Here is a 57,671-nt window from a genome sequence, read left to right as displayed (position 1 = left end):
GGAGTATAAAAGCTGACTATAGCACCTTCAGTCAGGCCATTTTACTGGGTGGCAGCAAAACTAGGGAGCCATTGAGAATTTCCTCTGTAGCAAGCCGATAAGCCGCCTACCGTAGAGACCGATAATCAGCCCCCATACCACTGCACCACACAATACCAATATCAGGCCAGTAGGCGTGACAGAACCATCACTGATGAAAATAATACTGATTAGCCCTAAGAGCGCGATGCCAATCCCGATACATTGATATCTTGAGAGCTTTTCGCGCAACAGCAACGCGCCAAGGATCATGGTGAAGAACGCGCCGAATTGCAGCACTAACGAAGCGATTCCTGCTGAGACACCTGCTTTAATACCCAGATTGACGATACCCCATAAGCTGATACCAAACAGTGGGCCGTAACCTATTATGTATCGCCATGAAGTGTCAGGTTTTTTGATAAAAGGACTGCGGGCAGGGTGCAGAGCGTAAAGCGTAAAGCGAATCCCGGCTAAAATAAGCGGGTCTGCGGCAATCAGGCCAAGTTTTATTACCGAAAAATTAGCCCCCCAAATTGCGGTAATGCATAGAGCAATTAAAAAATCAGTTAGTTTCACGCAGCCTACCTAGGGTGAGTGAATTAATCGGTTATTGTTATTTCACAGTGGCAGTTCACAAACTGAGTAGTGATAGTCAGTAGCGAACATGAGAATATTTCCAGGACAGCGGTATCGCAATTCAGGATACCGCTGCGAATAATGTGTTATTAATTCTGTTTATATAAACCAGCGACCATAAAGCAGCTAAATGAACTAAATAGCATCTCAATCCCGACCAGAGTCGTAACCATGGTGATCGACATCAGTGGGCCAGCACTCACCAATAGATAGGTAATAATCAGATCCAAGACGCCGAGCAAGATTTGTAGCCATGCCCCCGGCATTCCCCATGTTCTAACACCGGTTATCAACCGCATCACCCCACCAAAGGCAAACAGCACCGCCAGCACCACAGCCAGACTTATCATCCCTATTGCTGGATTGGTAATAAATACATAACCCATCACAATATATGCGATGCCGAGTAAAATACCGGTCACCATTGGCCAAAGATTATGGGAACGGTTGGTTACCATACCCACGATCATTGCAATCCCACTGAGTAGCAGTAGGACACCAATAATTTTGCTGAGAACAACGCTGGAGGCCAGTGGGTTAATAAGGCAAAAGATCCCGCCCAGTAATAGCAAGATTGCGATGACCCGCATGATAATCCGTTGTTTTTTTAAGGTACTTTCATCAAGGCTCATAAGGTATTTCCGATCTATATTCAGCATGACGATGACTCCTGTATAGTCTGAACTAGGTTATCGATAACTATCATGAGTATAGGTCGAACAATAGATGTATAAATAAAATTAATGATATTCAACTAATTATACTGTGGAATATTTCCTGTACGCCAGATGTGCAAATAGCATTGCAGTGGCACTTATCATCCCCCCAAGAATACAAACACCTGACCATCCCGCATTCGCATATACGATCGTTGCACTGATAGCTCCGATGGCGCTACCGATGGAATAGAACAACATATAGCCAGCAACCAGGCGGCTTTGGGCATCAGGGTGTAGCGCCAATATGATGGTCTGATTAGTTACATGCACCGTCTGAACGGCAAAATCTAATATCACGACACCGATAACCAGCCACCAGACCGATCGCCGACGGACTAACGTTAACATCCGTTGCCATCGTATCGAGTAGGGGCTGAGCAAAATAGACATTGGCGACCGCCATGGCGGATACCATCGCCAAGAGTGGCACCACTATTGATGTGAGGTGTGGTGCCAGAGCAGTTTGTGGTAATCGCCGAGTGCGACTCTTTGCTGATTCTTTTCTGATGGACATAAAAATACCTGATACCTTTCTGGTTTTTATTTGAAACCACGTAATTGATTTTTAACCAATGTGGTTTTAATATGCAACCAGCTTATCCAGCAAATGATCGGAGTAAAAGAATGACTAAAACGAGTGAAGGCCAGATAGGGGCAGAAGAATGCCCGGTTGCCAGAACGCTCGAGGTCTTGGGGGATCGCTGGTCACTCATGATAATTCGTGATGCTTTTGATGGGATCAGCCGTTTTGGCGAATTTCGGAATAACCTTGGCTTGGCGAAAAATATCTTGGCGGGTCGCCTGCGTGAGTTGGTTGAACACGGCATTCTGATGATAGTCCCGGCCTCTGATGGCAGTGCTTACCATGAATATGTGTTGACGGATAAAGGCCGCCAATTATTCCCTATTGTGGTCAGCCTACGCCAATGGGGCGAAGATCACTTGTTTGCTGTTGGCGAAAAGCACTCTATTTTAGTTGATAATCAGAGTGGGCATCCGATCAGTAAGCTGACAGTATCTTCACAGCAAGGTAAGGTATTAGATGCCAGCGAATGCCATCGGGAAAAAGTGATTAAGCGGTAAGGAAGGTATCTGCGGCGGGAAATAAAATCTCAATGGATATTAATGACAGGATATGCAAAATGGATTCTCGGATACTGGAAATACTGCAATACACATTGAAACCGGGTAGTGGTGTGGAATTCCACCGAATTATGCAAGAGATCAGCATTCCCTTGCACGCCAGGGAGGGGATGGACGTCGTCGCTTATGGTCAATCGCTGCACGACCCAGACGCTTATTACCTGATGCGTGCCTTTGACAGTCAAGAGGCATTAGTGAATGCTGAGGCACGTTTTTACAGCAGTGACGGCTGGCTTGCTGGCCCGCGGGTGGCAATTGTTGAATGTATTGAAAATAGTCTCAAATCCGTAATATCGATGCCAACTGCCGCCATTGATGCTTTAAGAACCTAATCGGTCAATTCTTAGCATCCTTATACTGAATACGTTATCAACTGATAACGTATTTAATCGCCTCTGGGATTTATTATTGCTCTGCCTGATAAGTGTCGCGTAAGAAAAGGGTTAGCACATCTTTTGGCGGTGTCACCTCACATTCAGACAGCAGCCACCCCACAGCGCCTCGGTGATAAGCACCATGATGCTCAACATGGGAAAACATCTCTTTTCTACTCATTGCCCCTTTTCCCCCATCGACAAATTTGAAGTTAATTATTTCATCCAATTGTTGTTCAACCAGAGAGTGAAGGTACTCGAGATAGCGATTATCACTGATAGCAAAGGCGTCATTCAGCACCTCTAGAGGCGGTGTTTCAACCGTATTCAGCGCAGTATAACGGTGGGGAACTCCCTGAATATTGGCGATAAATATTTGATCAACCACATAAATATGATTCATCAGGCGAATCATAAGATGACGTTTATCTTTATAAGCCGCGGTATCAACATTGGCGATAGCGGAGAGGATCTCTTTATCAGCCCAGGCCTTGTATTGAAAAAGCATATCAAAGTGAGTAAGCACAGACATTTTCAGATCTCAGCGGAGAGTTAGATGGCTATTTTATAGTACGAGAATTATTGTAGGTCGTTAAGTAGCGTTGAATTTTAGCCGACTAAAACATTTCATCAACGAATGGACTGTCTATTGAATATTCGGCAAGCAAATAGCAATGACCTATATATCTTGAGATAATTAGGCAAAGCGAGAGGCTTGGGGGATGAGTAAATTGTTATAACCTGAATCGATGACGTTATCGCCATCTCAAGGTGCTTTCCTATTCTTCTACTAGAATATCCAGCCAATCCGTATTGAACAATTTTCGTTCAAATTGGCTAACCACTGAGACAGAAAAAATCAGATAAAGTGTAATTATATCCGTGAGATTCCATTCAACAGTCTCTATTCAAGATTGTGCAGTTATGGCTTCATTGAGTTGAGCAAATATAGCGCAGCGACACTTTTGCGACACAGGTTACCAGATACAAAAAAGCCAACTCGAAAGTTGGCTTAATGTGCTGATTTAACAGCTAAAATTTGGTGGCCCCTACTGGACTTGAACCAGTGACCAAGCGATTATGAGTCGCGTGCTCTAACCAACTGAGCTAAGGGGCCAGACTTGGGCGCTGATTATACGGTAGTTTTTATCCTGCGGTCTAGAGCTGATAAATCATATGGCTGTTTTATGCACAAAATTAAGGTTTTTTACGCACATAGCAGGTAATTACGTGCGGATGCAGGCTTGAGAATCGGTGGTTTGGGGCCAAAAAGAAAAACCCCGGCACGCCGGGGTTTTTTGTGTGTTTGCTGCTGTCGCTAACGATTAATCGTCCAGGAAGCTGCGCAACACTTCAGAGCGGCTTGGATGACGCAATTTACGCAATGCCTTGGCTTCAATCTGACGAATACGTTCACGGGTTACGTCGAACTGTTTGCCCACTTCTTCCAGGGTGTGGTCAGTGTTCATATCGATACCGAAACGCATACGCAGAACTTTCGCTTCACGAGCGGTCAGGCCAGCTAACACATCGTGGGTGGCAGAGCGCAGGCTCTCTGATGTTGCAGAGTCCAGCGGCAGTTCCAGAGTGGTATCTTCAATGAAATCGCCCAGATGTGAATCTTCATCATCACCGATCGGGGTTTCCATTGAGATTGGCTCTTTGGCAATCTTCAGCACTTTACGGATCTTGTCTTCCGGCATCAGCATGCGTTCAGCCAGTTCTTCCGGTGTTGGCTCACGGCCCATCTCTTGCAGCATCTGGCGTGAGATACGGTTGAGTTTGTTAATGGTCTCAATCATATGTACCGGGATACGGATGGTACGCGCCTGATCCGCGATAGAGCGGGTAATGGCCTGACGAATCCACCACGTGGCGTAAGTTGAGAACTTATAACCACGGCGGTATTCGAACTTATCTACTGCTTTCATCAGACCGATATTGCCTTCCTGAATCAAATCAAGGAATTGCAGACCACGGTTGGTGTATTTTTTCGCAATAGAGATAACCAAACGCAGGTTAGCCTCAACCATTTCTTTCTTGGCACGACGTGCTTTCGCTTCACCGATAGACATACGGCGGTTGATGTCTTTCACTTGCTCAATTGTCAGACCGGTTTCTTCTTCGATCTGGCGCAGTTTCTGCAAGCTACGTTGAACATCGTCCGAGACATCTTTCAGTTTTTCAGACCAGGGTTTACCCATCGCAATTGCTGCGGCAAACCAGGTATCACTGGTTTCATTGCTGGCAAACAGAGTAACGAAGTTTTTCTTCGGCATTTTGCACTGCTCAACACACAGTTTCATGATGATACGTTCTTGAGTACGAACGCGATCCATCATGGTACGCATGTTGTTGACCAGATAGTCGAACTGCTTCGGTACCAGGCGGAACTGCTTGAATACATCAGACAACTTCAGAATTTCAGCAGCAGCATTGGCGTGGCTACGACCATTTTTCTTGATTTCCATGCGTGCGTTTTCATACTGCTCACGCAAATCGCTGAATTTCTGGCGTGCCAGCTCTGGATCGATGCTGTTGTCGTCTTCTTCTTCGTCTTCGTCTTCATCTTCGTCGTCGTCATCATCCATTTCTGCGGTGGATAATTCAGAACCAACGTGAGTCGCCGTCGGCGCAATATCTTCTTCGGCGTTTGGATCAACAAAGCCGGTGATCAGGTCAGATAAACGGGCTTCACCCGCTTCAACGCGATCATATTGTTCCAACAGATAAGTAATCGCTTCAGGGTATTCAGCAACTGAACACTGAACCTGATTGATACCGTCTTCAATACGTTTGGCGATATCAATCTCACCTTCACGTGTCAACAGCTCAACGGTACCCATTTCGCGCATGTACATACGCACCGGGTCGGTAGTACGCCCGATTTCGGATTCAACACTGGATAATACCTGTGCAGCAGCTTCAGCCGCGTCATCGTCGGTATCAGTGGTGTTCTCGGCCAGCATCAAATCATCGGCATCAGGAGCTTCTTCCAGCACCTGTATGCCCATGTCATTAATCATCTGGATGATGTCTTCGATCTGATCGGAATCGACGATATCTTCCGGCAGATGGTCATTGACCTCAGCATAGGTCAGATAGCCTTGCTCCTTACCACGGGTGACAAGTAGCTTCAGCTGTGACTGCGGGTTTTGCTCCATAAGACGGTATCCACACTTCAGAGTATTTGGGTTGGTGTCGGTCGGCGAAACCGCCAACAATAGCATTTGGGGCCTTTTTTTGTCGCCGCTGCCCGCTATGGCGGCATATTGTGGGGAGTCGCCCCCACATTTATCGGCAATTAAGCCGTTGGGTGTTTCATTTTTTTCTGGCTAATGCCAGATTCAAAGACCAAAGCTCTTTACGTTCTTCGGCGTTTAATCCATGTGTCCGGTCACGCGCTATCAGGGTTTCCTGACGTTGCTCCAAGATGGAGTCATACAGGCTCGTTAGCGTGTCGACAAAAGTCGGTTCGACCATGTCCTCAACAATCATGTGGTTCCATGTTGCGAGAGTTTCAAGCTGTTGGCTGAATTTATTATCCCGATACAGTTCCAATAACTGCCCGGTTGTCAGCCCTGGCTGAGCCAGACAAGTCTCAACCAACTCAATAAATAACGGTAAACCGGCTAACTTGGCTTGCTCGACGCCCTGTAGTGAGGGAATAAGTGTAGCTAGTTGTGGGTTTTGTACCAGTAGCCCTATAAGTATACGCATGGTTGTGCGTTTTAGCTGGGGCGGTTGGTAGGTATTCGTGTTTTCAGCCTGTTTTGGCATCAGCTTATCGAGCTGGCTATCATCGAGCAGGCCCAATTTATTACCGAGCTGCTGGCGCAGATAAAGACGTAATGTCTCACCGGGTACCTGACTGATTAAAGGTAGTGCCAGAGTGCTTAACTTGGCGCGCCCGTCGGGGCTGCTCAAATCCACCTGTGGCATCAACGTTTCAAACAAAAAGGTTGAGAGTGGCTGTGCCCCTTCCATCCGCTGTTCAAATGCGTCTTTCCCTTCTTTACGTACCAGAGTGTCTGGGTCTTCGCCATCGGGCAAAAACATAAAGCGTAGCTGACGGCCATCATTTAGATAGGGCAGCGCCGTTTCTAATGCTCGCCATGCCGCATCTCTGCCCGCCCGATCACCGTCGTAACAACAAATTACGTTATCGGTGGCACGGAATAATAATTGAATATGCTCCGCAGTGGTCGCGGTCCCCAGCGAGGCAACGGCATAGTCAATACCAAATTGCGCGAGTGCTACCACATCCATATAACCTTCCACCACGAGTAAACGCGTTGGATTGGGATGATTCACTTGCGCTTCATACAAGCCGTAAAGCTGGCGGCCCTTATGAAAAATTTCTGTTTCTGGGGAGTTTAGATACTTTGGCACTCCATCACCCAGAATTCGCCCGCCAAAAGCGATAACCCGCCCACGTTTATCGCGGATAGGGAACATGACGCGCTCACGAAAACGATCGTAAGTCCGTCCTGTATCATTAGTCACCAGCATTCCGGCATCGTTCAGCGCAGTACGGCTCTCACCATCACGGCCAAAACGTTTTAAGGCATTGTCCCAACCTGGGGGGGCAAAACCAATAGCAAAATGTTGGATGATTTCTTCACTCAAACCGCGATGCTTAAGATATTCGCGTGCCTGATTGGCATTCGAGCCTTTGAGTGACTGTTGATAGAATCCGCTAAGGCTTTCCATCAGTTGATAGAGACTTTGTCGTTGATGACGTTCGATCTGGGTGGTGCCGGTTCCTGCCTCGTAAGGCACTTCCAGCCCATGCATGGTGGCTAATTCCTCAATACTTTCGACAAATTCGAGTCTGTCGTAATTCATCAGGAAATCAACAGCGTTACCATGTGCGCCACAGCCGAAACAGTGATAAAACTGTTTTTCGCCGTTAACAGTGAATGAGGGTGTTTTCTCATGATGGAACGGACAGCACGCATGGTAATTTTTGCCTTGCTTCTTCAGCTTTACCCGTGCGTCGATAAGATCAACGATGTCGGTGCGCGCTAGCAAGTCATTGATAAATACGCGTGGAATTCGTCCAGCCATAAGCCCCTATTCGGTCAGTCCATAAACGAGAACAAGCCGCGCATTCCTTTCGGAAAGCACGGCCTTCGTATGCAACTACTCGATCTGCGCGTTCTTAGAACATAAAAAACTACGCGGTGGGGTTACCCCCGAAGAATTAATACAGACGAGTGCGGCGTGCGTTTTCGCGAGCCAATTTCTTCGCGTGACGTTTTACAGCAGAAGCTTTAGCGCGTTTACGTTCGGTAGTCGGTTTTTCATAGAACTCACGACGACGGACTTCAGCTAAAACACCCGCTTTTTCACAAGAGCGTTTGAAACGACGAAGAGCTACGTCGAATGGCTCGTTTTCACGTACTTTAATTACCGGCATGTGCCTCTCACCTCAATAGAAATCGGTTTGCTGCTGGCCAATCGCCAGCCTTCTCAAAATGGTGCGGAATTTTACTTCAATGGATGCTGCTTTGTAAAGCACCACAGCAAATTGAAACAGGCACGCCCCTGTGATGTCGCCCTCGTTCTTTACAAGAAAGTTGGTGCCGAGAGTGCGACGGCCGCTGATTATATACTAAACAAGGCTGTTGATCGAATTAATCAACACTCTTTTCAAATATGACCACTATCAACAACATTTAGGTGCTCAAAGCGTGAAAATGCCGTCTTTACCGTCAGAGATCATGACTGGCGGCGCTGTTATGCTAAACTATCGGCCGCACGTGAATGATGGGAAATGTAATGCGAGTTTTGGGTATAGAAACGTCCTGCGATGAAACCGGTATTGCAGTGTATGACGATGAAGCCGGTCTGTTAGCTAACCAACTGTACAGTCAGGTTAAATTGCATGCTGATTATGGCGGTGTAGTGCCTGAGCTGGCTTCCCGTGATCATGTGCGCAAGACTGTGCCGCTGATTCAGGCAGCATTGAAAGAAGCCAATCTGAGCGCTAAAGACATCGATGGTGTGGCGTATACCGCAGGCCCAGGTTTGGTTGGCGCATTGCTGGTCGGGGCGACAGTCGGCCGCGCATTGGCATTTGCGTGGGGGGTTCCGGCGGTGCCGGTCCACCATATGGAAGGCCACCTACTGGCACCGATGTTGGAAGAGAACGCACCAGAGTTCCCGTTTGTCGCTCTGCTGGTCTCTGGCGGTCACACTCAGTTAATTAGCGTGACCGGTATTGGTGAGTATCTGCTATTAGGGGAATCTGTCGATGATGCGGCAGGTGAAGCCTTTGATAAAACTGCAAAATTATTAGGCCTGGACTATCCTGGGGGGCCGATGCTGTCGCGTATGGCACAACAGGGTACGGCGGGGCGTTTTACTTTCCCGCGGCCAATGACCGATCGCCCTGGACTGGATTTCAGTTTTTCTGGTTTGAAAACGTTCGCTGCAAATACTATCCGTGCTAACGGTACCGATGATCAAACCCGTGCTGATATTGCCCGTGCATTTGAAGATGCAGTGGTCGATACGCTGGCGATTAAATCCAAACGAGCGCTGGATAAGACCGGCTTCAAACGTTTGGTCATTGCCGGTGGTGTCAGTGCAAACCGCACTTTACGTTCAAAGCTGGCGGAGATGATGCAAAAACGGGGCGGTGAAGTATTCTATGCTCGGCCAGAGTTTTGTACCGATAATGGCGCGATGATCGCCTATGCTGGGTTGATCAGGCTGAAAAGTGGTGTGAGCAGTGAGTTGAGTGTTTCGGTTAGGCCGCGCTGGCCGTTAGCCGAGTTGCCGAAAGTCTGAGCGGGGCTGCGGCGGTGTTGCCGCGTCATCTCGTGATGCTCACATACTGATGTATGCTCCGCTCTCTCAATTCCTTGCGCCTTGCCTCGCTCCCGCTCAGCCATTCTAAGATTGGTGCCGAAAGTCTGAGCGGGGCTGCGGCGGTGTTGCCGCAGTCATTCAAAATGCTTATGGATGAGAGTCCACGCCGTTTTTGCATTCCTTTGCGCTTTGCCTGGCTCCCGTTCAGTCATTCTTGTTTTGAGGAGAATCAATCTTCTTTCTCTTCCAACTCTGCGGCTTCTTCGGCCGGGGTTTTCTGCTTTTTCTTTCTGAGTTTATCCCAGATTTTACTTTCTTTGCCGCGCCATAAACGTTGAATGTTATCGTGGTGGCGCATCAAAATCAGGCAAGAGAGCATGGCGACCGGGAAGGTGAATTGCGGTTTAAACCACCAGACGTAGAAGGGCGCAATTAGCGCACTGATAATTGCGCCTAAAGATGAATACCCACTCAATAACACCGTCAACAACCAAGTACCGGTCATCAGACCGGTTAGATCCCAGCCGATAGGGGCGATGGCGCCAAAAGCAGTAGCAACGCCCTTGCCACCTTTAAAATGGAAAAAGACCGGATAGATGTGACCAAGACAAGCAGCGATAGCGGTCAAGCCAAGATACAGCGGGGAAACGTGCAGCAGGTAAGCAATCCAAACGGGTAACATGCCTTTCAGCACATCGAAAATCAGCACTGTTGCTGCGGCTGCTCGGCCACCGATGCGCAGCACGTTGGTTGCACCGGGATTACCGGAGCCATGTTCACGCGGATCTGGCAGCTTAGCAACCCGACACACCAGGATTGCACTGGAAATAGAGCCACACAAATACGCGAAGATAATCATGCCAAGCGCGATAGCACTCATAACACCGCCCTGTTGAATAATGATCGTTTTAATCGCAACATCAGTGGATAATACGCATATTCGGCTGGAAGTGGTATCCGGCAGGCGCAAAAACAGAGAATGACGTGATGGACATCGTATTTATTGAAGAACTGAGTGTCATAACCACCATTGGTGTTTATGACTGGGAGCAGACCATCCAGCAGAAGCTGGTGTTCGATATCGAAATGGGTTGGGATAATCGTAAAGCTGCTGCCAGTGATGATGTGAATGATTGCTTGAGCTATGCAGATATCAGTGATGCGGTGATACAACACGTAGAGTCACAGCGTTTTGCCTTGGTTGAGCGGGTGGCAGAAGAGATAGCCGAGCTGCTATTAGTCCGTTTCCAATCACCGTGGGTGCGGATTAAAGTCAGTAAACCAGGGGCGGTGGCACAAGCCCGTAATGTCGGTGTGCTCATTGAACGTGGTCAACGACCTAACTGATTTTTGCTCTGCCACGACATAAAAATGCAACCCTATATTGATAATGTGGTTTGAATTATTGATTAACGTGATATTTTTACCGACTGAAATTGAACGGCATTATTTTGCACATTGCCGTTTTTTTGTGGATTTCTATATCCTAAATAATTCAAGTTGCGGGAAGGCGGCAACTGACTGAATCCGCAGGAGCTTACAGAAGTAAGTGACTGGGGTGAACGAGGGCAGCCAACGCACATGCAACTTGAAGTATGACGGGTATATTACATGGCATTGGGTATCGTAGATGACGGATATGTATTCGCTGTTTGTGGCTGTTGTTTTAGGTGTGGTAGAGGGATTGACTGAGTTTTTACCCGTGTCATCCACTGGGCATATGATTATCGTCGGTGAGCTATTGGGCTTTACCGGCGACAAGGCAAAAACCTTTGAAGTTATCATTCAGTTAGGGTCGATTCTGGCGGTTGTCGTGGTGTTCTGGCGGCGGTTATTTGGCCTGATTGGTATCCATTTCGGCGCGGTACCTCATGAGGGGAAAACCAGCGGTCACCTGACATTGGGCCATATTTTACTGGCAATGATCCCCGCCGTGGTGCTGGGGTTGGTATTCCATGACCTCATCAAATCGCTGTTTGATCCGAGAAATGTCATGTATGCCTTGGTGGCGGGTGGGGTGCTTTTGCTAGTCGCAGAATGGTTCAAACCTAAAAATCCTAAATCTGTTGGTTTGGATGATATTACTTACCGTCAGGCTTTCGCGATTGGCTGCTTCCAGTGTCTGGCGTTGTGGCCGGGGTTCTCCCGTTCTGGTGCCACCATTTCCGGCGGTATGTTGGTCGGTGTTAACCGTTATGCCGCGTCTGAGTTCTCCTTCATTCTGGCAGTACCGATGATGATCGGGGCCAGTGGACTGGATCTTTATAAGAGCCTGCACTTCCTGACGCTGGGTGATTTACCGATGTTTGCCGTCGGATTTATCACGGCATTTATCGTGGCTCTGATTGCTATCAAAACCTTCCTTTCACTGATTAAACGTATCTCTTTTGTACCTTTCGCCATCTATCGCTTTGTTGTCGCGGCAGCGGTGTACTGGGTCTTTATGTAATATACCCGTTATACTTCAAGCTGCACGTGCGTTGGCTACGTTCAATCACCCGAATCACTTACTGATGTAAGCTCATCGGGTTCTTTCGCTTGCCGCCTTGCTGCAACTCGAATTATTTAGGGTATAAAAAATGCATCAGATACAATAAAACACCTTGATTAATCAGGGTGTTTTATCTTTAGATAATATGGATTTATTCTTAAATTACTTCTTGAGCCTGTTTCCATTCGGCTAATGCTTGTTGGCGGCGACGTTTAAGTTCGTCGCGAATGGCTAATCCTTGTAACCCGCTGGCGACTACTTCCTGCACTGATACGCCGCTGGCAATATGGAATGCGGCGCGCAAATAATCGCCCTGCGGATAAGGATTTTCTTCAAATCCGGTACGGCCTCGGGCATCAGCCTCACTGGTGATAATCATTTGCTCAAGACGTTCTGGTTTGCGCCACACATCAATGGCATCAAACAGTTTGAGTAGAGTTTCGGGGCGAAGCTTATTCACTGTATGGATAAGGTCATGGTATTCCGCCACCAGTTTCGCCAAGTCACGTATCGGATTAGGTACCCGTAAGCGCTGACATAACTGCTCAACCAATTTAACCCCAGCCGGGCCGTGGCCGTGATGGTGTGGCCAGAATTCTTTTGGTGTCAGACCTTTACCCAAATCATGGCAGAGAGCGGCAAAGCGGACATCAACCTCAGGGCTAAGTTGAGCCGCAATGGCTAATGTCATCAGCGTATGGATACCGGTATCAATTTCTGGATGCCACTTTTCGGGAGCCGGTACGCCAAATAAACGTTCAATTTCTGGAAAGAGCACCGCCAGCGCACCGCAATCACGTAACACTTGAAAATAGATCTGCGGGCTTTGTGTTTTCAGCGCTTTCTCGGTCTCTTTCCATACTCGCTCTGGCGTCAGAGCCGATAGCTCGCCACTTTGTGCCATTGCTGCCATCAATGATTGAGTCTCAGCGGCGACGCTAAAACCTAAATGGGCAAAACGGGCAGCGAAACGGGCAACCCGCAGCACACGTAGTGGATCTTCGCCAAAGGCGTCGGAGACATGACGCAGTACTCTGTTTTCTAAATCTTGTTGGCCGTGGTAGGGGTCAATCAATTCCCCCTCGGCGCTACGGGCAATGGCATTGATGGTCAAATCGCGACGCAACAAATCCTCTTCCAGCGTGACATCTGGCGCGGCATAGCAGGTAAAACCGGTGTAACCTGCGCCGGATTTACGCTCGGTACGAGCTAGTGCGTATTCTTCATGGCTGACAGGGTGCAGAAACACGGGGAAGTCTTTACCAACCTGCTGATAGCCCTGTGTGAGTAACTGTTCCGGGGTGGACCCCACCACGACCCAATCCTGTTCGGTGACCGGCAGATTTAATAAGCTGTCGCGTACCGCGCCGCCGACCAGATAGATTTTCATATAAATCCTTCGTTCTTGATGTTGCAGCGTTATTAGCTGCTCACTTGAATCACACTTTACCGCCTGGCGACAAAGGCTTGTTTCAGTATAGTTGGGGATGAGAATAGATTAAACAAGCAGGCCACCCTGGCGGGCAGCCGAACGCGTCGATTTTACAGTCTTATTAAACGGCTATCAGTTCATCCAGCGATTGTTCTTTTTACGGCTTGGGATCAGATGTGGCAGTACCAGACCAAGGAGCAGGCCGATACCGGCAACACCGCCGCCGTACATAAACCATTGCAGGATAATGGTACGCTGTTTGTCATCTAATTGCAGATTCACAGCGCTGACTTTCTTCTGAGCAACCACTAACTGATTCTTTAGTGACTCGTTTTCTTTTTGCAGCTCGGAAATCACGCTGTCGCTGGCCGCGACTTTCTGTTGCATTTCAGCAGTGCGCTGATTCCAGCTATTATCAATATTAGCCAGCTTATCTGTCAGGGTTTTGACTTGTTGTTCAAGGTCCGGTACCCGAATACGCAGACTTGGCGTTTCACTCAATTGATTCAGCGCGATCCAGGTGGTTTTCCCTTTACTGTCGCGGATTTGACCGTAATTTGTGCTGTCATCAACACTTATCAGGGCGACTTCATCTCCGCCTTTTAACGTGCCAACAATACGGTATTGGTTACCGGGACCGCTATGAACGTAGGTATCCAGCTCATCAGAGATGTAGCGTTTTTCTTCAGCGTGCGCGCCCCAGGAGATACTGAGACTTAGCATCGCGAGGCAAATTAGGCGTATTTTCAGCATTAGAGAGTCATTTATGAGTGAATTTATGGAACGATAGTAGTGTGTTCAGTTTGCCGACGCAACGCATAAACCGGAATGAGAACTATCTTACTCTCATAGCCAGCGCGGCTTTAGCCACTTTGTTGTTCATTTTAACCACACTGAAAATTTGTCTTATGAAGCCTTATGGTAGACCTGTTAAAATAGAGGCTGACTCGGGGTAGCCACGCGGTTTTTTTGTGTAAAATAGCGAAGTCTGTGTAAAACAGGCAAACCGCCGCGAAAGAGGCATAATGCCCGTAAACTCGCAACATACCGGTGTGAATGAAATTATGACCGTTGAAATAGAATTAAAATTTATTGCTACTCCTGCGGCCATTGCCGCTTTGCCCGAGCGGCTTACATCCTGGCAAAGCCAGCATTCTGCGCCGCAGGCGCTGACCAATATCTATTTTGAAACTGCCGATAAGCGGCTGCGCCAACATGATATTGGCTTACGTATCCGTGGTTATGATGGCCGTTACGAAATGACGGTTAAGACCGGCGGTAAAGTGGTCGGTGGTTTACATCAACGCCCTGAATACAATGTTGATATTGATAGTGACCAATTGGATTTGGCGCGTTTCCCTGCCGATATCTGGCCGAACGGTTGGGTGATTGAGACATTACAAGCAGAACTGCAGCCGCTATTCCGTACGGATTTTACTCGAGAGAAGTGGGTGATTACTTACGGCGAAAGCGAGATAGAGCTTGCTGTTGATCAAGGCACTATCAGTGCAGGTGAGCTGTCGGAACCCTTGCACGAAATTGAGCTGGAACTGAAAAAAGGCAATCAGGCAGATTTGCTGGCATTGGCCGCAGAACTGGCACAAATTGGCGGTTTACGACAGGGCAATCTGAGTAAAGCAGCCCGTGGCTATCATTTAGCACAAGGCAATCCTCCTCGTGAATTGCGCCCGTTACTGGTGTTGCAGCCAGCGGCCAAATCCACCGTTGAGCAAGGTATGGTCGCAGGGCTGGAGATGGCCCTGGACCATTGGCAATACCATGAAGAGCTGTGGTTACGTGGTGAGCCGGCCGCTAAAGCTATGATCATTGAAGCATTGGCAATGGTGCGTCAGTCATTAGCTATTTTTGGTGGTTTGGTCCCGCGCAAAGCCAGTACTGAATTGCGTGCCGGGCTGCTGGCGCTTGAACCGCAGTTAGAACCGAAGAATGTCGATGCTGAGCAGCTTTGCTATAGCACTGATTACCTAAAATGTAAGTTAGCGCTCACATCTTGGTTGGTTACCTCTGGCTGGCGGCCATTTATGGATGCCAAAGCACAGACCAAGTTTGAAGGGTCATTTAAACGCTTCTGCGACATCATGTTGAGCCGCAGCGCTGCTGATCTGAAAGACGCTTTTGGCCAGCATCTGGATGACGATGGTTATTTGGCGCAACTCCCTCGCTTGAACCGGCAGATCATGTCTTTCCAATTGCTCTCAGGCTTCTATCCGCAGAGTGAATGGTTGCCGTATATCGATGGCTGGTTTGGTTTACAGCAGGAGATTATGCACCGTCAGGGTCACTGGCGTGATACCGCCCGTAAGGAAGCGCTAGCGCAGGCAGCCTTTTGGTTGAACGGTGCTGCTAGTTAATAGATAGCAGCTTGAGGAATGCTTTATGTTGCCACTCTCTTCGGAATTACAGATTCAGGCGCAGAATATACGACAGCGCTTTTATGAGTTACCGGCTCCGCCAGATTTACACGAGGAAGATATCCCTGTGCTGGCGTTGAGTGATTTTGTCAGTGATATGTTACTGATTCACCCTGAGTGGCTGGAGGAGTTGCATCAGCAACCCCCGCAACCGCAGGAGTGGCAATTTTATCCACAATGGTTAAATCTGGCGTTGGCCGAGGTACATGACGAAGCGGCATTATTAGCCGCATTGCGGCTGTTTCGCCGCCGGATGATGGTGCGCATCGCCTGGTCACAAACACGGCAAACCAGTGTGACTACTGAGACCTTACAACAACTGAGCGGGTTGGCTGAAAGCCTGATTTTGGCGGCGCGCGATTGGCTGTATCAGGCTTGTTGCCGTGAGTTCGGTACCCCCTCTAATGCCGAGGGGGTACCGCAGCCGCTGCTGATTTTGGGCATGGGCAAGTTAGGCGGCGGTGAACTGAATTTCTCCTCTGATATCGATCTAATTTTTGCCTACCCAGAAAACGGCCAGACCCAGGGTGGGCGACGGCAGTTGGATAATGCCCAGTTCTTTACCCGCTTGGGGCAACGGCTGATTAAAGCGTTGGATCAGCAAACTATTGATGGTTTTGTCTATCGGGTGGATATGCGTCTACGCCCGTTTGGTGACAGTGGCCCGCTGGTACTGAGTTTTGCCGCGCTGGAGGATTATTACCAAGAGCAAGGGCGCGACTGGGAACGCTATGCGATGGTTAAGGCTCGTCTGATGGGCGGGGCTGAAGACCACTACAGTAAAGAGCTGCGCCAGATGCTGCGGCCCTTCGTCTTCCGACGCTATATCGATTTCAGCGTGATTCAATCGTTACGTAACATGAAAGGGATGATTGCCCGTGAGGTCCGGCGGCGTGGTCTGAAAGATAATATTAAGCTGGGGGCCGGCGGTATTCGTGAAATCGAATTTATCACGCAGGTATTTCAGCTTATTCGTGGCGGCCGTGAACCGCGCCTGCAAGAGCGGGCTTTACTGCCGACGTTGCAGGCAGTCGCCGAGCTGGGTTTATTGCCGCCACAACAAGTGAACGACCTCAGCAGCAGTTATCTGTTTTTGCGCCGTTTGGAAAATCTGCTGCAAGCTATTGCTGATGAGCAAACCCAAACGTTACCCGGTGATGCACTGAATCAGGCCCGATTGGCTTGGGGCATGGGGTATACCGACTGGATGGAAATGAGTGCTGCACTGGAACACCATATGCAGGCGGTACGGTTGGTATTTGACGACCTGATTGGCGATGATACTCCCGATATCGGTGAAGATCCTCGTCATGGTTTGTATAAAAGCTTATGGCAGGATGTGCTGGAAGAGAGTGATTTAGCCCCTTTGACGCCACATTTAGACGAACCAGCCCGCCGGCAGTTGTTGACGACGATAAATGATTTCCGCCATGACGTTGATAAACGCACCATTGGCCCTCGGGGCCGTGAGGTGCTGGATCAACTGATGCCGCGCTTGTTCTCCGAGGTTTGCTCGCGCCCGGACGCCAATGTCGCCCTCAGCCGCTTGATTCAGTTGCTGCTCAGTATCCTTACCCGCACCACTTATCTCGAATTACTGGTGGAATACCATGCGGCACTAAAACATGTTATTCGCCTGTGTTCTGCCTCGCCGATGGTGGCCAGTCAATTGGCCCGCTACCCGCTGTTATTGGATGAGTTGCTTGATCCGCAATCGTTCTATCAACCATTGGAACCCGGTGCTTATCGCGATGAATTGCGCCAATACTTATTGCGGGTGCCGGAGGATGACGAAGAGCAGCAACTCGAGGCGTTGCGTCAATTTAAGCAAGCCCAGCAATTGCGTATTGCTGCTGGTGATATCACCGAGGCACTGCCGGTAATGAAAGTGAGCGATCACTTAACTTATCTGGCAGAGGCCATGATTGATGCGGTTATTCAGCAAGCCTGGGGGCAGATGGTGGCTCGCTATGGCCAGCCGAGCCATCTACAGCAGCGAGAAGGCCGTGGTTTCGCCGTGATTGGTTATGGCAAGTTGGGGGGCTGGGAGCTAGGTTACAGCTCAGATTTGGATCTGGTGTTCTTGCTCGATTGCCCGCTGGATGTGATGACTGATGGCGAGCGTAGCATCGACGGCCGTCAGTTCTACCTGCGTTTGGCTCAGCGGGTGATGCATTTGTTCAGCACCCGCACCTCGTCAGGCATTTTATATGAAGTGGATGCTCGTCTGCGGCCATCAGGTGAGGCGGGCATGCTGGTCAGCACCGTTGAAGCTTTCGCCGATTACCAACAGCATGAGGCTTGGACTTGGGAGCATCAGGCACTGGTGCGCGCCCGCATCGTTTATGGTGATCCTCAATTGCATCAACAGTTTGATACCATCCGCCAGCAAATTCTGTGCCGCCACCGAGAAGACCCACAATTGCAGCAGGAAGTGCGCGAAATGCGAGAGAAAATGCGCAACCATCTGGGCAGCAAACAGCGTGGTATCTTTGATATTAAGGCTGATGAGGGGGGGATTACCGATATTGAGTTTATCGCGCAATATCTGGTGTTGCGCTATGCGGCCAGCGAGCCACGGTTGACCCGTTGGTCAGATAATGTGCGCATTTTTGAGTTGATGGCTAATTACGACATCATGGCACCGCAAGAGGCAGCGGCCCTGAACCGTGCTTATGTCACCATGCGTGATGAGATTCATCACCTGGCATTGCAGGAGCTATCCAGTAAGGTTTCTGCTGACAGTTTTATCACCGAAAGAGAGCAAGTTGCTGCCAGTTGGCGAAAATGGCTGGTGACGTCAGATATTGTTGCCAGCGAATAAGATAAAGTGCCAGCAGTGCCCGTTATGACTGGGTACGTCGGTTATTCATAGTATGCAAGGTGTCTGTGATATTATCCGGCACCACATATATTCGTCATACTTCAAGCTGCATGTGTGTTGGTCGCGCTCGTTACTCGGCCCGTCCATGGGCCTCGCAGAGGCGAGGCCGTTGCAAGCAACGTTCAAATCGGTTCCTGACCGATTTGTCACCCGAATCATTGACTAGCGTCAACTCATCGGGATTATGAGCCTCATGAGAGGCTCACCCTGCGGGCCAGCGCAAGCGCCGTTCAAAATGGTTTGCAACCAATTTGTCACTCGCTTGCCGCCTTCCTGCAACTCGAATTATTTAGAGTATAACAAACACAAAATTGGAGCGAAGAGATGTGTGTTTTCGGGGTTAATAACAGCTCACTTTGGGGGGCTAACGTATGAAAGTCACGCTGCCTGATTTTCGCCGCGCTGGTGTATTAGTCGTTGGTGATGTCATGTTAGACCGCTATTGGTATGGGCCAACCAGCCGGATCTCACCAGAAGCACCGGTGCCAGTTGTCAAAGTTGATACCATCGAAGAGCGCCCTGGTGGTGCTGCAAACGTGGCGATGAACATCGCATCCCTTGGCGCTATCTCTCGTTTAGTTGGGTTGACCGGCATCGATGATGCTGCGCGGGCGCTGACCAGCAAGCTGAATGAAGTACAGGTGCGCTGTGATTTTGTTTCGGTGCCGACCCACCCAACAATTACCAAATTGCGGGTGCTTTCTCGTAATCAGCAGTTGATCCGCCTGGATTTTGAAGAGGGTTTTGACGGGGTTGATCCGCAGCCAATCTTTGATCGTATCCAGCAGGCGCTGCCACAGATTGGCGCATTGGTGCTATCCGATTATGCCAAAGGCGCATTGAACAGTGTGCAGCCGATGATCCAACTGGCACGCAATGCGAAAGTTCCGGTACTTATCGATCCTAAAGGCAGCGATTTTGAGCGTTATCGCGGCGCAACACTGTTAACCCCTAACTTATCCGAATTTGAAGCCGTCGTTGGTCACTGTAAAAATGAAGAAGAGCTGGTCAGCCGTGGCATGAAGCTGGTGGCTGACTTTGAGCTTTCAGCTTTGCTGGTGACCCGTTCCGAACAGGGAATGACACTGCTACAACCGGGGAAACCACCATTACATCTACCCACTCAGGCGCAGGAAGTGTTCGATGTGACCGGTGCCGGTGATACGGTGATTGGGGTGTTGGCTGCGGCACTGGCTGCGGGTAATACGCTGGAAGAGTCCTGCTTCCTGGCTAATGCTGCCGCCGGTGTCGTGGTTGGTAAGTTAGGCACCTCAACGGTTTCACCGATTGAGCTGGAAAATGCCATCCGTGGTCGTGCGGAAACCGGTTTTGGGGTGATGGATGAGCAACAACTGAAAAAAGCGGTGGCGCAGGCCCGTCAGCGTGGTGAAAAAGTGGTCATGACCAATGGTATTTTCGATATTCTCCATGCGGGTCATGTCTCTTATTTGGCTAACGCCCGTAAGCTAGGTGACCGCCTGATCGTGGCAGTTAACAGCGATGCCTCGACCAAACGCTTGAAAGGCGAAAAACGGCCAGTTAATCCACTTGATCAGCGCATGATTGTATTAGGTGCGCTGGAAGCTGTGGATTGGGTGGTGCCGTTTGAGGAAGATACGCCGCAGCGCTTAATTGCCGATATTTTGCCGGATTTGCTGGTAAAAGGTGGTGATTATAAGCCGGATGAGATAGCGGGCAGTGCCGAGGTTTGGGCTGCTGGCGGTGAGGTTAAAGTACTGAATTTTGAAGATGGAGTTTCCACCACCAATATTATTCAGTCAATCAAGAATGGCCGAGGCTAGTAGGTGAATGGACTAAAACAGGAGTTGAGTCTGGCACAGGGAGTCGGGTTGCTGTCCACCTCACTGCTGGGAACGGGCGTTTTTGCGGTTCCAGCACTGGCGGCGATGCTGGCCGGAGACGACAGTCTATGGGCCTGGCCGGTATTGATTATACTGGTTTTCCCGATTGCTATCGCGTTTGCTGCGCTAGGCCGCCATTTCCCTAGTGCCGCAGGGGCGGCCCACTTTGTGACAATGGCCTTTGGCCCGAAGTTGGGGAATGTCACTGGTTGGCTATTTTTGTCTGTTATTCCGGTAGGTTTACCCGCCGCCTTGCAAATAGCTGCCGGTTTCTGGCAGGCGACATTTGGCTGGAGTGATACTGGGTTGTTGATGGTGCAACTGGTCACTTTGTTGGTTATTTGGCTGCTGGGCACACGTAGCGCGGGCTCCAGCGCTAATGTACAGACATTGATAGCATTACTGGTCATTGCGCTGGTGGTGGCTATTTGGTGGCAGGGGGCGATTCAACCATCACAGATACCCTGGCCAGAGCTACAAGATATTTCCCCTCCGAATATGTTCAGCGCGTTGGCCGTAATGTTCTGGTGTTTTGTCGGATTAGAAGCCTTTGCACATTTGGCAACAGAATTCCGCCATCCTGAACGTGATTTTCCACGCGCACTAATCGTTGGCTTACTCGTCGCAGGTGCCGTGTATTGGGGCTGTACCGTGGCGGTGTTGCATTTCCATGCCTATGGCGAACAACAAGCGGCTGCGGCGTCGTTGCCGGGCATTGTGGTGCAACTTTTTGGTCAGCATGCACTGTGGATAGCGTGCATTATTGGCTATCTGGCCTGTTTTGCCAGCGTCAATATTTATACCCAGAGTTTTGCCCGCATGGTGTGGTCACAGGCTCAGGTTCGGCCTGAAAGCAAACTTGCGCAGCTTTCTGCCGGGCAAACGCCAGTTAATGCACTTACTGCCGTGGTGGGGAGTTGCCTGGTATTTGCGTTACTTATTTATTGGCTATCGCTGCCACTGGACCTACTGATTGTGTATGCCAATGGCATTTTTGTGCTGATTTACTTGCTCTGTATGCTGGCGGGGATTCGCCTATTGAGCGGGCGCTCGCGGGTGATGTCGGTGATTGGCAGTATTCTGTGTTGTGTATTGCTGGTGATGATAGGTTGGAAAAGCTTATACGCTTTACTGATGTTTTTCCTCTTGTGGGTGCTGCTTTCCAGAATGCGACCAGCGGCGATATCCTCGTAAACTCAGGGCGCGATATCGAACTGCGCCCTGATTATCACTACTGACATGCGACCAAGCGTTACTCGCCGGTTTTGTCATCACTGCTGTTATCATCAATAACGGCTGGGACGTTGTTGAATTTGGCTTCCAGCTCTGTCACGCGTTGTTCCAGTAACGCCAGTTTTTCTCTGGTGCGTAGCAACACTTGAGTTTGTACATCGAACTCTTCACGATTAACCAAATCCAGTCGTGTTAATTGCGATTGCAGCACCAGACGAATTTTCTTTTCGACGTCTTCCCCGAATTCGCGAATTCCTTTCGGCATAGACTCATGCACCTGGCGGGCGATTTGTTCAATTTTTTTCGGGTCAATCATGATATTTCCCTAATGAGATGTGGATTACTGCTTATTAGTGTAATGCCTCACGTTGATTGTATAAACCTCCAAACATCTACATTTTGGTAATTGCCCAGACGAATCAATAGCGCTATAGTCATAGGGCTTATTCTCAGGGCGGGGTGCAAGTCCCCACCGGCGGTAAATTGTGGTGCGGCATATCTGTGTCGTGGTGCAAAAGCCCGCGAGCGCTCACGTTGTTTCTCTTGTTAAAGAGGGCAAGGTAGAGGTCAGCAGACCCGGTGTGATTCCGGGGCCGACGGTTATAGTCCGGATGGGAGAGAGTAACGGTATCTGCCGGGCTTATAGCTCGCTTGCGTTATTTCGGCTATTTCTATTTATATATGAAGCAATGTTATATATGAAAGAGTGGCCTTTTACTCCTCAAGACCGCCCTGATTCTGGTAATCCATAATTTTAATGAGGTTTCTTACCATGAATCAGACCCTTCTATCAGATTTTGGCACGCCTGTTGAGCGTGTAGAACGTGCTGTCGACGCGCTGCGTAATGGCCGTGGCGTTATGGTGTTAGACGACGAAAGTCGAGAAAACGAAGGTGATATCGTCTTTGCAGCTGAAGCAATGACTGTTGAACAAATGGCACTGACCATCCGCCACGGTAGTGGCATTGTGTGTCTGTGTATCACTGACGAGCGCCGCCAGCAACTTGATTTACCGATGATGGTGACCAATAATTCCAGCCAGTTCCAGACGGCATTTACCGTGACAATTGAAGCGGCTAAAGGTGTTACGACCGGCGTTTCTGCGGCTGACCGTTTGACGACTATTCGTGCGGCCATTGCTGACAACGCTAAACCTGCTGATCTTAACCGCCCGGGCCATGTATTCCCGCTGCGTGGTCAGGTAGGCGGTGTATTATCGCGTCGTGGTCATACCGAAGCCTCTATCGATTTGGCAACACTGGCGGGCTACAAGCCAGCAGGTGTGTTGTGTGAACTGACTAATGACGATGGCAGTATGGCCCATGCGCCAGAGGTTATTGAGTTCGCTAAATTGCATGATATGCCGGTAGTGACAATTGATGACCTGGCTGATTACCTCCAGTCTCAGGCAAGAAAAGCCAGCTAATAGAGTGGCGATATCAATGGATATTGCCTGCTGATCGTGTTGGTTTAAACACCGGGTTGCCTCTATTTTCCTGAATAGAGTGCGGCCCGGTTATTTCCTATAATGTCTTGACCCCTAAGTTAACCCTTCTCTGACTTTCCCCATTCAATTTTATTGAATATCTTCATCACTGTTATCTGGCTGTGTAATGAAAAAAAAGCGCGTAATGTATTTCTTATGATTTCAAGCGCCATTTTTTCTCTTAACAGTAAGGATTTCTTATGAACAGCTCTCGTATGCCTGCACTGTTTCTCGGCCACGGTAGCCCGATGAACGTGCTGGAAGAAAACAGTCACACTCAGGCATGGCGTACGTTGGGTGAGACCTTACCGCGTCCTAAGGCAATTCTGGCCGTCTCCGCCCACTGGTATACCCGTGGTACCGCAGTGACGGCAATGGAGCAACCTCGGACTATCCATGATTTTGGTGGATTCCCTCAGGCGTTATTTGATACCGAATATCCAGCGCCGGGGTCACCGGAACTGGCAGCACAAGTTCAGCAATTATTGGCACCTATCGCTGTGCGAGCTGATACCAGTGAATGGGGATTGGACCATGGTAGCTGGGGGGTATTGATTAAAATGTACCCTGAGGCTGATATTCCGGTGGTGCAATTGAGCATTGATGGTACGCAACCGGCGGCTTATCACTATGAGTTAGGTCGCAAGCTGGCAGTGCTGCGGGAGCAGGGCGTGATGATTGTCGCCAGCGGAAACGTCGTGCATAACTTGCGTATGGTTAGATGGCAGGGTGATAGCAGTCCGTATCCTTGGGCTGAATCTTTCAATCAATTTGTGCGAGATAACCTTAATTATCAAGGTGATAACCATCCTTTAGTAAACTTTATGCAACATGAAGGGGCTGCGCTATCTAATCCGTCACCAGAGCATTATCTGCCACTTTTGTATGTGTTGGGGAGCTGGGACGGCGTCGAGCCGATTTCGATTCCCACTGATGGGATTGAGATGGGATCGCTCAGTATGTTGTCGGTAAGAATTGGATAGTTCGACGTTATAAAAAGAAAGGTTTGAACTGATAAAGTCAGCGAGCCAAGGGTTGACCACTCCTACGGTTTACGCACTTGTATTTGAAACTAAAAGTGGCGCCAACGGAGTGTTTCCCCTTCATTTGACCTTGTCAGCAGTCTGAGGGAAAGCGAGTGCTTTCCCTTAAGTTATGCGCAGCCTTAGCCCAAAATAATATGCGGGTAAAAACGCGACAGATCTTGGGTAATCAGTTCTCTGTCTTCACGCAAACCAATGCCACAGGGTTGATCATTCACCAGCCAGCTACCTATCAGAGTATAGCTGTCGCCGAACTTAGGCAGCGGATGAAATTGCTGCACAATCATGCCTTCTTCACCATATGGCCCATCAACTCGGGCAACTTCTTTGCCGTTTTCCACAATCTGGATATTGGCACCTTCCCGTGAGAACAGCGGCTTGGTGACATAATGATCCATCTTTGGATGGTCATCTTCGGCGAAATAAGCAGGCAACAGGTTAGGGTGATTTGGGAACATCTCCCACAGCAACGGCAGCAAGGCTTTATTGGAGATAATGCTTTTCCAGGCGGGTTCCAGCCAGCGTACACCAGCATCTTCCAACTTGGTTGAAAACATTTCGCGGAACATAAACTCCCACGGATAGAGTTTGAACAAATTACTGATAACCTGATTATCCAGGTCAGTAAATTGGCCTTTCTCTCCTAAGCCGATCTCTTCCATAAACATGAATTCACTTGGCAGACCTGCTTCCAGCGCGCAATCTTGCAAATATTGCACCGTACCACGATCTTCTTCACTGTCCTGACAGCAGGCCAGATGCAGTAAGCTAAAACCATGGTTATCACGCAGGTCGACAAAGCGCTCAATCAACTTCTCTTGCATGCTGTTGTATTGATCAGAATCCTGACTCAAATTGCCTGCGTTGATTTGATCTTCCAACCATAACCATTGGAAAAAGGCGGCTTCATACAATGACGTTGGGGTGTCCGCATTGTTTTCCAGCAGTTTTGCTGGATTTATGCCGTCATAGGCCAGATCAAGGCGAGAATAGAGCGATGGCTGATGAGTTTTCCATGAGCTACGAACAAAATCCCAACAGTGTTTTGGAATGCGGAATTTTGCCATCAGTTGATCGCTATTCACCACTTTCTCAACCACTTGCAGACACATCTGATGCAATTCTGCGGTAGTTTCTTCCAGCTCTTCAATCTGTGCCAGTGTGAATTCGTAATACGCATCCTCACACCAGTACGGCTCGCCATACATGGTGTGGAAACGGAAACCGAATTCAGTGGCTTTCTCGCGCCAGTCTGGGCGTTCGCTAATCGCTAAACGTTTCATTAATCAGACCTTAACCACCCATGCTGCGTGTGCTGGTTTTAGATGATGTCGCGGCACTACGTTGCATAGAAGACTGCTTAGCTACGGACTCACCAAAGCCACCACGAGTGATAGTGTTGGTTACCGCAGGTTTGGGTGCCATAGCGGTTCTTGGCACATTCATGGTGCGGCCAGTGGTGGCTGAACCAAAGTTTTTGCCTGTCGCATCAACAAACTTGCCATTCGCTGGGCTATTTGGCGCTTTCGACGTGAATAGTGGCTGGCTTGCACCACCGCCCATCATCCGACCCATCATATAACCGGCCATTAATGGCATCCACATACTGCCACTTTGTTGTGGTGCGGCCGCCGTGGTTTCGCCAGAAGATGATGAAGATGTTGGTACCATGCCAGCTTGAGCAGGAGCCTGAGTACACTGAGATTCACCAAACTCTGCCACACAGTCTTCACGGGTCGCATATTTTGGTGCAGTTTTAGCCGCTTCTTGTAATGCCGTGTTGTAAGCGGTGGTACATTCCGCGCTCTTGGACGGATTCGCCTGAGAGCAATCATCAGCATTTTGATACAAAGAGACGGTTTCATCGGTTTTTTCACAGCCAGCCAGCATAAATACAGCACTGACAGCTAAAGCTACGGGCGCAAGACGGTAATTGCGCCAGGATTTACGGAAAGTCTCTTGATTGATGTTTTGAGTCCGTTTCATCATTATTTGTCTCATTTCAGGGCTTTTGTGCCCTTTCCCAGTAAGTACGCTCTAGAATAGGGGAAAGATGTACGAAATTAAAGCGTAGGGGCTTGCCAGCGGCAGACTTTACAAAGCTATACGAAATGCTGCGAGTAGCTTCGCTTTTTTCATTGGCAAAAAGTGCTTGGCAGCGAAGACGTAGGGCATAGAAACCGGGCACAGCCTGATGCTGCACCCGGAGAGTCCGAGTCCGTAAAAATCAGTTACGGAATGGATTGCCACTACGCGCCGCTGTTGGTGCTGCGGTAGCTGGTTGGCTTACAGAAGTAGCACGCGGTGCTGATTGAGCACTTTCGCCATCAGCATAAGCATTCTGGTTGGCATTGTCCGGTGCGAGGCTGGTGGCTGAAGTTGGCACTGGCTTGTCCAATACGCCATTCAGTTGCATCAGATCGTCCATATTCAATGTCCCCAACGCGGATTGGATGTTTAACTGATTAATCAGATAGTTATAACGCGCGTCAGCTAATTGCTGTTTGGATTGATACAAGTTAGTCGTTGCAGTCAATACATCCAGAATAGTACGGGTACCCACCTGGTATCCGGCTTCCATGGCATCTAATGAACTTTGGTTGGAAATGACCACCTGCTCATAAGCCTTGATACTACTGATGGAGGCTGAAATATTATTGAATGAGGAGCGTACAGTTTGCACCACACTACGGTGCGCACTTTCTAGCTGTTCACTGGCACCGACGAAATTGTACTGTGCTTGTTTCACCGCAGAATTGGTGGCCCCGCCGCTATACAGTGGCAAACTCAGTTGCACACCAATTTGGTTTTGCCCAGCATCATTATTTACTTGCTGGCTGGTTGGTGACCCCCCACTGTAACGCGTATTGGTTACAGAAGATGAGGCGGTCAAATCGACCGTCGGCATATAACCGGTTTCTGCTGACTTAATTTGCTCACGAGCCAAATCTTGGCTCAAACGGGCAGAAAGCAAAGCAAGGTTACGTTTTTCAGCTTCTTTCAATAAGTTAGTAACTGCTTGTGGGCGCTCAGTCTTCAAGCGACTCACATTCAGTGATGCCAATTCAGGATAATAAACACCGGTGATCTGGCGCAGGTTTTCCAACGCATTATCCAAATTGTTACGGGCAGTCACTTCTGCTGCTAACACGGTATCGTAGCTGGCACGGGCGTTTTGCACATCGGTAATTGCGACTAAACCTACATTAAACCGCTGGGTCGTTTGGTCCAACTGGCGATAGACCGATTGCTTCTGTGCTTCGGTGTAAGACAGGCTATCAATCGCTCTGAGTACGTTGAAATAGGCTGTTGCCGTGTTCAGGATCAGTGCCTGTTCGTCGGTCTGGAATGTGACATCCTGAATACCCGCCGCCTTTTCCTGTAAGGTCAGGGCGCGCCATTTAGACATATCAAAAATAGTTTGAGTCAGTTGCAGGGAGCCTGATGTCGCGTTGCTATCCGGGCTATCGGATGCATCACGGAAACCATTAGTATGGCTGTAACCTGCACCCAAACCGAGCTGTGGTAACAGCGGGCTGCGCGCTTGATTAATTTTTTCATATGCAGCATCGCGGTCAGCAGCCGATTTGCGTAAATCCGGGTTACTATCCCTGGCTTGCTTATAAACTTGCAGCAAGTTCTCTGCCTGGCTCATGGTACTGAAACCAGCCAGACTCAGCCCGATAAGAAGGGGGAGCAGTTTCTTCATTTGCAGTCCTTGTTGTGCAGCATTTGTGCGGCAATTTTACTATGGTAGCTGTCGATAGACGATATTGTTGCCGATTCTATCAGAGTCTGCCAATGGGATAAGGTGGCTGATTGTGCCATCTCGCCTTAATTTACTTAAATCTATCACAAAGCTAAATGAGTATTCAGACAACTCATCTGTATCGAGCTATCTTGGTCAAATAATCTTTATCAAAATCATTTCTATCAGCTAACTCTATGCCTGCTATTTTAAAATCCTGTATACCCGTCATACTGCAAGCTGCATGTGCGTTAGCTGCTTTCGTTAACCCCAGTCACTTACTTATGTAAGCTCATGGGGGATTATGAGCCTCACCCTACGGGCCACGCAGGCGCTGTGCAAAATGGTTTACAACCAATTTGTCGCTCAATTGCCGCCTTCCTGCAACTCTAATTATTTAGGGTATAGCCTGTGTAGTTTGGCTGTCATCAAAAATCACAATTAAGCTTGGATACTTAAGTAAGGAGAACAGTTAATGACGTCAGTACAATCTTCACCGGTGACCTTTGACAAGAATGATGTGGAAATTATTGCACGTGAAACACTTTACAGTGGTTTTTTTTCACTGAATTTATACCGATTCCGCCACCGCCTGTTTAACGGTGAAATGAGTGGTGAAGTTAAGCGTGAAATTTTCGAGCGTGGCCATGCTGCGGTGTTGTTACCCTATGATCCGGTGCGTGATGAAGTGGTATTGGTTGAGCAATTACGGATTGCCGCCATTGACAGTAGCCCGTCACCTTGGTTATTAGAAATGGTAGCCGGAATGATTGAAGAGGGTGAAACCGTTGAAGCGGTCGCCCGTCGCGAGGCGCAGGAGGAAGCCGGAATTGACATTGGCCGCTGTAAGCCGGTGCTCAGCTATTTAGCCAGCCCCGGGGGCACCAGCGAACGTTTGTCTATTATGGTGGGCGAAGTTGATGCGACAACGGCGAAGGGTATTCATGGCTTGGCTGACGAAAATGAAGATATTCGAGTGCATGTTGTTAGTCGTGAACAAGCTTGTCGTTGGGTTGAAGAAGGTGCTATTGATAACGCAGCCTCAATCATTGCATTACAATGGTTGGCGTTGCACCATCAATCGCTGAGAGCAGAATGGCAGTCATAAAGATACTCGTCATACTTCAAGCTGCTGGTGCGTTGGCTACACTCAATAACCCGAATCATTGACTGGCGTCAACTCATCGGGATTATATCGCTTGCCGCCTTCCTGCAACTCGAATTATTTAGAGTATAGATAAAGAGAAAAAATAATGAGTAAGCGCTATACACCTGATTTCCCTGAGATGATGCGGATATGTGAAACTAACTTCGCACAATTGCGTCGTTTGATACCTCGCGTCGATGAAGTGGGCGAAAACGTGGCTTATCAGGTTAATGGCGGCAGTTATAGGCTGACAATTATTGAGTCAACCCGCTACACTTCGGTAGTAGAGATTGTGCAAACCGAGCCTGCGGTGAGTCACTGGAGCCTGCCATCGATGGTGGTGCGGCTTTATCATGATGCACAGGTCGCGGAAGTGTGTGCCAGTCAGCAGATCTACCGCTTCAAAGCAAGTTATGATTATCCGAATAAAAAGTTGCATCAGCGGGACGAAAAGCATCAAATTAACCAGTTTCTTGCTGACTGGTTGCGCTATTGTTTGGCGCATGGAGCGGTGGCAGTTCCGGTTTGTTAGACAGACTTATAACCTTGCCTACAGAGAGTGAAGAATCGTGATAATTCTGGTTGGGAAGGGTGCAAAAACAAGGACACCATTTGGAAAGCCTGTTTAAACTGCCTATGGCGAGTGGGGCCAAAGTCAGAATTTTACAAATAACAGATACCCACCTCTTCGCAGGTGAACATGAGACCTTGCTGGGTGTGAATACGTCCCACAGTTATCGCGCTGTGTTGGATGCGATTATTGCTGAGCAACATCCGTTCGATCTGATTGTTGCAACCGGTGATTTGGCGCAGGACCATTCAGTTGCTGCCTATCAGAATTTTGCCAAGGGTATTTCCCGTTTGCCAGCGCCTTGCGTCTGGCTACCCGGTAATCACGATTTTCAACCGGCGATGGTAGATGCCCTGGCGGATTCAGGCATTGCGCCTTCGAAGCAGGTTCTGGTTGGTGATAACTGGCAAATTCTGTTATTGGACAGTCAGGTATTCGGCGTTCCTTATGGTGAACTGAGCGATTATCAGTTGGAGTGGATGGAGCGTTGTCTGGTGGCTTACCCAGAACGCTATACGCTGATTTTATTGCATCATCACCCAATGCCATCCGGCTGCACTTGGCTTGACCAACACAGTCTGCGTAATGCGCATATGTTGGCGGCAGTGCTGGTTCGTTATCCGCGTGTTACCACCTTATTGTGTGGCCATATCCATCAAGATTTGGATCTCGATTGGTATGGTAAACGGCTGCTGGCCAGCCCTTCTACTTGTGTGCAATTCAAACCGCACTGTACTAATTTTACGCTTGATACTGTGGCCCCGGGATGGCGCTACCTCGACTTACTGCCTGATGGAATACTTGAAACTGAGGTTCGTCGGTTAGCCAGTGATGAGTTCTGCCCGGACATGGACTCGGATGGTTATTGATGAGTACGCTTCTTTATATTCACGGCTTTAATAGCTCCCCCAGTTCGCTCAAAGCAACCACCTTTAAAAGTTGGTTGCAGCAGCACCATCCTCATATTGAGATGCTGACACCGCAATTACCGCCGTATCCGGCACAAGCAGCAGAAATGTTGGAAAACATTGTGATGGATAAAGCTGGGCAATCTATTGGTATTGTTGGTTCTTCCTTGGGCGGCTATTTTGCTACCTGGCTTTCCCAGCGTTTCAGCATACCTGCGGTGGTTGTTAACCCGGCAGTGCGGCCTTTTGAGCTGCTCAGTGATTATCTGGGCGAGAATGAGAACCCCTACACAGGTCAACAATATGTGTTAGAGTCTCGACATATTTACGACCTGAAGGTCATGCAAATTGAAAAGTTGGAATCCCCAGATTTACTCTGGTTATTGCAACAAACCGGGGATGAGATCCTCGATTACCGTCAAGCGGTTGCTTATTACACCCCTTGCCGGCAAACAGTAGAATCAGGTGGAAATCATGCCTTTGTTGGCTTTGATCACTATTTCTCCCCGATTGTAACTTTTTTAGGGCTAGCGACTGCCTGATAACAGGCCGTATATGTGCCACCGATACAGTAGGTTTGGTATTACTACAATGTTGGTATTACTACCGTTGGGTATCGTTACTACAGTGGGTATTGCACTGGGGCCGAGATGGCCCACCGGGCATGTCACCGCCAGCCTTCCAACCATTAGCCGAATATTAATCAACCATGACTGAATCCAGCTATAACGCTGATGCCATTGAAGTACTCAGCGGTTTAGAACCAGTGCGTCGTCGTCCGGGCATGTATACGGATACCACGCGGCCAAACCACCTTGGTCAAGAGGTGATTGATAACAGCGTCGATGAGGCGCTGGCGGGCCACGCCCGGCGTATTGACGTTATTCTGCACGCCGATCAATCGCTGGAAGTGACTGATGATGGCCGTGGTATGCCTGTTGATATCCATCCAGAAGAAGGTGTGCCCGCCGTTGAACTGATTATGTGTCGGTTACACGCAGGCGGCAAATTCTCGAATAAAAACTATCAGTTCTCTGGTGGTTTGCACGGTGTAGGCATTTCAGTTGTGAATGCTTTATCCAAGCGGGTAGAGGTCACGGTGCGCCGTGATAGCCAAATCTACAGTATTGCCTTTGAAAATGGCGATAAAGTGCAGGAACTACAAGTTATCGGGACATGCGGTAAGCGCAATACCGGTACCAGCGTGCATTTCTGGCCGGATGTCTCATTCTTCGATAGCCCACGTTTCTCGGTTTCGCGTTTATCCCATTTGCTGAAAGCGAAAGCCGTGTTGTGCCCCGGCGTAGAAATCGTCTTTAAAGATCTGGTGAATAATACCGAGCAGCGTTGGTGCTATGCCGATGGCCTGACCGATTATCTGATGGAAGCTGTTGATGGCTTGATTACCCTGCCAGAAGCACCGTTTGTCGGCTCTTTTGCCGGTGATACTGAAGCGATTGATTGGGCGCTGTTGTGGTTGCCAGAAGGCGGTGAACTGTTGACAGAAAGCTACGTCAACCTGATCCCCACCATGCAGGGCGGAACTCACGTCAACGGTTTGCGTCAGGGTTTGCTGGATGCCATGCGCGATTTCTGCGAATACCGCAATATTTTGCCCCGTGGTGTCAAACTTTCGGCCGATGATATCTGGGAACGCTGTGCTTATGTGTTGTCAGTAAAAATGCAGGACCCACAATTTGCCGGCCAGACGAAAGAGCGGCTCTCCTCACGTCAGTGCGCTGCTTTTGTGTCCGGTGTGGTAAAAGATGCCTTCAGCCTATGGTTGAATCAGAATATACAAGCGGCAGAACAACTGGCTGAATTGGCCATATCCAGTGCTCAGCGCCGTATGCGTGCGGCGAAAAAAGTGGTGCGTAAGAAGCTGACCAGCGGTCCGGCATTGCCCGGTAAACTGGCGGATTGTACTTCGCAGGATCTGAGCATGACCGAATTGTTCTTGGTGGAGGGGGATTCCGCAGGCGGTTCGGCCAAACAAGCACGTGATCGTGAATATCAGGCAATCATGCCGCTGAAAGGCAAGATCCTGAATACCTGGGAGGTTTCGTCAGATGAAGTGCTGGCCTCGCAGGAAGTACACGACATCTCGGTAGCTATTGGTATTGATCCAGATAGTGAAGATTTGAGCCAACTTCGTTATGGCAAAATTTGTATCCTGGCGGATGCGGACTCCGATGGTCTACATATTGCTACTCTGCTGTGCGCACTGTTTGTGCGCCACTTCCGGGCGTTGGTGCGCAACGGTCACGTTTATGTGGCGATGCCACCACTGTATCGCATCGATTTAGGCAAAGAAGTGTTTTATGCCTTGGATGAAGAAGAGAAAGCTGGTGTTCTGGAACAACTGAAACGCAAACGCGGGAAACCCAACGTTCAGCGGTTTAAAGGGCTGGGTGAAATGAACCCGCTGCAGTTACGTGAAACGACTCTCGATCCGAATACCCGTCGTCTGGTGCAATTGACCATTGGTGATGATGATATTGATAAAACGTTAGCAATGATGGACATGTTGTTAGCGAAAAAGCGTTCCGAAGATCGGCGCAATTGGCTGCAAGAGAAAGGGGATACCGCTGAAATCGAGGTTTGATCGATGAAAGTGACGTTAGAAGAGTTGCAGGCATTTACCTCGGTAGTTGACTGCGGCTCGATTACCGCGGCGGCAGAGCAACGTAGCCAGACCACATCGGGTATCAGCCGTGCATTGAGCCGATTGGAGCAAAAGCTGGCGACCACTTTGCTACGCCGCACCACCCGTCGGTTGGAATTGACCGAAGAGGGCGAGCTGTTTCTCAGCCATGCACGCCAGATTCTTGGCGCGGTAGATGATGCTGAGGAACAGATTGCTCTGCGGCGGCTGAAGCCTGCTGGTAGGTTGCGAGTGAATGCAGCAGCCCCCTTTATGCAGCACGTTATCGTGCCGATGATCAGCGGCTTTCGCGCCTTATATCCGCAAATCATTCTTGAACTGAATACCGACGATCTTAATATCGATCTGTTGGAGCAACGTACTGATATCGCGATCCGCATTGGTGCTTTGCGCGACTCCACTATTCATGCACGTTTGCTGGGTGCCAGCCGGGTGCGTATTCTTGCCAGTCCCGACTATCTGCAATGTCACGGTACCCCGCACACTATTGATGAACTGGCTGATCACAGCCTGTTGGGTTTTACACAGCCGGAATTCCTTAATCAGTGGTCGCTACCTCATTTGCCAGGCGGGCGTTCGTCGATTATCCCGAATTTAGCGGCTTCCAGCGGCGAAACGCTGCGTTTATTGGCTTTACAGGGTGAAGGGATCGTCGAACTCTCTGATTTTATGACGCGTGAAGATCAACTGGCGGGGCGTTTGGTTGAAGTCATGGCGGATCAAACTCTGGAAACCTGGCAACCGATCAATGCAGTGTATTATCGCAATACACAACTTGCTGCGCGGATTACCTGTTTTCTCGATTATGTGAGTGAGCAGATTCGGTTGCAGGGGAGTCATTGGCTCAGATATCCCCTTCGTACTTGAAGCTGCAGGGGTGTTAGCTGCGCGCACTTACCCGAATCACTTACTTGAGTAAGCTCATCGGGATGCGTTTGCTTGCTGCCTACCTGCAACTCCAATTACTTTGGGGATAGGCTGATTAGGCGTTATTTAAAATGTGAATGTTCACATCCAACACATCATCCTTAATCACTTCACGGTGTTGATGCATATGTTCCATCTGCAAATGTAACTCCAGATGATGCACACTTTGCCACTTCTCCAGCATGAAAATAGAGTCCGGCGAGTTCTTTTGCCAGTCAAGCTGGGTGGGAACGTCAACCATCGGCACATAACCGCCACAACCTTCCTCGGCCAGTACCGCCGGAATAAGCTTCTCAATTGCCTGCAATACCGCCTGACGGCGCCCTGGTTTGACTTTGATTTCTGCAAAAACGGTAATCATTACTGCCTCTATTTATCTCTGATAGGAAATCAAACGGCCTGATAGTTAAAGTTTTCGGCTAAATGCTGACGGTAACGGCTGATGTCACCTTCAATGTCTGGTTGTTTAATCACATCATTACACATAAATGTTGGCAGAGGTTCCATACCAAGGAATTGGTTCGCTTTATGGAAATGCAGATACACACCGTCAACGCCCACCCCATGGAAGAACTGTTTCGGGTCATTGAACGCTGCAAGTGGTGCGTTCCAGGTGACTGACAGCATGTAGGTTTTACCCTGAATCAAACCGCCAGAACCATAGCCTTTAGTGGCATCAGAACGGGTACGGCCATCACTGGCATACAGTTTGCCGTGACCTGCGGTAAAGACGTCATCAATATATTTTTTCAGGATCCACGGTTCACCCATCCACCAACCGGGCATTTGATAAATAACGGTATCGGCCCACAGATATTTTTCAATTTCACTTTCAATATCATAGCCTTCATCAACAGTGGTGATTTTCACCTGATGACCATTTTCACGTAGGAAGTCGGCAGCGACATTCGTGAGCGTGAGATTAAGCGCCCCTTTGGAGTGCGCAAACTCTTTCATGGCGTTAATAATTAATACGTTACTCATTGATATAATCCTTGTGAAGCGGGGGCTAATAACACAAAACTGCGGCCTACCCGGAATGCTGAGTATGCTAATGGTTTTTACGCGAGAGAAAAATGGACGATAATGCATAACACTCTTGCTAAATAAGCAATAAAGCCCCTGCATTTAAACCTTTTGAACTGTAAATATGCGAAGCTCCCCGCATTGGATTTCATATGGCAGAAACAGCAGAATAACAGTTTTGAGGCAGCTCTCAGAACGAAGTTAATACCTGGTAGCATATAGCTGCGTACCGAGTTATAGCGGTACACTGCTTGTCTTTTAGCGACACTCGTTTACTCAGGTCAGCGCCATTATGTCCCCTCATACTTTGCTCGTGATTGATGATGATGAAGAGATCCGCAGCTTACTGACGGAATACTTCACTAAAGCGAATTTTCGTGTGCTTTCGCTGCCTGATGGTGAACATTTGCTAGCAACATTGAAGCAAGAGTCTGTGGATTTAGTCATTTTGGATGTCATGTTGCCTGGTGATGACGGCTTCACCCTCTGCCGTAAAGCACGGCAAGTATCGGCAGTGCCGATCATCATGCTGACGGCGGCATCTGATGAAAGTGACAAAGTGATTGGGTTAGAGCTAGGTGCAGATGATTATCTGGCTAAACCGTTCAGTGCCCGCGAGTTGCTGGCGCGAGTTAAGGCGTTATTACGTCGCAATCAAATTGTGCAAAGCCCTGGCATTGAGGCACGATTTTTGTGTTTTAACGGCTGGAAACTGGATTTAGTCCGGCGGGAGCTTATTGATCCGCAAAAGCGGAGTGAGCCGTTGTCGGGGATTGAATTTACGTTGCTCTCGTTATTTTTACGTCATCCCAATCAGATCCTCGACCGGGATCAAATCTCTGAGATAACCCGCCGACGGGAAAATAACCCTTTGGAGCGGGGGATTGATGTGCAAATCAGCCGCTTACGTCAGCGTCTACAAGATAGCCAGCGCTTACTACTGCGTACCCTGCGTAATCAGGGTTACATGCTATGTTGTGATGTTACCCGTGAATATTGATTCGGGCCGTTATGTCCGTTGGCTACAGGATATGTTCCGGCCACTCTGGCCGCGTTCACTTCTGAGCCGCATGCTGTGCATGCTGGTGATTGCCCTGCTGCTGGCAGAAAGTATCTCTGGTTCAATTTGGTATCGTCAGTTTAGTCTGCGCAATCAGGCCAGTCTGGAAAGTACTATCAAAGGGCTGGTGCAAGGGATGCTGACTAGCTACAACTTTATGTCATCTCTGCCGTATAACTACCGCCATTTAGTGTTGCAACAACAATTGGCGTTAGGTGGCTCGCAGTTTTTTATTTCGATCAATAACCATGTATTGGATGAAGTGCAATTGCTGAACAGTCAGGCCGCCAGAACCGTGGTCTCGCAGGCAAAACAAGAACTGCGAACACAATTAGGGGAACGGCAGGCGGCGATTATCTCCCTGACACCCGCAGATCAACTGAAAGTTTTTAACGCCGGAGTTCTGGTTGATAATCTCCCCCCTGCCTGGGTACGTTTTGGTATCACTACATCCCATAAAGATGCGCCAGTATTAGTCATTCAGTTACAACTGAATTCCAATGAATGGCTGTTTCTGGCAGCACCACTGCCACCGCCTTATGATCAGTTAGAAAGCCCGCTGTTTAGCTTGCGTCAGGTCGGCTTTACCCTGTGTAGCTTGCTTCTGGTTTTACTTTTTACCTGGTGGCTGATTCGGCGTGAGCTGAAACCATTAGCACGGCTAGCCCATGGCGCACTTGAACTCAACAGTTCACTGGACAGCGAACCATTGCCAGAGGAAGGCAGTGCAGAATTGGTTACCGCGACCCGTTCTTTCAATCAAATGCAAAGCCGTCTGCGCGCTTACCTGCATAATCGTGAGATGCTATTTACCGCTATCAGTCATGACTTGAAAACCCCGCTAACCCGCCTACGGTTGCGGGTAGAAATGCTAGAAGATGAGACTTTGGGGAAAAAATTTGAACGGGATGTCGCTGACCTGGAAATGATGGTCAAAGGCGCACTGCAAAGTATGAAGGATACTGATTTACATGAAAATATGGAGTCCATAGATATCATGAATTTGCTAAGGCAAACGATGGACGCCTATCTCAATGTTACTGTTTCCGGTAAAGCCAGCCCGATCTTTGGCCGCCCTCTGGCGATTAAGCGCCTACTTAATAACATCGTGGAGAATGGGCTGAACTATGGGCAGCGAGTAGAAATAATTCTGTCAGATCACCGAGATTACATCATGCTGTTTATCCGTGATTTTGGCCCCGGAATTCTCGAGGAGCAGTGGGAGAAAGTATTTAAGCCTTACTATCGTTTGCAACAGGATAACCGTGGCAGTGGGTTGGGGCTTGCTATCTCACGTAGCATTGCCAGAGCACATGGTGGTGAAGTGACATTACGTAATCATCCCGCCAGTGGGCTGATAGTTGAAGTCCGTTTACAACGTTATAACTGAGTCTAATACGCATGTTAAAGACACTATCTCTTATTTTTCTGCTGTTGGTCGCGACCAATGCCACTGCCGTTAACGTTGAAGTCCTGCATTATTGGACTTCATCCAGTGAGCAGGCGGCACTATTATCGGTAAAACAGGCGCTGGCCGAAAAAGGGGATAACTGGCAAGATTTTGCCGTTGCTGGTGGTGCAGGAGAGAGTGCATACAGTGTATTGCAAACGCGTGCTATTGCCGGTAACCCGCCCGGGGCGGCGTTACTCGAAGGTAAGGCCATTGAGGAGTGGGCCAGACTGGGCTTTCTCTCCAGCCCTTATACGCCGGAGCAAACCGTTGAGTGGGATCAGGCTTTGCCTCTCGCCATCAAAGCCAATATTAAATATCGTGGTGAGTATGTTGCCGTACCGGTAAACATACATCGTATCAATTGGATGTGGATTAACCCGAAACCTTTCGCCAAATTGAAATTAGCCGTACCTACCACATGGGATGAGTTTTTTGCCGCGGCCGATAAGTTACAAGCTGCCGGGTACATTCCATTGGCACATGGCGGGCAGGCATGGCAGGACGCCACGGTGTTTGAGAATCTGCTGTTAGGCATGGAAGGCGGGGAATTCTACCGCCAGGTGTTTATGGAACAGCGCAGTAGTGCCATCACCAGTGAGAAGATGGTGCGAGTGCTGGAAAAGTTTCGCAAGCTTAAAGGTTATATCGACCCCGATGCCGCCAATCGTCCGTGGCATGAGTCGGTAGAAATGCTGCGCAGTGGTAAAGCTGCCATGATGATTATGGGCGACTGGGCCAAAGGCGAGATGATGCAGGATGGTGATAATCCCGGCCAAGCGTTTTTGTGTGCGCTGGCTCCCGGTACTCAGGGCTATTTTATTTATAACACGGACAGCTTTGCTATTTTGCAGCAAAACGGTAATCCAGTCGTGGTATCGGGCCAGCGCCATTTGGCTGATGTACTGATGGATAAGCAGTTTCAGGTTACGTTTAATAAACTAAAAGGCTCGATCCCCGCCCGAATGGATGTTTCTTTGCAGGATTTTGACTCCTGCGCGCAGCAGTCAGGCAAGGCGTTCCGTCAGGCGGAGGCCTCGGGTAAATTGCTGCCGAGTATGGCGCATTCGATGGCGACAGATGCACAAACCAAAGAGATCTTCTTCCACGTACTGAACTCCTTTTTTATCCATCCAGAGCAGACTCCGCAGCAGGCTGTGCAGCAGCTCAATACTGCCTTAATCGCGGTGAAATCTTAAGTTCAAGGCGTCAAAGCAGTACGCGCAAAAATTAGAAAATGCGAGAATAATCAGAGAGTCAGCAATGTTAGCCAATGCTATTTAGCTTTTCCACCACCCTAGCTGAGAGTATCAATTCAGCACTGGCTAGATTCTCCTGTAAATGTTGCGGTGATGACGTGCCAGGGATGAGCATGATATTTGGAGAGCGTTGCAGCAGCCAGGCAAGAGCAACCTGCATTGGCGTGGCCCCCAGTGACTGTGCGACTTCGCTAAGTTGTGTCGACTGCAATGGTGTGAAGCCACCGAGCGGGAAAAAAGGAACCCAGGCGATATTCTGTGCAGCAAGCTCGTCGACAAGTGCGTCGTCATCGCGATTTGCCAGATTATACAAGTTCTGTACGCAGACAATGGGGGTGATTTTTTGGGCATCGGCGACCTGTTTTGCTGTCACGTTACTCAATCCAATATGGCGAATCAGCCCTCGCGCTTGCAGTTTGACCAGTGTCTCAAGGGGGGCGGCCAAGGAACCTTCTGCCGGTTGGTGGACAGCAAACATGCTACGCAAATTCACGACTTCCAACACATCAAGCCCAAGGTGACGCAGATTATCTTCGACCGCGCGGGTGAGTTCATCGGCGCTGAATGCCGGTAGCCAGTTCCCCGTCTTATCGCGTAGTGCGCCCACCTTGGTAACAATACACAGATCATTAGGATAAGGATGGAGGGCTCGTTTAATTAATTGGTTAGTAATATGTGGCCCATAAAAATCACTGGTATCAATATGTTGGACCCCTGATTCGATGGCGTCGCGCAACACCTGAATCGCCTGAGATTCATTCGCGGGTGGGCCAAATACGCCTGGGCCAGCCAGTTGCATCGCGCCATAGCCGAGGCGATTAATCTGCCGATCGCCAAGTCGATAAGTAAGAGTACGTTGTGACATGGGATATCTCCTGAGTAAGTAACGCAATGATTGTAGCTGGCTTATAGCTGTGCAACTATCTGGCTAAATGAAGACAAGTTGTACGGAGTGGCGGACAATGCAAATTGATATTGCACTGCTTCATGCGGTGGTCGCGGTGGCAAAAGCGGGCGGATTTCGTGAGGCTGCGCGCATGATAGGCAGTAATCCTTCGTATCTCAGCGATGCGGTGCGGCGGGTGGAACAGCAACTGGGTGTCCGGTTATTTCATCGAACCACTCGAACGGTGGCATTGACTGAGGTAGGTAGAGCACTGATGGAGCGGTTAATGCCTGCGATGAGCGAAGTTGATGCTGCACTGGATATTGTTAATCGCTTTCGTGATACCCCGTCGGGCACATTACGTCTAAATGTCCCTGTTAGTGCTGCGCGGCTGGTGTTGCCTGCCATTGTTCCTGCTTTTTTGAAACGTTATCCAGACATTCAGTTAGAGGTGGTGGCCGAAAGCAATGTGCAGGACGTATTCCGTGATGGCTGCGATGCGGGTATCCGCTATGATGAATGTCTCGAACAGGATGTCATTGCGCTTCCGATAGGAAAACGTCAGCAGCGCTTTGCTGTTGCCGCAGCTCCTGAGTATCTCGACCTGCATGGCCGGCCGGAACATCCGAGCGAACTCCTTAACCACCTCTGTATTCGTGGCCGTTATGCCAGCGGCATAGTGCCTGAATGGGAATTTGAGCGAGACGGCGAGGTGGTGCGAGTGAAGCCAAATGGCCCGCTAATGGTTAGCATTGGTGCTGCCGTTGACCTTGCGGTGGCAACGGCGATTGCTGGCGGTGGGATAATCTATCTATTTGAAGAGTGGCTGCGACCCGCGATTGAACGTGGCGAACTTGAAGCAATTCTAACACCCTGGTGGCAGCAGTTTTCAGGCCCATATCTGTACTATCCCGACCGTCGTCTTATCCCTTCACCACTCAAAGCGTTTATTGATTTTATCCGCGAACTAAATGGTTAACCATTTAGCTCCGCCATTATCTGGCGCCTGAAGCCAACCGGGCGATTATGCGGGGCTTAATATAATCCGTCGCTTGAGTTTCAGCCCCCCTGATCTATTTTGAATTATGGGATTATTAAATTCCCTCCTGCTCGTCATTTTCCTCATTATTGGGTGTTTCACTGTCAACGACAAAATGAACGATTCCCCGTTTTCCCGCCGCCAGTGACTGTTGAACCAATGCGCGGGCTGTAGGGATTTCATCTCGGTCTAGCACTGTTTCCGCCAGCATTTGCATATTGGTACCGGTAATCACTTCAAATTGGGGTTGATGCACACTCAATTGGACTGCACTGCGAAATGGGGAGCCCCCGAGCAAGTCGGTGAAGAACACCACACCGTGCTCAATAGGTAATGTATCCAGTGCCTGTTGTAACGCATGGTCTAGCTGTTGAGTACTCATACCGACCGGAAAGTCGACCGCAATGATTTGCGGTTGTGAGCCAATGACTTGTTCCACTGCGTTATACAATCCACTGGCAAAACGCCCATGGCCGGTGATGATAATGCTTACCATAAAAGGTCCTTGGGCGCTGGCCGTTAGCCAGCGCATTAAAGATTGAGACTGATTTAGGTGCTACAACACACCGAGCCATGACAGTGCGATAGACAATACAAAAGTCACCAGAATGAGCGTAACCGGGCTGACTTTCTTGGCGCGCAACAGGTAATACATCAGCAAGGTGTAGACCATGGGCAGCAGATTTGGGAAGACTTTGTCAAAGAAGGCTTCCTGAATAGAGACCTCGTGGCCCGCGGTCACCGCGACTTTTGCCGCCACGGTAATATGGACATACGAAGCAATCAGCCCACCAACGACTGTCACACCAAGGATGGTCGCTGCTCTGGAAATAGCCCCCGAACTGGCACGCAGTTTATCGATGGCTCTTACCCCCAAGGTGTAGCCCAGATGGGTCCATACCACGCGCAGTAAAAATAGCGCCAGATAAACCACGAAGAAGATGATTGGCCCCAAAATACTGCCCTGACTGGCAAAAGAGGCACAAACCCCCGCGACAATCGGCAATAAAGTGAACCAGAAAATAGCATCACCAATCCCCGCCAGTGGCCCGAACAACGCCACTTTCAACCCTTTGATCAGGTCTCGACTTTCGTGGCGTTCCTCCAGAGAAATCAGTAATCCCATCAGGAAACCAACCGCATTAGTGTTGGTATTAATAAACTCCAGATTATCTTTCATGGCGGCAGACAGCGCGGCTTTGTCATTACCATAAATCTTCTTCAGCAACGGGGCTTGTGCACTGGCAAAACCAGTCGCCTGCATACGTTCGTAATTAAAACCGGACTGTAACAGTGCTGACCGAAAACCCAACTTGGTGATATCCCGGCGCGTCAACTTGGTGGTTGGCTCAGTGCTGGCATCTGTCGTTGTTGGCAAGGTATTAGATTCCATCATTCATCTCCTCAGGAGCGGCAGCAGCATGGGCGGCTTTTTTCTGTTGGTTGTAATATTCGTAGATAGCGAAAGCCGTCCCCAGTAGCGCAACAGGCAACAGATTCTGTACCGGTATAAAGGTGACAAACAGGAAACCAATAATAAAGAAAGGGGTGAACGGGGTTTTCATCATAACTTTCAACAGTAAGCCGAAACCAACCGCAGGCAAGATACCCCCGGCAACCTCAAAGCCATGAGTCAACCAGGCTGGCATTGATCGCACCAGGCTTTGCATCGCGCCCTGTGAAACGTAAGCGCACAAGAACGTCACGGCGGCGTAAGTCACAGCAACAATGGCGGTTAACAACAAGTTCAGCCGCCCGAGAGCTGCGCCATCAGCTTCTTCTGCGTAACGGTCAGCCTTCTGCATAAAGAAGGAAAATGCTGAGTAATAGAACAAAATGATGTATTGCATTAAGAAGCTAAAGGGCAGGCCCAGTCCGATGGCCGTTTTCGCGTCGACTCCGGTGCTGTGGGCAATCACGGTCGTCATAATACCTGCCAGCACTGGGTTTGGTGGTTGGGTACCGCCAATCGGGGTCAGGCCAGTAAAGGCCAGTTCGGTCAATGCACCGGTAATCAAACCCGTTTGGATATCACCGAGAATGGCACCCGTTAAGGTACAAACGATTAGCGGGCGGAAGATATACAACGCTTCCAACCAAAAATCGATCCCGACAATCAGTGCCATGATTGCCAGCCCAATACCTTGCATCATTGTTATTTCATGCATAAATAATTCCGTCACCAAAGGCGTTGTAGGGCAGGGTATTATCGGATTAAGTCCGAGACTCTCAGATTGCTATACCCTGATGCGGCGGCTATTTACTGGATTTTATCTTTGCCGTCACTCGGTGTGTCCTGAATAAAGACATTTACGTTATGCTGTTGAATTGCGTGCAGGTTGGCCAGATCGTTATCATCGACATACACTTTTTTGGTTAGCGGACGTTTGCCTTCCGAAAAATGCATATTCCCGACGTTCACATCGCGGATAGGTACCCCGCCCTCAACCAAACGGCGAGCTTCATCCGGTGTGCGACAGACGATAAAAATTTTCTGTTCAGCAGAGGCTTTGCCAATAACATCAATGGTTTTCTGAATGGAGAAGAAACGGATCCCTAACCCCATAGACTCGGCGGTCATCGACATAATTTGCTGTTGGAGTTTGTCCTGCGCGACACCGTCGTCGGCAACTAATAACAGGTTTGCCCCAAGAGATGAGGACCACGCCACGCCGACCTGACCGTGAACCAACCGGTTATCGATGCGTAACAGCAGAATGTTGGGTGATGCCATGGGTATTCTCCTACTTCTATTGCAAGCGAAACGACATTGACTGCAAGCAAAAACGACCTTGTCGCTGTGTGTTGATTTGCACGCCGTCATCCCGACCACTGTTATCGGGGGAGCAAAAAAAAGTGCAGGGAAGTCCAGCGCATAGCCAGTATATGAAGGGAAGAGAAGCGGTAGGCTACATGATGATATCGTTTTGTTACCCCGTTGATAGAAAGGGCGGCAGATGTTGCAAGCTTGAAAGATAATGCTGTAAAGCTGAAAGATTGAGTTTATCTGTGGGTTGTGACAGTAACCCCGCAGATGAGGTACTATCGCGGGCAGAAATCGACAATGAACTTGCGGTGCCGATCCGCTGAAGCCAGTGATCGCCATCCCAGAGTCTGAGGATAATTGAGTAATGAGTGATTTGACTCATGACGGTGCAGAACGCTTACCGCTGCACACCTTTACTGAAAACGCCTATCTGAACTATTCCATGTACGTCATCATGGATCGGGCGTTGCCGTTTATCGGCGATGGTTTGAAACCGGTACAACGGCGTATTGTCTATGCGATGTCCGAACTGGGGCTAAACAATAGCGCCAAATTCAAGAAATCAGCTCGTACCGTGGGTGACGTGCTGGGTAAATACCATCCACATGGTGACAGTGCTTGCTATGAAGCGATGGTATTGATGGCGCAGCCTTTCTCCTATCGCTATCCGCTGGTGGATGGGCAAGGGAACTGGGGGGCACCGGATGACCCTAAATCCTTTGCCGCCATGCGTTATACCGAATCTCGTTTATCCAAATACGCTGAAGTTTTACTGGGCGAATTGGGGCAGGGGACGGTTGACTGGGTGCCAAACTTCGACGGCACCATGCAGGAGCCGAAAATGCTACCTGCGCGCCTGCCTAATATTCTGCTAAATGGTACTACGGGCATCGCCGTCGGTATGGCAACCGATATTCCGCCACATAACGTGCGTGAGATTGCACAGGCGGTGCTGGCACTGATTGATAAACCCACTGCTTCACTGGAAGAGTTGCTGGAATTTGTACAAGGGCCGGATTTCCCAACAGAAGCCGAAATTATCACGCCGCGTGATGAAATTCGTAAAATTTACCAGAATGGCCGTGGCTCAGTCCGAATGCGGGCGTTGTGGAAGAAAGAAGACGGCAGTGCGGTAATTACAGCGTTACCACATCAGGTTTCTGGTGCCAAAGTGCTGGAACAGATCGCCAGCCAGATGCGTGCCAAGAAATTGCCAATGGTTGAGGATTTACGCGATGAATCTGACCATGAAAACCCTACTCGTCTGGTAATAGTTCCACGTACCAACCGGGTCGATCTGGATCAAGTGATGAACCACCTGTTCGCCACGACTGATCTGGAAAGAAGTTATCGTATCAATATGAATATGATCGGTCTGGATCATCGCCCATCAGTGAAAGGGCTATTAGAGATCCTAACTGAGTGGCTGGTATTTCGCCGCCAAACGGTACGTAACCGTCTGAATTACCGCTTGGAAAAGGTACTGAAACGGCTGCATATTTTAGAAGGTTTATTGATTGCCTTCCTTAATATTGATGAAGTTATTCATATCATCCGCACCGAAGATGAGCCAAAGCCACTGCTGATGCAGCATTTTGCCATTTCGGAAACGCAGGCTGAAGCTATCCTCGAATTGAAACTTCGCCATTTAGCCAAATTGGAAGAGGTGAAGATTCGTGGCGAGCAAGATGAATTAGCCAAAGAGCGTGATCAACTACAGGCATTATTGGCATCAGAACGTAAACTCAACACGCTGATTAAGAAAGAGATTCAAGCTGATGCGGCCGCTTACGGTGATGATCGCCGTTCACCATTGACCGAACGTGGTGAAGCCAAAGCGATGAGCGAACATGACATTGTCCCTTCAGAGCCGGTTACCATTGTACTGTCTGAAATGGGTTGGGTGCGCAGTGCCAAAGGCCATGATATTGATCCGAGTGGATTGAGTTATAAAGCGGGTGATAGTTTCCGTGCTGCGGCTCGCGGTATGAGTAACCAACCGGTGGTGTTTATTGACTCAACTGGCCGTAGTTATGCATTGGATCCGCTGACCTTGCCTTCTGCGCGTGGGCAAGGGGAGCCACTGACCGGTAAGCTGACTCCGCCGCCAGGAGCAACCATTGAACAGGTATTGATGGCACCGGATGACCAGAAATTATTGATGGCATCGGATGCCGGTTATGGCTTCGTCTGTACCTTTAATGATTTGGTTGCTAAAAACCGTGCAGGTAAGACCATGATAACCTTGCCGGAAAATGCCAAAGCGTTGACGCCGTTAGAAATTCATGGGTCGGATGACATGTTGTTATCTATTACTGCCGCCGGTCGTATGTTGATGTTCCCGGTCGCGGATCTGCCTGAGTTATCAAAAGGTAAGGGTAATAAGATAGTCTCCATCCCATCGGCACAAGCGGCTGCGGGTGAAGATCGTCTGGCATGGTTGTTTGTCCTGCCACCTCAGACCTCCATCACTCTTCATTTTGGTAAACGTAAGCTCACCTTGCGCCCAGAAGACTTACAGAAATTCCGGGCAGAGCGGGGTCGGAAAGGTTCGCCGCTACCACGTGGCTTGCAGCGTATTGATCGGGTTGATGTTGATGCGCCGCCAGTACCAACCAATACCGAAGAGTAATCGTCGCTAGAAATGAATGACCACCCGGCTTGAGTTGCCGTGGTGGTCATTATTATATTGTTAGTCAGGCATCACCCAGTGAATGTAACCGATGGCAGGCGCAATTTGCGTGCGTTGTCGCGTTACATAATTATGGCGATGAATCTGCGCGGTATTTTGTGGGTAAGCCGTTATACTAGCGTCGATCGCATGTCTAAGAGTGAGTGTTTAAGAGGTTGTTATGCTATTAATTTTGCGCACGGTGCTGGCAGTTTTATATTGTATTCTGGTGTGTGTGTTTGGTTCGATTTATTGCCTGTTTAGGCCACGAAACCCACGTAATCTTGCGACGTTCGCGCATCTGTTCGGTCGGATGTCGGTATTATTCGGGATTACAGTTGAACAACGTATCCCCAAGGAAGCGGCGGACTACGGTACCTGTATTTATATCGCCAACCATCAGAATAATTACGATATGGTCACCATGTCGAATGTGGTTCAGTCCGGTACGGTCACGGTGGGTAAAAAGAGCCTGCTGTGGGTACCTCTGTTTGGTCCGCTATATTGGCTGACCGGTAACCTGCTCATTGATCGTGATAACCGCGCCAAGGCGCATGGCACTATTGCTCAGGTGGTTGAGCAGGTCAAAAAAAGAAATGTTTCTATCTGGATGTTCCCGGAAGGTACACGTAGCCGTGGCCGTGGGTTATTGCCATTTAAGACCGGTGCTTTCCATGCCGCTATAGCTGCTGGTGTGCCTATTGTGCCTATTTGCGTGTCCAGCACCAATAATATCAATTTAAACCGCTGGTCAAATGGCAAAGTCATTGTAGAGATAATGCCGCCCGTTGATACCAGTGGTTATGGCAAAGAGCGCGTGCGTGAATTATCGGAACATTGCCGTAACCTGATGCTGGCTAAAATTGAGCAGCTCGATGCCGAAATTGCCCAACAGGCAGAGCAGCAAGCGGCGGGAAAATAATACTATTGGCTTTTATTGATAGGTTATTGCGTGGCTTGTTTTGATTAAAGTAAATTTTGGCTTTCCATTTAAACGACTCTGGTCGTGAGCGTTTTGCCGTCCTTCAGCGTTATTCGCAGTCAGGCAAAATTTTGCAGTAGGTTTGATTGTGGTTTTCACGGAGAAGATATGTCACTCAGTCGTCGCCAGTTCATTCAGGCTACGAGCTTAGCGCTAGGCGCAGGTTCGCTGCCATTGAGGGCACAGGCTAATAGTACCCAGCAACCCCCGTTACCGGTTCCACCCTTATTGGAGTCTCGTCGTGGGCAACCGCTGTTTTTGACGCTACAGCGTGCACATTGGGCATTCAGCGGCGGTCAGAAAGCCGCAGTCTGGGGGATTAACGGCATGTATCTGGGGCCGACTGTCAGGGTTTTCAGCGGCGATGATGTGAAGCTGATTTATAGCAACCGTCTGGCTGAACCGGTATCCATGACAATCAGTGGGTTGCAGGTTCCTGGTACTCTAATGGGTGGCGCGGCACGTATGATCTCCCCTGGTGTTGACTGGTCGCCGGTATTGCCGGTACGGCAAGCGGCCGCAACCTGTTGGTACCACGCCAATACCCCTAACCGTATGGCACCTCATGTGTATAACGGACTGGCAGGTATGTGGCTGGTGGAAGATGAAATTAGTAAAGCGATGCCATTGCCGAGTCATTATGGTGTCGATGATTTCCCGATTATTATTCAGGACAAGCGGCTTGATAATTTTGGCGTGCCAGAATATGACCCGCCAGCCAAAGGTGGCTTTGTTGGCGATACATTGCTGGTCAATGGGGTGCAAAGCCCGTTTGTCGAAGTCTCCCGTGGTTGGGTTCGATTACGTCTATTAAATGCCTCTAACGCTCGTCGCTACATCTTGCAACTCAGTGATGGCCGCCCTTTGCATGTTGTTGCCAGTGATCAGGGCTTCTTGCCTGCGCCCGTGGCCGTACAGCAGCTTTCGCTGGCTCCCGGTGAGCGGCGCGAAGTGGTGATTGATATGTCACAAGGCAATGAAGTCTCTATCACGGCGGGTGAATCTGCCGGTATCATGGATAGGCTCCGTGGGCTGTTCGAACCCTCAAGTATTTTGATTTCTACGCTAGTGCTAACATTAAAACCAACCGGTTTATTGCCGCTGGTGACCGATAATCTGCCGATGCGTTTATTAGCCGACCAGATTCTGGATGGCAACGTGATTCGTTCCCGTGAGTTCCGTTTGGGTGATGATTTACCGGGCATTAACGGCGCTATTTGGGATATGAGCCGTGTGGATGCTCAGGCCCAGCAAGGGACTTGGGAGCGCTGGACTCTGCATGCCGATATGCCACAGGCATTCCATATTCAAGGGGTCTCCTTCCTGGTGAAGAATGTCAACGGCGCGCCGGCGATGGCCGAGGATCGCGGCTGGAAGGATACTGTTTGGGTTGATGGTGATGTAGAGCTACTGGTGTATTTCAATCAGGTTTCCTCTGAGCACTTCCCGTTCTTGTACTACAGCCAGACACTTGAGATGGCGGATCGTGGTTCTGCGGGGCAGTTAGTGACACAGGCTGCACCAACACTTGGCTAAGGCGTTAGGTTAAGGGTTACCGGGTTCGGTTGATATAAGATTAGTGCTTACTTGGCCTCAGATGAGCAAAGAGCGAATATCAACCGCAACCTAATCCACTCTACATTCACTCACTTGATGGTGTGAGCTTGGTAATCAAAAGATATATCCTTCCTCTTTACGTGGAGAAATGCGTATAATCGCCGCCCGGTGATGATTTCTTAACCCGAACCACCTCAACTTTCCCCAATTCAAAGAGTGTTGCCATGAGTACCAGCTTGATCCAACCAGAACGTGACCTGTTTTCCTATCAGCCTTATTGGGCTGAATGTTATGGCACCGCGCCATTCTTACCCATGTCACGGGAGGAAATGGATATATTGGGCTGGGACAGTTGCGACATTATTGTTGTCACCGGCGATGCCTATGTGGATCACCCCAGCTTTGGCATGGCGATCATTGGTCGTATGCTGGAGGCGCAAGGCTTTCGGGTTGGAATTATTGCTCAGCCGGACTGGACCAATAAAAACGATTTCATGCGGTTGGGTGAACCCAATCTGTTCTTCGGCGTTACGGCTGGCAACATGGACTCGATGATCAACCGTTATACAGCCGATCGTAAGTTGCGCCACGATGATGCCTATACGCCGGATAATCAAAGCGGTAAGCGGCCTGATCGGGCCACTTTAGTCTATAGCCAGCGCTGTAAAGAAGCGTATAGCCATGTGCCGGTATTGCTCGGCGGTATTGAGGCCAGCTTGCGCCGCATTGCTCATTATGACTATTGGTCTGATACTGTGCGCCGTTCGGTTATCGTGGATGCCAAAGCAGACATGTTGGTCTACGGCAATGGCGAACGGCCTTTGGTTGAAGTGGCCCATCGCCTGGCGGCGGGTGAGAAAATTGCCGATATTCAGGATGTTCGCAACACGGTTGTGATGCGCAAAACTGCATTACCGGGCTGGAGTGGGGTTGATTCTACTCGCCTGGACAAACCAGGGCGTATTGAAGCCATTCCCAATCCGTACGGTGAAGATCTGCCGTGCGCCACTGATAGCATTCCTGAATCTGAAGCTAAACCGGTTACTGTTCGTGCCGCCAAACCCAAACCATGGGAAAAGACCTACGTCTTGCTGCCTTCTTATGAAAAAGTGAAAGCAGACAAAGTGTTATATGCCCACACCTCGCGGATTTTGCATCATGAAACCAACCCCGGTTGTGCACGGGCCTTGATGCAAAAACATGGTGATCGCTATATTTGGATTAATCCACCGGCTATTCCACTGAGTACGGAAGAGATGGACAGCGTGTTTGCGCTACCCTACCAGCGTGTGCCGCACCCAGCCTATGGCAAATCGCCGATCCCCGCCTATGACATGATTCGCTTCTCGATCAACATTATGCGTGGTTGCTATGGCGGCTGTTCATTCTGCTCTATCACTGAGCATGAAGGGCGTATTATTCAAAGCCGCTCTGAAGATTCTATTATTCGTGAAATCGAAGAGATTCGCGACAAAGTCCCTGGTTTTACCGGTATTATCTCTGATCTTGGTGGCCCAACGGCTAACATGTATATGCTGCGCTGTCAGTCGCCAAGGGCAGAACAGACCTGTCGCCGTGCATCCTGTGTTTATCCTGAGATTTGCCCACATATGGACACTAACCATCAGCCGACTATCTCTTTGTACCGCCGGGCACGTGATCTTAAAGGGATTAAAAAGATCCTGATCGCCTCGGGGGTCCGCTATGACTTGGCAGTAGAAGATCCGCGCTATATCAAAGAATTAGCCAGCCATCATGTGGGTGGATATTTGAAAATTGCACCGGAACACACCGAGGAAGGGCCACTTTCCAAAATGATGAAACCGGGAATGGGCAGCTATCAGCGCTTTAAAGAGTTGTTTGATACCTATTCCAAGCAGGCAGGTAAAGAGCAGTATTTGATCCCTTATTTCATCTCTGCCCATCCGGGCACTGAGGATAAAGATATGGTCAATTTGGCGCTATGGCTGAAGAAAAACCGTTTCCGTCTGGATCAGGTACAGAACTTCTACCCGTCGCCACTGGCTAACTCTACGACCATGTATTACACCGGTAAGAACCCGCTGGCGAAAGTTGATTATAAAAGTGAAGACGTCGTTGTACCGAAAGGGGATCGCCAGCGGCGGTTACATAAGGCCTTGCTGCGTTATCATGATCCGGCTAACTGGCCAATGATCCGTACTGCATTAGAGGAGATGGGGTTGCAACATTTGATTGGCAGCCGCCGGGAATGCCTGGTTCCGGTAGCGACAATCGAGGAGCAACGTGAAGCTCGTCGGGCGCTGCGCCACCATACTCCGGCCCTGACGAAGCACACTGCTATCACCCGCCAGCGTCAACCAGGTAGCCGAAGCACAACGTCTGCTATCAGCAAAAAACCGCAGGTTGCCAGTAGTACGCCAGTGGCAAAACCGTCAGTAAGCAAAACCGGGGCGAGAAAATCCCCGGTAAATCAGACGGCTACTGGCGCAAAGGGCAAAGCTAAGCATCATTAAACTGAATACATCGCCTTGAACTCAGTTGTCAGACCCGAAAACATCCGGGTCTGGCCCGAGGCGTTTATTGCTGTCTAACTTCGAAATTGCCGTCAGTTCATCTTTATGCAATTTAAAATCAAACACTTCAAAGTTTTCCTTGATACGCGCCGGTGTTACCGATTTCGGGATAACGATCAACCCACAATCGAGATGCCAGCGGATCACCACCTGTGCAGGTGTTTTATTGTATTTTTGCGCTAACTGGCGAATAACGCTTTGATCGAAAACGCCCTCACCACCTTGGGCCAGCGGGCTCCAGGATTCGGTTGCAATATGATGGGTGGCATTCCACGAATGGAGCTGGCGCTGCTGTAGCAGTGGATGTAGCTCAATCTGATTGACGGTTGGCGCCACACCCGTTTCATCAATCAGCCGTTGCAGATGAGGAATCTGGAAGTTACAGACACCAATGCTGCGGATTAAACCTTGTTCTTTCAATGTGATCAGTTCACGCCAGGCACTAACGTAGTGATCCTGTGTTGGGTTGGGCCAATGGATCAGATAGAGATCGACATAATCGAGCTGAAGTTTGCTCAGGCTCTCTTCCAGTGCTTTTTTCGGATCCTGCTGGCTGTCATTCCACAGTTTAGTGGTAATAAATAGCTCATCACGAGCCACACCCGCCGCCTTCAGTGCCGAGCCGACACCCTGTTCATTTTTATAAATCGCCGCAGTATCGACAGAGCGATAGCCCACCTCGAGTGCTTTGCTGACAGCAAGCTGTGTTTCTTCAATCGTTGCTTGCCAAACGCCAAGGCCAAGTTGTGGCATCAGGTTGCCATCGTGCAATTTGATAATGGGTTGTGTTGCCATGTCTATCTCCTTCGCTGACTGATTGGGCTGTGTTTGCCCTGTTTACCCGTAATGTAAGTTTAGTCGTGATCATTCTATTTATGATCTTGCTAGCGATTAATCATGTGTGAGAAGTATCAAAATGTGCACAGATCTATCGGCGATCTGCCACTGAGAGATGAACAGCAAAATGCGTGGTAATAAGCTAAAGCCTAGCAGTTAATAACGATAGCACCCTTTTAACGGTAAGTGAAAAGAGTAAGTAGATGTTGAACAGAAGGCATCCTGTTCAACGATGCCTTCTGTGTTGAAAACTGTAAACTGGGCTGATGCTATTATTAGACCGCAGCTTCGTAGATACGTTTACTATCAGCTAAAGTGATATCACTGTGTTCGCCAAGCTGAGTCATACCGTGCTCTTCCAGTTTTTTAATCAAATCAGGAATAGAACTGCCATCCAGTTTGTAGGCCGACAGACGAGTAGCAACGCCCATGCTTTCAAAGAAATGACGGGTAGCTTCAATTGCGGCATCGATGCGGTGCTCTTCGCTACCGTCACGCAGGCCCCAGACACGCTCCGCGTATTGCAGCAGTTTGGCGCGCTTTTGTTGCTTCTTCGCCACTAACAGAGCGGGCAGTACTACCGCCAGCGTCTGAGCATGGTCCAGACCATGGCGGGCGGTCAGTTCGTGGCCTAACATGTGTGTCGCCCAGTCTTGTGGCACACCGGCCCCAATCAGGCCGTTTAATGCCATAGTGGCACTCCACATAATATTGGCGCGCACATTGTAGTTTTCTGGCTCCGCCAATGCTTTCGGACCTTCCTCAATCAAGGTTAACAACAGCCCTTCAGCAAAGCGATCCTGCACTTTTGCATCAACCGGGTAAGTCAGATATTGCTCAATGGTATGTACAAAAGCATCGACAACACCGTTCGCGACTTGGCGCGGTGGCAAAGTATAAGTGACAACCGGGTCCAGCACGGCAAACAGTGGCTGGACAAAGGGTGAGAAGAAGTGCTGCTTATCACCGGTTTCACGGCGGCTGATAACTGCGCCATTGTTAGCTTCAGAACCGGTAGCAGGCAGGGTCAGCACTGAACCCATTGGCAGTGCTTCTTTAATATCGCTGCCAGTGGTTTGCAGAATATGCCATGGTTCTTGTGGGTAATTGACGCCAGCGGCGATGAATTTGGTGCCATCTAATACTGATCCCCCTCCCACCGCTAGCAGGAAGTCGATTTTCTCTGCCCGGCAAAGCGCAACAGCTTTCATCAGGGTTTCATAGGTTGGATTCGGCTCAATACCGCCAAACTCCAGGAAATCAAAGCCTTTCAGTGCCTGATGGACTTGATCCAGCACACCATTTTGTTTGATGCTGCCGCCGCCATAGGTAATCAAGATGCGGGCATCAGCAGGAATTTCTTTACTCAATTGTGCTATCTGGCCAGTACCGAACAGCACTTTAGTGGGGGTATGGAGGGTAAAGTTTTGCATTATTTGTCTTCCAGCTTATGGGTGATGAACAATTATGGTAATCAAAACGCGACGTATTAGCCGGTGATGCAATGATTGTTTATTGCCGTACCATTGGCAGCCATTGTCGGCAACTTGGCGCGATACCTCAATGCACATTTCTGCCTTGCTCTTGCCTATTTCTCCAAAGCACTGTAGAAAATGCGGTAAATATTGCACAATTTATATCTGATCGTTTTAGTTGCTAGATTGTCTCAGATAACGCCAGTAAGTGAGAGTATATGGTTGAGGTTAATGATATTCAGGCACAGATGGCCGAAAAAATTACGCGTTTGGCGAAGGGGAATGGCTTAACGCCCTCTGCTGTGCCACGGGTGAAAATTTTGTACTCCACAGTGCACCAGCCGCGCACTCCGGTAATGTACACCCCCAGTGTAGTCATCATATTCCAGGGGCACAAAGTGGGTTATCTGGGCAGTAAAGTGTTTCAGTATGATCCGAAAAATTACCTTATTCTGACGGTTCCACTGCCGTTTGAATGTGAAACTTTTGCCAGCCCTGAAATACCTCTGGCCGGAATATCGATTCATATAGACAGCCAGATGCTACAGGATTTGCTGATAGATATCGGTGATGATGAGCTGGATAAACCGTTCGGTAATACCTCTGGCGTCAATTCATCGGCGCTGACCGAAGAAATGCTGTGTGCCACCGAGCGCTTATTGGATGTGATGTCCAATCCCCGTGATGCCAGAGTACTCGGCCCACAAATTGTGCGGGAAATTCTCTACTATGTGCTGTGTAGTCAGTGCGGAGGAGCCTTGCAGGCGCTGGTTAACCGCCATGGGCACTTTAATCAAATTACCAAAACCTTGCGGCGTATTGAAAATCAATTTGCAGATAATCTTAATGTTGAGCAATTAGCGGCAGATGTGAACATGAGTGTTTCGGCGTTTCATCATAACTTCAAAGCCGTCACTAACACCTCGCCACTGCAATATCTCAAATCTTACCGGTTGCATCGCGCACGAATGATGATGTTGCACGATGGGCTAAAAGCCAGTACCGCAGCCAACAAAGTAGGGTATGAGAGTGCTTCACAGTTCAGTCGTGAGTTTAAACGCTATTTTGGTCTCACACCCAGTGAAGAGGTCGCTAAACTGCGGACTAACTGATTTTACGGCCCAGCGAATAATGGCAATAAAAAACGGCGCGGTGAGCGCCGTTTAACTGCTTAAGTCACGAGGCAAACACAGGGTTACTCAGTGACACTTTTACGTTTACACCACACCAACACCAGGGTGCCGACCAAACCAATCAGCAACAACACTATTGGTAAAATCATCAGTGCTGTCATTACCTGGTTTTCATAGTGCTTAACGAATGGGATATGACTTAGCGCGAAACCTAACCCAACGACACTCCCCACCCATAGCAGCCCGCTTAACCAATTAAAGAACTGAAAACGTGCACTGTTCAGGCCAGAAATACCCGCCAGCGTTGGCAGTAAAGTCCGTACAAAAGCGAGAAAACGGCCAATTATCAGAGCCGCCAAACCATGGCGTACAAACAGAGTATGGGCGCGTTGCCGATAATGAACCGGTAGCTGTAACAGCCACCTTTTAACTATTTTAGTATCGCCTAACCACAGCCCTTGCAGGTAACTGAGCCAACAACCCAAACTGGCCGCAGTGGTTAAAATTATCATGGTCGGTAAGAACCCCATGACTCCCTTGGCAATTAATGCACCCGCCAATAGCAACAAACTATCACCGGGGAGGAAAGAAGCCGGTAGCAAACCGTTTTCTAAAAATAGGGTGGTAAAGAGAATGCCGTAAATGACCCAAATCACATTCGGATCGGCAAGTTTACTAAAATCCTGCTGCCATAAGGCATGAAGGATTTCGCGTAATACATCCATTTCTGTTCCTGTTTGCCTAGCGTGTGAGGATATTGTTGTAAGGACTGGTCTAGTGTATCCGTAATGGCGCGGATCCACATTGATCTTATCCTCAATAATCGAATTTTTGAGGGATATATACGTGTCGTTGAGACTATTTGTGTAAGAGAGGATTAATGCGCGGATATTGTTACCGCGCATTAACAAATCAATCGTTCAGAAACCCTTACTGCACTGTTTTGATGCGCTCAAATCCTGCGGCCAAATCGTCCTGCAAATCTTGCACATTCTCCAGACCAATATGTAGACGGAACAGTGTGCCTTTTATCCCGTCCCCTTCATACTGACGAATGGCACGGATATTCTCCGGTTGATAACCCAGAATCAAGGATTCAAAACCGCCCCATGAAAAGGCCATACTGAAGTGGGTGAAATGGTCGAGATAAGCCTCTAACTGTTGCTGACTTAACTCTTCTTTTAATTCAAAAGAGAACAAGCCATTACAGCCATTGAAGTCTCGTTTATAGAATTCATGGCCTTTGCAGCTTGGCAGGGCAGGGTGATAGACAGTGGCAACTTCCGGGCGCTGAGCCAGCCAGTTAGCAATTTCAATACTGCTTTTCTCGTGCTGTTTTAAACGCACACCCAGTGTGCGCAATCCACGGCTAGCAAGATAAGCTGTGTCAGCATCAACCATTTGCCCCATCAGATAAGAGTCTTCACGCAGTTGCTCCCAACAACGCGCGTTGGCAACGGCAATCCCCAGCATCGCATCAGAATGACCAATGATGTATTTAGTTCCTGATTGGATAGAGATATCAATACCAAAATCCAGTGCTTTAAACAGCACACCCGCAGCCCAGGTGTTGTCCATCATAATAATGATGTCTGGTGCAACGGCCCGGATAGCTTGCACCATTGCCGGAATATCTTGTACTTCCATGGTGATGGAACCGGGTGACTCAAGGAATACCACTTTGGTTTTTGGGGTAATTAATGAGTCGATCCCAGCGCCTATCATCGGATCAAAATAGGTCGTGGTGATATTCATGCGTGATAAAATTTTATCGCAAAAACTTTGGGCCGGCTCATAAGCAGAACCGGTCATTAGCACATGGTCACCCGTTGCGACAAATGACAAAATTGCGTTGCTGATAGCCGCGGCACCGCAAGGATAAAGGACGCAACCTGCGCCACCTTCCAGCTCTGTCATCGCCTCTTGCAGCGAGAAGTGAGTCAGGGTGCCTCGGCGGCCATAGAATAATTCGCCTTTTCCCCGATTGATAGTGGCATGCTTCTTCGCTTTTACCGAGTCGAAAACCAGCGATGAAGCCCGCTGGATCACCGTATTCACTGAGCCTTGAGTAAATCGTTTACTTCTGCCCGCACTGACTAAGGCTGTTTCCAGTTTTTCTGTCGTTTCTTTGTTTGCAGACATGATCGTGTCGTCACCTTTACATAGGATATGCTGTAGTTCCAGAGCCAGCATTCATTTTAGAGATATATTCCTTACGTTAGCATGATGATTGTTATGTGGGGGCAGCTTTCACCATGAAAAAAACTAAAGAGAGTGACGCGCTGTTTTCTGACAGTTTGTAATGGAGAAATTCTGTGTAAGTGGCAAAACAAGGGATTTATTAAGGAGTCTTGGTGAGAGTTCTTTAGTTCAATCAATCACTTCTTATCTTTATATCTAATGTTATCGGCATGGAATAATTAAGGTCGCTAT

General features: G+C 49.1%; 50 protein-coding genes, 1 tRNA gene, 1 pseudogene and 1 riboswitch. Of the genes and pseudogenes, 26 read left to right on the top strand and 26 right to left on the bottom strand.

Translation table 11 applies throughout. The annotated features are described in order from the left end of the window. Nucleotides 1–126: 126 nt before the first annotated feature. From V1952_RS01275 to V1952_RS01265, 3 genes and pseudogenes are all read right to left on the bottom strand, one after another. Nucleotides 127–597, bottom strand: a pseudogene (locus V1952_RS01275) (EamA family transporter); the annotation flags it as partial. A gap of 149 nt (nucleotides 598–746) precedes the next feature. Then, on the bottom strand, nucleotides 747–1,316 hold the full coding sequence (locus V1952_RS01270) for an HdeD family acid-resistance protein (RefSeq protein ID WP_372560469.1): 570 nt from the start codon (nucleotides 1,314–1,316) through the stop codon (nucleotides 747–749). A 99-nt stretch (nucleotides 1,317–1,415) separates the two neighbouring features. Beyond that, nucleotides 1,416–1,766 carry an MFS transporter gene (locus V1952_RS01265; protein ID WP_372560470.1) on the bottom strand — a complete coding sequence of 117 codons (351 nt, stop codon included), beginning with the start codon at nucleotides 1,764–1,766 and terminating at the stop codon, nucleotides 1,416–1,418. 234 nt (nucleotides 1,767–2,000) lie between these two features. Here V1952_RS01265 and V1952_RS01260 point away from each other — a divergent pair, with 234 nt between their 5' ends. After that, complete coding sequence (locus tag V1952_RS01260) at nucleotides 2,001–2,459, top strand: winged helix-turn-helix transcriptional regulator (protein ID WP_372560471.1); 459 nt, start codon at nucleotides 2,001–2,003, stop codon at nucleotides 2,457–2,459. Nucleotides 2,460–2,518: 59 nt separating this feature from the next. Further along, on the top strand, nucleotides 2,519–2,851 hold the full coding sequence (locus tag V1952_RS01255; protein ID WP_420074223.1) for an NIPSNAP family protein: 333 nt from the start codon (nucleotides 2,519–2,521) through the stop codon (nucleotides 2,849–2,851). 73 nt (nucleotides 2,852–2,924) lie between these two features. Here V1952_RS01255 and V1952_RS01250 read toward each other — a convergent pair whose 3' ends face one another. The 5 genes from V1952_RS01250 to rpsU form a co-directional block, all read right to left on the bottom strand. After that, a complete protein-coding gene (locus tag V1952_RS01250; RefSeq protein WP_372560472.1) occupies nucleotides 2,925–3,425 on the bottom strand; it encodes a DinB family protein in 501 nt (166 codons plus the stop codon). 508 nt (nucleotides 3,426–3,933) lie between these two features. Beyond that, nucleotides 3,934–4,010: transfer RNA gene (locus V1952_RS01245), tRNA-Ile, on the bottom strand. Between the two features lie 208 nt (nucleotides 4,011–4,218). Further along, nucleotides 4,219–6,057 (bottom strand): RNA polymerase sigma factor RpoD, encoded by a 1,839-nt coding sequence (gene rpoD, locus V1952_RS01240; RefSeq protein ID WP_372560473.1) that lies wholly within the window; start codon nucleotides 6,055–6,057, stop codon nucleotides 4,219–4,221. A gap of 157 nt (nucleotides 6,058–6,214) precedes the next feature. Then, entirely contained in the window at nucleotides 6,215–7,963 is a 1,749-nt protein-coding gene (gene dnaG / locus V1952_RS01235; RefSeq protein WP_420070748.1) for a DNA primase, read from the bottom strand. A gap of 136 nt (nucleotides 7,964–8,099) precedes the next feature. Further along, entirely contained in the window at nucleotides 8,100–8,315 is a 216-nt protein-coding gene (rpsU, locus tag V1952_RS01230; protein ID WP_001144069.1) for a 30S ribosomal protein S21, read from the bottom strand. A gap of 362 nt (nucleotides 8,316–8,677) precedes the next feature. Here rpsU and tsaD point away from each other — a divergent pair, with 362 nt between their 5' ends. Further along, nucleotides 8,678–9,691: a tRNA (adenosine(37)-N6)-threonylcarbamoyltransferase complex transferase subunit TsaD gene (gene tsaD, locus V1952_RS01225; protein ID WP_372560475.1), complete on the top strand. Its 1,014-nt coding sequence runs from the start codon at nucleotides 8,678–8,680 to the stop codon at nucleotides 9,689–9,691. 250 nt (nucleotides 9,692–9,941) lie between these two features. Here the strand turns inward: tsaD and plsY are convergent, their stop codons facing one another. After that, nucleotides 9,942–10,592, bottom strand: a complete 651-nt coding sequence (gene plsY, locus V1952_RS01220; protein ID WP_032911234.1) for a glycerol-3-phosphate 1-O-acyltransferase PlsY — start codon at nucleotides 10,590–10,592, stop codon at nucleotides 9,942–9,944. 107 nt (nucleotides 10,593–10,699) lie between these two features. Between plsY and folB the strand changes: the two genes are divergently transcribed. Both folB and bacA read left to right on the top strand, forming a co-directional pair. Further along, a complete protein-coding gene (gene folB / locus V1952_RS01215; protein WP_050086684.1) occupies nucleotides 10,700–11,059 on the top strand; it encodes a bifunctional dihydroneopterin aldolase/7,8-dihydroneopterin epimerase in 360 nt (119 codons plus the stop codon). A 283-nt stretch (nucleotides 11,060–11,342) separates the two neighbouring features. Beyond that, complete coding sequence (gene bacA / locus V1952_RS01210; RefSeq protein ID WP_372560476.1) at nucleotides 11,343–12,161, top strand: undecaprenyl-diphosphate phosphatase; 819 nt, start codon at nucleotides 11,343–11,345, stop codon at nucleotides 12,159–12,161. Nucleotides 12,162–12,360: 199 nt separating this feature from the next. Here bacA and V1952_RS01205 read toward each other — a convergent pair whose 3' ends face one another. Next, on the bottom strand, nucleotides 12,361–13,593 hold the full coding sequence (locus V1952_RS01205) for a multifunctional CCA addition/repair protein (RefSeq protein WP_372560477.1): 1,233 nt from the start codon (nucleotides 13,591–13,593) through the stop codon (nucleotides 12,361–12,363). Nucleotides 13,594–13,767: 174 nt separating this feature from the next. Further along, the gene (locus V1952_RS01200) at nucleotides 13,768–14,388 is read right to left on the bottom strand and encodes a TIGR04211 family SH3 domain-containing protein (protein ID WP_372560478.1); all 621 of its coding nucleotides are present in this window, start codon (nucleotides 14,386–14,388) and stop codon (nucleotides 13,768–13,770) included. A 311-nt stretch (nucleotides 14,389–14,699) separates the two neighbouring features. Between V1952_RS01200 and V1952_RS01195 the strand changes: the two genes are divergently transcribed. From V1952_RS01195 to yjeH, 4 genes are all read left to right on the top strand, one after another. After that, on the top strand, nucleotides 14,700–16,007 hold the full coding sequence (locus V1952_RS01195; protein WP_420074225.1) for an inorganic triphosphatase: 1,308 nt from the start codon (nucleotides 14,700–14,702) through the stop codon (nucleotides 16,005–16,007). A 25-nt stretch (nucleotides 16,008–16,032) separates the two neighbouring features. Then, the gene (gene glnE / locus V1952_RS01190) at nucleotides 16,033–18,891 is read left to right on the top strand and encodes a bifunctional [glutamate--ammonia ligase]-adenylyl-L-tyrosine phosphorylase/[glutamate--ammonia-ligase] adenylyltransferase (protein WP_420074222.1); all 2,859 of its coding nucleotides are present in this window, start codon (nucleotides 16,033–16,035) and stop codon (nucleotides 18,889–18,891) included. 431 nt (nucleotides 18,892–19,322) lie between these two features. Then, a complete protein-coding gene (gene hldE, locus V1952_RS01185; RefSeq protein ID WP_372560480.1) occupies nucleotides 19,323–20,753 on the top strand; it encodes a bifunctional D-glycero-beta-D-manno-heptose-7-phosphate kinase/D-glycero-beta-D-manno-heptose 1-phosphate adenylyltransferase HldE in 1,431 nt (476 codons plus the stop codon). A gap of 3 nt (nucleotides 20,754–20,756) precedes the next feature. Beyond that, entirely contained in the window at nucleotides 20,757–22,007 is a 1,251-nt protein-coding gene (yjeH, locus tag V1952_RS01180; protein ID WP_372560481.1) for an L-methionine/branched-chain amino acid transporter, read from the top strand. A 58-nt stretch (nucleotides 22,008–22,065) separates the two neighbouring features. On the opposite strand, the gene ubiK is transcribed toward yjeH, so the two are convergent. Further along, nucleotides 22,066–22,362: a ubiquinone biosynthesis accessory factor UbiK gene (gene ubiK, locus V1952_RS01175; RefSeq protein WP_420074221.1), complete on the bottom strand. Its 297-nt coding sequence runs from the start codon at nucleotides 22,360–22,362 to the stop codon at nucleotides 22,066–22,068. A 125-nt stretch (nucleotides 22,363–22,487) separates the two neighbouring features. Continuing rightward, a riboswitch (FMN riboswitch) is annotated at nucleotides 22,488–22,673 on the top strand. A 145-nt stretch (nucleotides 22,674–22,818) separates the two neighbouring features. On the opposite strand from ubiK, the gene ribB reads away from it, so the two are divergent. Beyond that, on the top strand, nucleotides 22,819–23,472 hold the full coding sequence (ribB, locus tag V1952_RS01170) for a 3,4-dihydroxy-2-butanone-4-phosphate synthase (protein ID WP_083162378.1): 654 nt from the start codon (nucleotides 22,819–22,821) through the stop codon (nucleotides 23,470–23,472). Between the two features lie 260 nt (nucleotides 23,473–23,732). After that, entirely contained in the window at nucleotides 23,733–24,515 is a 783-nt protein-coding gene (gene ygiD, locus V1952_RS01165) for a 4,5-DOPA dioxygenase extradiol (protein ID WP_420074220.1), read from the top strand. Nucleotides 24,516–24,697: 182 nt separating this feature from the next. Here the strand turns inward: ygiD and V1952_RS01160 are convergent, their stop codons facing one another. From V1952_RS01160 to tolC, 3 genes are all read right to left on the bottom strand, one after another. Continuing rightward, a complete protein-coding gene (locus tag V1952_RS01160; protein WP_420074219.1) occupies nucleotides 24,698–25,858 on the bottom strand; it encodes a glutathionylspermidine synthase family protein in 1,161 nt (386 codons plus the stop codon). 10 nt (nucleotides 25,859–25,868) lie between these two features. Further along, nucleotides 25,869–26,561 carry a DUF1190 family protein gene (locus V1952_RS01155; RefSeq protein ID WP_083164047.1) on the bottom strand — a complete coding sequence of 231 codons (693 nt, stop codon included), beginning with the start codon at nucleotides 26,559–26,561 and terminating at the stop codon, nucleotides 25,869–25,871. Nucleotides 26,562–26,802: 241 nt separating this feature from the next. After that, the gene (tolC, locus tag V1952_RS01150) at nucleotides 26,803–28,284 is read right to left on the bottom strand and encodes an outer membrane channel protein TolC (RefSeq protein ID WP_372560483.1); all 1,482 of its coding nucleotides are present in this window, start codon (nucleotides 28,282–28,284) and stop codon (nucleotides 26,803–26,805) included. 514 nt (nucleotides 28,285–28,798) lie between these two features. Here tolC and nudF point away from each other — a divergent pair. The 6 genes from nudF to V1952_RS01120 all read left to right on the top strand — a co-directional run bounded on the left by nudF (nucleotide 28,799) and on the right by V1952_RS01120 (nucleotide 34,481). Beyond that, nucleotides 28,799–29,431, top strand: a complete 633-nt coding sequence (nudF, locus tag V1952_RS01145; protein ID WP_083162382.1) for an ADP-ribose diphosphatase — start codon at nucleotides 28,799–28,801, stop codon at nucleotides 29,429–29,431. Nucleotides 29,432–29,576: 145 nt separating this feature from the next. Further along, entirely contained in the window at nucleotides 29,577–30,002 is a 426-nt protein-coding gene (locus V1952_RS01140; protein WP_050086674.1) for a DUF1249 family protein, read from the top strand. A gap of 80 nt (nucleotides 30,003–30,082) precedes the next feature. Then, the gene (cpdA, locus tag V1952_RS01135; protein WP_372560696.1) at nucleotides 30,083–30,910 is read left to right on the top strand and encodes a 3',5'-cyclic-AMP phosphodiesterase; all 828 of its coding nucleotides are present in this window, start codon (nucleotides 30,083–30,085) and stop codon (nucleotides 30,908–30,910) included. Beyond that, complete coding sequence (gene yqiA / locus V1952_RS01130; protein ID WP_372560484.1) at nucleotides 30,910–31,491, top strand: esterase YqiA; 582 nt, start codon at nucleotides 30,910–30,912, stop codon at nucleotides 31,489–31,491. The genes cpdA and yqiA overlap by 1 nt, the downstream gene beginning before the upstream one ends. Nucleotides 31,492–31,658: 167 nt before the next feature. Continuing rightward, nucleotides 31,659–33,554: a DNA topoisomerase IV subunit B gene (gene parE, locus V1952_RS01125; RefSeq protein WP_372560485.1), complete on the top strand. Its 1,896-nt coding sequence runs from the start codon at nucleotides 31,659–31,661 to the stop codon at nucleotides 33,552–33,554. 3 nt (nucleotides 33,555–33,557) lie between these two features. Next, nucleotides 33,558–34,481: a LysR substrate-binding domain-containing protein gene (locus tag V1952_RS01120; protein WP_372560486.1), complete on the top strand. Its 924-nt coding sequence runs from the start codon at nucleotides 33,558–33,560 to the stop codon at nucleotides 34,479–34,481. A gap of 115 nt (nucleotides 34,482–34,596) precedes the next feature. Here the strand turns inward: V1952_RS01120 and V1952_RS01115 are convergent, their stop codons facing one another. Further along, nucleotides 34,597–34,902: a putative quinol monooxygenase gene (locus tag V1952_RS01115; protein ID WP_005188293.1), complete on the bottom strand. Its 306-nt coding sequence runs from the start codon at nucleotides 34,900–34,902 to the stop codon at nucleotides 34,597–34,599. 29 nt (nucleotides 34,903–34,931) lie between these two features. Further along, nucleotides 34,932–35,525: an NAD(P)H-dependent oxidoreductase gene (locus tag V1952_RS01110; protein WP_420070744.1), complete on the bottom strand. Its 594-nt coding sequence runs from the start codon at nucleotides 35,523–35,525 to the stop codon at nucleotides 34,932–34,934. A gap of 334 nt (nucleotides 35,526–35,859) precedes the next feature. On the opposite strand from V1952_RS01110, the gene V1952_RS01105 reads away from it, so the two are divergent. Genes V1952_RS01105 through V1952_RS01095 form a run of 3 tightly spaced genes read left to right on the top strand, consistent with a single transcriptional unit; the run spans nucleotide 35,860 to nucleotide 39,276 of the window. Further along, nucleotides 35,860–36,567 carry a response regulator gene (locus V1952_RS01105; RefSeq protein WP_420074218.1) on the top strand — a complete coding sequence of 236 codons (708 nt, stop codon included), beginning with the start codon at nucleotides 35,860–35,862 and terminating at the stop codon, nucleotides 36,565–36,567. After that, complete coding sequence (locus V1952_RS01100) at nucleotides 36,548–38,017, top strand: ATP-binding protein (protein WP_227746580.1); 1,470 nt, start codon at nucleotides 36,548–36,550, stop codon at nucleotides 38,015–38,017. The genes V1952_RS01105 and V1952_RS01100 overlap by 20 nt, the downstream gene beginning before the upstream one ends. 11 nt (nucleotides 38,018–38,028) lie before the next feature. Beyond that, entirely contained in the window at nucleotides 38,029–39,276 is a 1,248-nt protein-coding gene (locus V1952_RS01095) for an ABC transporter substrate-binding protein (protein WP_420074217.1), read from the top strand. A 67-nt stretch (nucleotides 39,277–39,343) separates the two neighbouring features. On the opposite strand, the gene V1952_RS01090 is transcribed toward V1952_RS01095, so the two are convergent. Further along, nucleotides 39,344–40,201: an aldo/keto reductase family oxidoreductase gene (locus V1952_RS01090; RefSeq protein WP_420070741.1), complete on the bottom strand. Its 858-nt coding sequence runs from the start codon at nucleotides 40,199–40,201 to the stop codon at nucleotides 39,344–39,346. Between the two features lie 97 nt (nucleotides 40,202–40,298). On the opposite strand from V1952_RS01090, the gene V1952_RS01085 reads away from it, so the two are divergent. Then, nucleotides 40,299–41,201 (top strand): LysR family transcriptional regulator, encoded by a 903-nt coding sequence (locus V1952_RS01085; protein WP_372560491.1) that lies wholly within the window; start codon nucleotides 40,299–40,301, stop codon nucleotides 41,199–41,201. Between the two features lie 115 nt (nucleotides 41,202–41,316). On the opposite strand, the gene agaF is transcribed toward V1952_RS01085, so the two are convergent. The 4 genes from agaF to agaB all read right to left on the bottom strand — a co-directional run bounded on the left by agaF (nucleotide 41,317) and on the right by agaB (nucleotide 43,995). Next, nucleotides 41,317–41,757 (bottom strand): PTS galactosamine/N-acetylgalactosamine transporter subunit IIA, encoded by a 441-nt coding sequence (gene agaF, locus V1952_RS01080; protein ID WP_420070739.1) that lies wholly within the window; start codon nucleotides 41,755–41,757, stop codon nucleotides 41,317–41,319. 60 nt (nucleotides 41,758–41,817) lie between these two features. Then, a complete protein-coding gene (gene agaD / locus V1952_RS01075; protein WP_372560697.1) occupies nucleotides 41,818–42,654 on the bottom strand; it encodes a PTS galactosamine transporter subunit IID in 837 nt (278 codons plus the stop codon). Continuing rightward, nucleotides 42,644–43,429 carry a PTS galactosamine transporter subunit IIC gene (agaC, locus tag V1952_RS01070; RefSeq protein ID WP_420074216.1) on the bottom strand — a complete coding sequence of 262 codons (786 nt, stop codon included), beginning with the start codon at nucleotides 43,427–43,429 and terminating at the stop codon, nucleotides 42,644–42,646. Before agaC ends, agaD begins: the two co-directional genes overlap by 11 nt. A gap of 92 nt (nucleotides 43,430–43,521) precedes the next feature. Beyond that, nucleotides 43,522–43,995, bottom strand: coding sequence for a PTS galactosamine transporter subunit IIB (agaB, locus tag V1952_RS01065; RefSeq protein WP_372560494.1), 474 nt, complete (start codon nucleotides 43,993–43,995; stop codon nucleotides 43,522–43,524). A gap of 397 nt (nucleotides 43,996–44,392) precedes the next feature. On the opposite strand from agaB, the gene parC reads away from it, so the two are divergent. The 4 genes from parC (at nucleotide 44,393) to V1952_RS01045 (ending at nucleotide 51,733) form a co-directional block, all read left to right on the top strand. Continuing rightward, entirely contained in the window at nucleotides 44,393–46,660 is a 2,268-nt protein-coding gene (parC, locus tag V1952_RS01060; protein WP_420074215.1) for a DNA topoisomerase IV subunit A, read from the top strand. Between the two features lie 220 nt (nucleotides 46,661–46,880). Further along, complete coding sequence (locus V1952_RS01055) at nucleotides 46,881–47,621, top strand: 1-acylglycerol-3-phosphate O-acyltransferase (RefSeq protein ID WP_083162401.1); 741 nt, start codon at nucleotides 46,881–46,883, stop codon at nucleotides 47,619–47,621. A 168-nt stretch (nucleotides 47,622–47,789) separates the two neighbouring features. Continuing rightward, on the top strand, nucleotides 47,790–49,217 hold the full coding sequence (ftsP, locus tag V1952_RS01050) for a cell division protein FtsP (RefSeq protein ID WP_372560495.1): 1,428 nt from the start codon (nucleotides 47,790–47,792) through the stop codon (nucleotides 49,215–49,217). Nucleotides 49,218–49,462: 245 nt separating this feature from the next. Beyond that, nucleotides 49,463–51,733 (top strand): YgiQ family radical SAM protein, encoded by a 2,271-nt coding sequence (locus V1952_RS01045; protein WP_420074214.1) that lies wholly within the window; start codon nucleotides 49,463–49,465, stop codon nucleotides 51,731–51,733. A 21-nt stretch (nucleotides 51,734–51,754) separates the two neighbouring features. On the opposite strand, the gene dkgA is transcribed toward V1952_RS01045, so the two are convergent. Then, a complete protein-coding gene (dkgA, locus tag V1952_RS01040; protein WP_420070738.1) occupies nucleotides 51,755–52,588 on the bottom strand; it encodes a 2,5-didehydrogluconate reductase DkgA in 834 nt (277 codons plus the stop codon). Between the two features lie 317 nt (nucleotides 52,589–52,905). Then, complete coding sequence (yqhD, locus tag V1952_RS01035) at nucleotides 52,906–54,063, bottom strand: alcohol dehydrogenase (protein WP_372560498.1); 1,158 nt, start codon at nucleotides 54,061–54,063, stop codon at nucleotides 52,906–52,908. Nucleotides 54,064–54,323: 260 nt separating this feature from the next. Between yqhD and V1952_RS01030 the strand changes: the two genes are divergently transcribed. Continuing rightward, a complete protein-coding gene (locus tag V1952_RS01030) occupies nucleotides 54,324–55,217 on the top strand; it encodes an AraC family transcriptional regulator (RefSeq protein ID WP_420070737.1) in 894 nt (297 codons plus the stop codon). Nucleotides 55,218–55,300: 83 nt separating this feature from the next. Here the strand turns inward: V1952_RS01030 and V1952_RS01025 are convergent, their stop codons facing one another. Together V1952_RS01025 and metC are read right to left on the bottom strand one after the other, a co-directional pair. Further along, nucleotides 55,301–55,963: a DedA family protein gene (locus V1952_RS01025; protein WP_083162413.1), complete on the bottom strand. Its 663-nt coding sequence runs from the start codon at nucleotides 55,961–55,963 to the stop codon at nucleotides 55,301–55,303. Nucleotides 55,964–56,168: 205 nt separating this feature from the next. Beyond that, nucleotides 56,169–57,380: a cystathionine beta-lyase gene (gene metC, locus V1952_RS01020; protein ID WP_372560500.1), complete on the bottom strand. Its 1,212-nt coding sequence runs from the start codon at nucleotides 57,378–57,380 to the stop codon at nucleotides 56,169–56,171. Between the last annotated feature and the right edge of the window lie 291 nt (nucleotides 57,381–57,671).

This window comes from Yersinia sp. 2542 StPb PI (assembly GCF_048593855.1).
Lineage (GTDB): Bacteria > Pseudomonadota > Gammaproteobacteria > Enterobacterales > Enterobacteriaceae > Yersinia > Yersinia enterocolitica_E.
This window is presented reverse-complemented; position numbering and strand designations above follow the sequence as displayed.

Coding starts and splice junctions, on each gene's coding strand:
- V1952_RS01200 (WP_372560478.1), bottom strand. CDS start 14,388: ATGCTGAAAATACGCCTAATTTGCCTCGCGATGCTAAGTCTCAGTATC.
- V1952_RS01140 (WP_050086674.1), top strand. CDS start 29,577: ATGAGTAAGCGCTATACACCTGATTTCCCTGAGATGATGCGGATATGT.
- V1952_RS01120 (WP_372560486.1), top strand. CDS start 33,558: ATGAAAGTGACGTTAGAAGAGTTGCAGGCATTTACCTCGGTAGTTGAC.
- tsaD (WP_372560475.1), top strand. CDS start 8,678: ATGCGAGTTTTGGGTATAGAAACGTCCTGCGATGAAACCGGTATTGCA.
- tolC (WP_372560483.1), bottom strand. CDS start 28,284: ATGAAGAAACTGCTCCCCCTTCTTATCGGGCTGAGTCTGGCTGGTTTC.
- V1952_RS01265 (WP_372560470.1), bottom strand. CDS start 1,766: ATGTCTATTTTGCTCAGCCCCTACTCGATACGATGGCAACGGATGTTA.
- glnE (WP_420074222.1), top strand. CDS start 16,033: ATGTTGCCACTCTCTTCGGAATTACAGATTCAGGCGCAGAATATACGA.
- V1952_RS01055 (WP_083162401.1), top strand. CDS start 46,881: ATGCTATTAATTTTGCGCACGGTGCTGGCAGTTTTATATTGTATTCTG.
- V1952_RS01095 (WP_420074217.1), top strand. CDS start 38,029: ATGTTAAAGACACTATCTCTTATTTTTCTGCTGTTGGTCGCGACCAAT.
- ribB (WP_083162378.1), top strand. CDS start 22,819: ATGAATCAGACCCTTCTATCAGATTTTGGCACGCCTGTTGAGCGTGTA.
- dkgA (WP_420070738.1), bottom strand. CDS start 52,588: ATGGCAACACAACCCATTATCAAATTGCACGATGGCAACCTGATGCCA.
- V1952_RS01205 (WP_372560477.1), bottom strand. CDS start 13,593: ATGAAAATCTATCTGGTCGGCGGCGCGGTACGCGACAGCTTATTAAAT.
- V1952_RS01030 (WP_420070737.1), top strand. CDS start 54,324: ATGGTTGAGGTTAATGATATTCAGGCACAGATGGCCGAAAAAATTACG.
- V1952_RS01110 (WP_420070744.1), bottom strand. CDS start 35,525: ATGAGTAACGTATTAATTATTAACGCCATGAAAGAGTTTGCGCACTCC.
- V1952_RS01105 (WP_420074218.1), top strand. CDS start 35,860: ATGTCCCCTCATACTTTGCTCGTGATTGATGATGATGAAGAGATCCGC.
- yqiA (WP_372560484.1), top strand. CDS start 30,910: ATGAGTACGCTTCTTTATATTCACGGCTTTAATAGCTCCCCCAGTTCG.
- hldE (WP_372560480.1), top strand. CDS start 19,323: ATGAAAGTCACGCTGCCTGATTTTCGCCGCGCTGGTGTATTAGTCGTT.
- V1952_RS01025 (WP_083162413.1), bottom strand. CDS start 55,963: ATGGATGTATTACGCGAAATCCTTCATGCCTTATGGCAGCAGGATTTT.
- parE (WP_372560485.1), top strand. CDS start 31,659: ATGACTGAATCCAGCTATAACGCTGATGCCATTGAAGTACTCAGCGGT.
- V1952_RS01260 (WP_372560471.1), top strand. CDS start 2,001: ATGACTAAAACGAGTGAAGGCCAGATAGGGGCAGAAGAATGCCCGGTT.
- V1952_RS01270 (WP_372560469.1), bottom strand. CDS start 1,316: ATGCTGAATATAGATCGGAAATACCTTATGAGCCTTGATGAAAGTACC.
- folB (WP_050086684.1), top strand. CDS start 10,700: ATGGACATCGTATTTATTGAAGAACTGAGTGTCATAACCACCATTGGT.
- V1952_RS01085 (WP_372560491.1), top strand. CDS start 40,299: ATGCAAATTGATATTGCACTGCTTCATGCGGTGGTCGCGGTGGCAAAA.
- bacA (WP_372560476.1), top strand. CDS start 11,343: ATGACGGATATGTATTCGCTGTTTGTGGCTGTTGTTTTAGGTGTGGTA.
- ftsP (WP_372560495.1), top strand. CDS start 47,790: ATGTCACTCAGTCGTCGCCAGTTCATTCAGGCTACGAGCTTAGCGCTA.
- V1952_RS01115 (WP_005188293.1), bottom strand. CDS start 34,902: ATGATTACCGTTTTTGCAGAAATCAAAGTCAAACCAGGGCGCCGTCAG.
- V1952_RS01045 (WP_420074214.1), top strand. CDS start 49,463: ATGAGTACCAGCTTGATCCAACCAGAACGTGACCTGTTTTCCTATCAG.
- agaC (WP_420074216.1), bottom strand. CDS start 43,429: ATGCATGAAATAACAATGATGCAAGGTATTGGGCTGGCAATCATGGCA.
- agaD (WP_372560697.1), bottom strand. CDS start 42,654: ATGGAATCTAATACCTTGCCAACAACGACAGATGCCAGCACTGAGCCA.
- V1952_RS01090 (WP_420070741.1), bottom strand. CDS start 40,201: ATGTCACAACGTACTCTTACTTATCGACTTGGCGATCGGCAGATTAAT.
- V1952_RS01195 (WP_420074225.1), top strand. CDS start 14,700: ATGACCGTTGAAATAGAATTAAAATTTATTGCTACTCCTGCGGCCATT.
- ubiK (WP_420074221.1), bottom strand. CDS start 22,362: ATGATTGACCCGAAAAAAATTGAACAAATCGCCCGCCAGGTGCATGAG.
- yqhD (WP_372560498.1), bottom strand. CDS start 54,063: ATGCAAAACTTTACCCTCCATACCCCCACTAAAGTGCTGTTCGGTACT.
- rpsU (WP_001144069.1), bottom strand. CDS start 8,315: ATGCCGGTAATTAAAGTACGTGAAAACGAGCCATTCGACGTAGCTCTT.
- V1952_RS01155 (WP_083164047.1), bottom strand. CDS start 26,561: ATGAAACGGACTCAAAACATCAATCAAGAGACTTTCCGTAAATCCTGG.
- plsY (WP_032911234.1), bottom strand. CDS start 10,592: ATGAGTGCTATCGCGCTTGGCATGATTATCTTCGCGTATTTGTGTGGC.
- V1952_RS01250 (WP_372560472.1), bottom strand. CDS start 3,425: ATGTCTGTGCTTACTCACTTTGATATGCTTTTTCAATACAAGGCCTGG.
- V1952_RS01160 (WP_420074219.1), bottom strand. CDS start 25,858: ATGAAACGTTTAGCGATTAGCGAACGCCCAGACTGGCGCGAGAAAGCC.
- V1952_RS01255 (WP_420074223.1), top strand. CDS start 2,519: ATGGATTCTCGGATACTGGAAATACTGCAATACACATTGAAACCGGGT.
- agaF (WP_420070739.1), bottom strand. CDS start 41,757: ATGGTAAGCATTATCATCACCGGCCATGGGCGTTTTGCCAGTGGATTG.
- V1952_RS01100 (WP_227746580.1), top strand. CDS start 36,548: ATGTTACCCGTGAATATTGATTCGGGCCGTTATGTCCGTTGGCTACAG.
- nudF (WP_083162382.1), top strand. CDS start 28,799: ATGACGTCAGTACAATCTTCACCGGTGACCTTTGACAAGAATGATGTG.
- agaB (WP_372560494.1), bottom strand. CDS start 43,995: ATGGCATCACCCAACATTCTGCTGTTACGCATCGATAACCGGTTGGTT.
- metC (WP_372560500.1), bottom strand. CDS start 57,380: ATGTCTGCAAACAAAGAAACGACAGAAAAACTGGAAACAGCCTTAGTC.
- parC (WP_420074215.1), top strand. CDS start 44,393: ATGAGTGATTTGACTCATGACGGTGCAGAACGCTTACCGCTGCACACC.
- rpoD (WP_372560473.1), bottom strand. CDS start 6,057: ATGGAGCAAAACCCGCAGTCACAGCTGAAGCTACTTGTCACCCGTGGT.
- dnaG (WP_420070748.1), bottom strand. CDS start 7,963: ATGGCTGGACGAATTCCACGCGTATTTATCAATGACTTGCTAGCGCGC.
- ygiD (WP_420074220.1), top strand. CDS start 23,733: ATGAACAGCTCTCGTATGCCTGCACTGTTTCTCGGCCACGGTAGCCCG.